The organism is Sphingopyxis sp. (assembly GCF_035565275.1).
GTDB lineage: Bacteria > Pseudomonadota > Alphaproteobacteria > Sphingomonadales > Sphingomonadaceae > Sphingopyxis.
In genome coordinates this window covers 1-57,671 of sequence record NZ_DATMST010000320.1, presented here as the reverse complement: position 1 = coordinate 57,671, position 57,671 = coordinate 1, and the positions used below count along the sequence as shown (strand labels likewise).

Here is a 57,671-nt window from a genome sequence, read left to right as displayed (position 1 = left end):
CGAGGACGATGTCTTCGAAGTGCCAGTCGAGCCCGTCAGGGGAACTGTAGAGCGTCGTCGAATGCCGCTCGGGACTCACCGAGCAGGTCGTCATCAGCCAGCGGTCGCCGTCGCGGCTGATGCGGGCGTCCTCGAGGCCATAGCATTGGAAATCGGCGTGCGGCGCAATCGCCCGCTCGTAATGGACGGCAACGATGGCAAGGCCATCGGGCGTGAGTTCGACGGGGAGCAGCCACGACAGCGAGGTCAGTGCCATGACGCGCCAGCTGCCGCCCCGCACCATGAACTTGCGCGGGTCGGCGGTATCGCACATCTCGAGCGGCCAGGCGTCGAGCCGGTAGGTGCCTTCCGCCCAGCGAATACAATGGACATGGCCTTCGCGGATTGGTTGCCGCAACGCCTCGGCGATGCGCACCATCATCAGCAGGTTGCCGTTGGCGAGACGCGTTAGGCCCGGATTGAATGCGCCAAGCACATAGGTCTCCGCATCGAAATGCCCCGCGAGCGGCGAGCGCGCCAGATCGACGTCGTCGGGTCCGAAGATCAGGCGGTCGACGGAAAATTGCATGACGGGGCCTCTCGCAAAGGGGCGGCCGCGCGGGCCGGTCGAGAGGATAAGCCTTGGCGGCATCCATTGTTCCGGCGGCGACGGGCGGCGCGGGAACTATCGCTGCCGCGGATCGATTGTTGTCGCATTCGCCCGGCCTCCGCCGACGCGACAATCCAGCTCCCGGGAGTTCATGCGCATGAAGCAGCTCGTCGCCTTCGACCTCGATGGAACGCTCGCCGAAAGCAAGCAGCCGCTCGGCGAAGACATGGGGGAGGCGCTGGCCGACCTGCTCGCCGCCGTGCACGTTGCGGTCATATCGGGCGGCGACTGGCCGCAGTTCGACAAGCAGGTCGCGAGCCGGCTGCCCGCGCGCGCCGATCTGGAACGGCTATGGCTCCTGCCGACCACCGGTACCAAGCTCTACACGCACCGTGAGGGTCGCTGGCAGCCGGTTTATGCCGAACTTTTCGGTGAAAGTCAGAAGTCGGAAATCCTTGAGGCTTTCGACGCCGCACTGGTCGCGACGGGCTTCGTGCCGGAGCAGACGTGGGGCGAGCGGATCGAGGATCGCGGCAGCCAGATCACTTTCTCGGCGCTCGGACAGGAGGCGCCGATCGAGGCCAAGGAGATATGGGATCCGGACTTCGCGAAACGGAGGGTCATCCAGGCCGATCTGCGGCGGCGCCTGCCCGGTCTTTCAATCAATATGGGCGGCGCGACGTCGATCGACATCACCCGCGAAGGCGTCGACAAGGCCTATGGGCTCACGAAACTGCGCGACGCAAGCGGGATCGAACTCGATGCGATGCTGTTCGTCGGCGATGCGATCTTTCCCGGCGGCAACGACTATTCTGCGTTTGAGCTTGGACTCGACACGGTGCGCGTGCGCGACCCCCGGGAGACGCTGGCGGTAATCGCGACCGTCATTGCCTGCAGCAATTAGGATGTTGGGGTTGTCCTTCGCAGGGATGGAAGAGTGTGTCGCAACTTGCGGCTCAAGCGGGCGTTGAAGCCGTGGCACGCACAGGAGTGGATCATGTCCGACGACAAGAATCATACCGGTTCGCCCGACCGGATCAGCCTCGGCGAAGATCATGAAATCCGGGACTGGACGACAAGCCTCGGCGTCAGCGAAAGCGAACTTCGCGAAGCGGTTGACGCGGTCGGCAACAGCGCCGGGAAGGTCCGCGAATATCTGAAGGTCGGCTGATGGAAATCGATTTTGATCGGGCGGCGACGTCCCCCGTCGAACGCGTCGCACGCGCTCTTGCGGGGCACGCGCTCAGCAAGAATGCGGAAGGCGACATGACGTCGGCGAGCGAGGCGGTCAACGCGCTCTGGCCCGAATATACGGATGCGGCGCTCGCGGCACTGCGCACGCTGCGCGAGCCGAGCGGACGCATGCTCGCCGTCGGCGATGCCGCTGTGTGGGACCGGATGATCCATGCGGCGATCGAGGATGAGACAATCTCGGAATTCTGAGCCAGCAAAGCAGGCGGTGATGCGGGCGCCTGCCTACGCTGCCGCGAACCGACAATCGGGGAGACCAGCGGATCCGGCAGGCTGCGCCGAGCGCCCGGGGCGGCTACGCCTGCTGCGGCCTGATCTCGAAACCCTGCACATTGGTATCGCTCGCAAGCGCCGCGACAAGCCGCTCGCCGCGCTCTTCGTCATAGCCATCGGCGATCGCCCCATATTCGATTATGCCGTCCGACAGATTTTGCTCGGTCGTGATCGAGCGAAGACCATGATCGGCGAGCAGCGCGTTGAACGCGCGCGGCTCGATAGCTGCGGATCGCGTATAACGTGCCTTGAGGTGAACGACGCGGCGTTGCGGCGCGCGCCGCTCGGTGATCGTGACGGCGGCGAGCACCAGCACGGTGGCGACCGCGCCGAAAATGGCAAGTTCGTAAAAACCGATACCGAACAACATCCCGAGCGTTGCGGTCATCCAGAGCGAGGCCGCCGTCGTCAGCCCGCGAACGTTGAAGCCTTCGCGGAAGATGACGCCGCCGCACAGGAAGCCGATTCCGGTAAGGACGCCGTGCGCCATGCGGACGGGATCTATGCGCACGACCTCGAGCGGCGCGTCGTTGAGCCAGGCCATCTGATGCGCCGCCGAAAGCATGAGCAGACAGCAGGACAGGCTGACGAGAATATGGGTCCGCAGGCCCGCTGGGCTCGCACGATATTCGCGTTCGGCGCCGATAACCGCACCGGCGATGATCGCTCCCGCAATCGGCCAGATAAGGTCTGGGCTCAGCAACTGCATATATCTCTTCCTGCGTCGGAGCACGGCGCGTTCCCCGGTTTCGAACCCGCGAGGCGGCGCATGGTTTCGCCGGGCGCCCGTTCAAAGGAGCGACGAGCGGTACAAACGCCTTAACCTCGATCAATCGGGGCAACGCACAGCCGCCGCTGGCCGTTCGGAAGCCGAAGGCCCGCCCGCTCCCGGCAGGTCACACCCGACCGGACAGGAACAATGGACGAGACATTCACCAAGATCGCGTCGAAATGCGCGCGTATCATGGGCCAGCCCCAGACCTTCATCATCGCGATACTGCTGGTCATTATTTGGGGCGCGAGCGGACCGCTCCTGAAATATTCGGATACCTGGCAGCTGATCGTGAACACCGCGACCACGGTGCTGACCTTCCTCGCCGTATTTCTGATCCAGAACAGCCAGAACCGCGACGGCGCGGCGATGCAGGCCAAGCTCGACGAGATATTGCGGTCGCTCGACAAGGCGCGGGCGGAGTTCGTCGGGATCGAGCATCTGACCGATGCGCAGATCGAGGCGATCCGGCACGCCCTCGAGAAGGATATTCGTGATGCGGGCGGGAGGGACGGCTTGGCGGTACCGACCGTCGAGCGGTTGCTGCAGCGCTATTAGATCGGCGATCGGGCCCGTTCGGCGCCGATCGGAACTCGGTACAACATGGATCAATCGGCGCAACCCGCCCCGGTACTCGACCGTTGCGGGATCATGCTTTATCCGACAGACGATAGCGATCATCCGCTTGCCAAACGCTTCACGGAATTCATTGGCGAGGCTGAATTCCCCTGCGTTGGTGCGAAGTCCGCACTCGCCAAAGGCCATATCCGGTTCGTCGTCGGCCGCGACCTGCGATCGGCGTGGGACGATCTGCGCATCTATCCGAATCTTCTCGATCTCGCCCGATCCTATTCGCGCGAACCGACGCTCTTCCACTCGCTCGCGGTATTGTTCGAACAGGATGGCAACCTCGACGAAACGGCCTTCGAGGCATGTCTCTGGGCCCGGCTCGCGTCGCTGACCGACAAGGATGATTGGCACGGCCAGACCACCGACCCGCGCGTGAGCGCCGATCCCGACGACCCGCATTTCTCGCTGAGCTTCGGCGGCGAGGCTTTTTTCGTCGTCGGCCTGCACCCGCGCGCGAGCCGTCCGGCGCGCCGCTTCGAACGGCCGGCGCTCATCTTCAACCTCCACGACCAGTTCGAACAGCTGCGCGCGAGCGGGGTCTACGACAAGATGCGCAGCACGATCATCGCACGCGACGTCGCGCTTGCCGGCGACCCTAATCCGATGCTCGCGCGGCACAGCACCGTTTCCGAGGCGCGCCAATATTCGGGACGTGCGGTAGGCGAGGATTGGATCTGCCCTTTTCGGGCCGAAGCGGCGGTGCCAGTATATCGGATCACCTTCAGGGCCGGGGCGGCTGAGCGTCTCCCCGCTGCTTCGACTATCCCTGAGCCTGCCGAGCAGGGCGAGCGGTTGCGCGCGGTCCCGGGCGACCGCGACCTGGTCGCCATTCGCCATTCGCCATTCGCCATCGCGAAAGCGGAGCGGCGACCGGGTCGGATCGTTGCGGCCGCCACGTCGCCTTCGGGGACCGGGCGCACTGCAATGGCAATGCTTGGCGCGTCGCAGGGTGTCATTGCTGCGCACCGGAATCATGGCGGCAGCGGTCGCGTCGCCGTTTGCCGGCGATTACCGCGAACTCGCAAGAATGGCGCCCGAAAAGATCGGGGTCTTTTGAAGGCCACGCTCTGTCGCTGCGCGGGGACATGGCAGGGGCCCGAAATGAAGGTGCGAGACAGGACGAGAGAAACAGTCATCGGGCGACTGAGAGAGGCGCTGCGGGGCAGTGAATTGCGCATCGCGACCGCCGAAAGCTGCACCGGCGGGCAACTCGCGGCTCTGTTCGCCGGCGATGTCGAACTCGGTCCCAGTCTCGATCGCGGCTTTATCGTTTATTCGATCGACTCCAAATGCGAGATGCTCGGTGTCGAACGAAGTGACGCCGAACGCTGCGAGGCGGTCAATCCCGAGGTCGCGCGGGCGATGGCCGAGGGTGCGCTCGAACGCAGCCGCGCGGATATAGCGATTTCGATCACCGGCTTTTGCGGCCCGCAGCAGGACGAGGAAGAGGTTGGTCTGGTCTATGTCGCGGTTGCGATGCGCGAAGCGATCGAGATCGAGGAGCATCATTTCGGTGACCGGGGCCGTAATGCGGTACTCGATGCAGCGGTCGGCGTCGCGCTCGCGATGCTCGTGGATGCCGTCACGACATTTGGACGTCCGGCGGCCTGACCGCGACTAGTACCTGTGGTCGGGCGACGGCTACCTGATCGATCGGAATCGGGGACGATTTTCAAGAACGCCTACGGCCGACAACATGCCGCCTTTGCAACGCTTGTTGTGGTCAGTTCAGCGAACAAGTCCTAGCGTGCAAGCGATGGCGCGATTCTATTTCAACTTTCGCAACGGCGCGGAATTTCTCGAGGATCTCGAGGGGCTCGACCTTGCCGATATCGCGACGGCGCGGACAGCGGGGATCGCGTCGCTTCGGGATATTCTGGCGGGCGACGTGCTGGCGGGTCTGCTAAACCGGTCGTCCTCCATTGAAATTGAAGATGCGGATCATCGACCTCTCGGGAAGGTCCTGCTCGCCGACGCGGTGACCGAGCGTTAGCGCTTCTTTCTCGGCCGGCGATCAGCGCATGACAAACTTAGGTTATACAATCCGGGTTAGGGCTAAATCCTGATCCGTGTTAAAGTCCGGGCATTGCCGAAACGATGCCCCGCAGGCTTCGGTAACTGAGAGTTGAATGCTCGCTTGCAAATCGGGAGCTCTCATGCGCTACGCCGACCGGCTCGACCTCCAACGCTTCCTCGATCGCCTGCTCAGCCGATCGGTGCTGACGCGCGAAGAGCAGGACGCGATCCTCGATCTGCCTTGCCACTTTGCAGAAGTGAAAGCGAACCGTGACTTTGTCGGGCTTCGCGAAGATGTCGATCATGCGAGCCTGATCGTCGATGGTCTCGTCGGGCGCTTCGACCAGAATAGCGACGGGGTCCGCCAGATTACCGCCATTCATATTCCCGGTGACATGGCCAATCTTCATTCGGTGGTACAGCCGCAGGCGACCTCGGCGTTACAGGCGTTGTCGGTCGCAACCATCCTGCGTGTATCGCACGCCGCGATCCGATCAGCGACCGCGCGGTTTCCGGCGCTTGCGGAGGCGCTCTGGCGCGACTGCATGGTCGATGCCGCGATTCTTTCGCAGTGGGTCATCAATGTCGGCCGCCGCGACGCGCGCACCCGTGTAGCGCACTTGCTATGTGAGATTGGGACGCGGCTCGACGTTCGCGGGCAGAAGCAGATCTTCTCCTTCCCTTTTGCCGTCACGCAGTTCCAGCTTGCCGACGCAGCCGGGCTGACCAGCGTCCACGTCAACCGCGTCCTGCGGTCGCTGCGTCAAGATGGACTTGCCATTGCCGGCAACCGCGAGGTCAAGATCCTCGACTGGGACGGCCTTGCCCGCGCGGGAGAATTCAACGCGAATTATCTGCAGACGCGGATCAAGCCGGACGACCGGATCCGCATTATTCAGCCGGTCTGAAATAACGATCGAGGCGAGGCGCCCGTCGCAACCATTGCAGGTCCTTTATCGTTTCCTCCGGGGGGCAATGGAGAGATTGCCATGAAACAAATCGACCTCGACGCCACCCATATTCTTGCCGCCGACCATCGGACGGTTGAAGGCCTGTTCGAAGAATTCGAGAAAACGTCGAGTTCGGATCGCAAAGCCAAGCTCGCGAAGCAAATCTGCACCGAACTCAAGATTCACGCCCAGATCGAGGAAGAAGTCTTTTACCCTGCACTCAAGGGCAAGATCGACGACGACCTGCTAAAGGAAGCCTGGGTCGAACATGACGGCGCGAAGGTGCTGATCAACGAGATCGAGGCGTCAGGTCCCGAAGACGAGTTTTTCGACGCGAAGGTGACGGTGCTGTCCGAGGAGATCAAGCATCACGTCAAGGAAGAGGAAAAGCAGCAAGACAATATGTTCCAGCAGGCACGCGCCGCCGATGTCGATCTGGAAGCGCTCGGTCAGGCGATGCTGGCGCGAAAAGACGAACTGAAGGTGCAGGCCGAAAATGGCGGATTGCCGCCAGCCGAGTTGGCGACGATGCGCGGCTAAGCCGTCGATCCTGTGGCCAGGCCGCATCTCCTGACTTGCCGTTAGACAGTCGGCATGTCAGGAGACGGGTTATATATTGCAGACGCTTGCGGCCGGCAGGCGTTCCCGGGGCTTCCAGCCGGCATACGCTTCATAAACGTGGCCTGGTCATTTGTGCGCTTGTGCCGCGGCGCGGACATCCTGCGAGCGTGCGAGCGGGATCACGAGAATATCGTCGCCATCTACGATCACCGCGACATCATCCATTCCGATCAGTGAAACCCGCTTCCCTCCGGATCGGACGAGGCAGCCGTGGCTGTCGTGCAGGAAGGCATTGCCGTCGCAGCCATTTGCTGCCGCATCGCATGGCGTCAAGGCATGGACCGCCTGCCAGCTTCCCAGGTCCGACCAGCCCATCGACACCGGCACGACGGCGACCCGATCGTCCTTCTCCATCACCGCATAGTCGATCGATTCCGACGGTGCCCGCGCGAAAGAAACGGGGTCCGCGTCGGTCCGGTCGCCGCTTCTTACGCCGGCGGCGATCGCCAGCTCGGCGGCTTGAACGATCGCCGGGCAATGGCGGTGCATCGCAGCGCGCATCCGTCCGGCGCGGAAGAGAAAGATGCCGGCATTCCAATCGAAACCGCCGGCGGCGAGCATCTGCTCCGCCTCGACGAGCGGCGGCTTTTCGACAAATCGGTCGACCTGGAAACCGTCTTCTCCGAGCGCGGCGCCGCTCGCAATATAGCCAAAACCCGTGTCAGGGCGGTCAGGTGAAATGCCGAAAGTCACGATCCAGTCTTGGCGTGCCAGCCGGGCAGCTTTCTCGATGGCGGCATGAAATGCACCGACGTCGGCGATGACATGATCGCTCGGCATGACGAGAAGAAGGGTATCTGCATCGACGGATGCCACCGCAAGCGCAATCGCGGCGGCGGTATTGCGCGGCTCCGGTTCGACGACGAGCCGCGCGCCCGACGCGTCCGCCTGTTCTCGCACAAGCTCTACATGCGCCGTACCGCACAGGATGATCGGAGGCGGGAACCTGCCGGCGGTTCGCATGATCGTCATTTCGAAAAGGCTGCGCTCCCCGGTGAGCGCAAGAAATTGCTTCGCGCGCGTACCGCGCGACGCGGGCCAGAGCCTTGTGCCGGCACCGCCGCAAAGGACGACCGGCTGGATATCCCTTGTCATCGCGATAATCTCCGGACGCAGCCAGCTTCAGGCGGCGGCAAGGGCGGAGGACTCGGGGCGAACTTCGGTCGCCGGCACAACCGTGCTGCCTCGCCAGAAACACGCCGCCATCGTCTGATGGGCGAGATGGAAAGCGAGCGTGGATTCCGCGCCGCTGTTCCGGTTGGTACCGAGCGGCCCCAGCCCGTCGAGGCCGCGGCCGCTGGCAAGGTCGCCGATCCGGACGCCGCGATCATTGCGGCCGAGGAACCAGGCATATGCATTCTCGGCATGGTCCTGCCAGACAGGATTGCCGGTCGCGGCGAAGGCGACCGCCGAGGCATCGATCGTCGCCCAAGCTTCGAGCGGCTGCTGGTCGAACGGCAGCAACTCGCCTTCGCAGCCGAATCCTTCGGACCCCATCGGCCGGAAATGACCTTCTTTTGCCGTCTGCTTCGCACAGAGCCAGTCGAGCGCCGCCAGTCCGGCTTCTTCGAGCGGCAGCGACGGCAGGCGCCGCCCCGCCCGGATCAGCGCCTCCGCAAGACGTGCATTGTCGTAGGCGAGCCCGGCTTCGAACCAATCCCAGCCCGGACGGCGCGCAGATTTCCACAGATCGGAGAGACAGGCGCCGACGCTTTCAACGATCGCACGCGCCCGGGCATGTTCAGGGTGCCGGCTGAGCAACTTGTCCGCGCCGATCAGCGCGAAAGCGCGCGCGCGCGGGCTCTTGAATGCGTCGGTCACGGAAGCGGATCGTTCGAACCAGTATAGCGCCCATGCGCGCATGTCGTACGATTTCGCATTCGCCGCGGCGTGACCGAGCGCCCACAGCGTACGACCGTTGCTGTCTTCGGAGCCTTGGTCCTCCAGCCAGCGTCGGTCATAGCCCATGAAGTTACGAAAAGCCCCGTTGTCGTCATTCCACGCATGCTGAAGGAAACTCGCAAACACGAGGGCCCGCCGCTCGGCTTCGCCGCCGCCGCGCTGCGGTTGGTTGTTGGCGAAGATCAACGCGCGGGCATTGTCGTCGATGCAGTAGCCATGCGCGCGATCGGGGACGAGATATTTGCCGTGCTGGAAAATGCCGACATCGTCGCAGAGCGCCCAAAGGCCCTCGATCGACGGTGCTTGACGGCTCGCGACGACAGCAGTCGCCTTGATGGCGATCTCGTCGAGGAGTGCGCCGAACGCGCGCGCGATCACGCTCCAACTGGTCTGGCGCCCGCGTGCATAAGCACGCTTTTGAACAGCGCGGCGCTCTTCGGGAACCGCGAGCAGCAGAAGGACCGCTTCTGCGATCGCATCGCTGTCGGCTTCGGACAGGAGGATGCCGACGTCGTTGTCCAGCAACTCGCGTGCGTGGATAAAGGGCGTCGAGACGACAGCCCGGCCGAGCGCCACGGCATAGGCAAGTGTGCCCGAGGTGACCTGCTGGAGATTGGGATAGGGCGCGAGGTAGATATCGCAGAGTTCGATCTGCTCGAGCAGGTCGGCCGAATCGAGGAAGCGGTTATCCCATGCGATATTGTCGGTAACGCCGAGGCTGGTGGCCAGATCTTCGAGACTTTGCCGATAGGCTTCGCCTTCGGCGGCGACGAGGTTGGGATGCGTTGCGCCGACGATGCGGTACAGAATGTCCGGATATTGAGCCGCAATGGCCGGCAATGCACGAATGGCGGTTTCAAGTCCCTTGCCGGGCCCGAGGAGGCCAAACGTCGACAGGATGGGGCGATCGCCAATGTCGAGCGCGTCGCGTAGCGGCGAGGTATCGACGAACGGACGGTCGGGTGTGCCATGCTCGATATGCGCGATCCGGTCGGGATCGGCGCCATAGACAGATACAAGCGTCTCGCGGCCATGGTTGCTCATGACGATCAGCTTCGCCGCGCGCGCAGCAAGTCGCTCGATCACCCTGCGCTGGTCGGCATTCGGTGTTGCGAGCACGGTGTGGAGCGTGACGACGAGCGGCGCAGCGATGCGATCGACGAGCTCGAAGATCATCTCGCCGGCCGTGCCACCGTAAATGCCGAACTCGTGCTGGAGCCAGACCACCTGTACATCGCTTGCGTTGATGGCGTCGGCTGCGGCGCGATAGCTTGCCCCATTTTGTTCATCGATCGCAAGCCGCACGTCCGGATCAACCGCGTCGCCGGCGCGCGACTGCATCGCATAGATATCGACAGCCACGTCAGGCCGCACGGCGCGAAGATGATCATAGGTATCGGCGGTGAAAGTGGCGATCCCGCATTGACGAGGGCGGAAGCAGCCAATCAGCGCGATCCGTTTGGTGCTTGCGGACCGGGTGCGTCCGAACGCGGGAATGGGAAGAGGGTCTTCGTTTCGAAATTCAGGGAAGAAACGATCTTCGCTATCATATTTCATCGTCGATCCTTTTCGGCCCCCCCCGATGGGTTGAACTCGCGCGCCCGGTAACTCGCACGGAGATCGTGCAAGCCGGGGTTTGCTTTTAAATCTGTATCCTCGCCCATTGATGCTAACGCGAAGAACGGTCGGCAGTTGCAGAGGTCCTGCCGATGGAAGGCGCTTTTTTGATTGATCCAGGTTAGTCGAGCGGTCCGGCGCGGCAACAAGCCGGCGCAGGACAAGTGTCGACTTTCGTCGATCGATTTCGATTCAGGCCCGACGCAGGTGGCGGCTGGGCACTGCTGTGCTGCACCATCGCTTGGTGGTTGCCTCCTCGAACCGAAGACGAAAATCGGACCGGGAATATGAGACACTCCCGCGCTGCGTCAAAATGCGGGGGCGAATATTATGGCGTGAGATAAAAAGACAGTTATATCATATAGATGGAATATTGGTTCGGTTCAAACCCTGCCACCATACTCTCCCGGATAGCGCGCAAATGCGCAATTGGCTTGGCGAGCAGGCGCTCTGCTCCTGAACTCCGCTGCTCCCTCTACGGCCCGACGTCCGAACCCGACGGGCGCAAACGGTGGCCCGCGCTTGCGGGAAAGCCGAGCGCGGCCGACACGCGGTAGTTCCAGCCGTAGGGATCGGCCCGGATCACGGGTTCGCCCGCCTCGTCGAAAAGCACCGTCTGATACAGGAGCCGGACCGGAATGGCCCGGGGCAGGGGGACGAAGCTTTCCTTGCCGGTAGCGCGCGCCGTCTCCCACTCGCCGGAAATGCCTTCGTCGCGTGCGAGCATCGCGGCAAAACCCAAGGCGTCCTCGACCCGGACGCAGCCATGGCTACGCTGGCGCTGCACCTCGCCGAACAGCTGCTTCGCGGGCGTGTCGTGAAGATAGATCTGGTGTTCGTTCTGCATGTCGAACTTGACGAGCCCGAGCGAATTCTCCGGTCCCGGCTGCTGGACAATCCAGCCGTCCTTCCACGCCATATTGTTGCGGCGAAGATAGCCGGCGCCTTTTCCCGCGATCTCCTTGTTCTGGATCGACCGCGGCACGGTCCAGGTCGGATTGGCGACGAGCCGGTAAATCGGTGATCCCAGCTGCGGCGTCTCGGTCCCGGGTTCGCCGACGACCACCTTGCGGCTGTCGGCGAGTTTGCCGCCCCGCCAATAGGCCAGCCGCGCCGAGGCGAGATTGACGTCGATGCGGGTCTCCGGCGGATTGCGGTCGAGCCAGCGCATGCGCTCCATCGCAACCGCGATAGCCCGCGCGCGATCGGCGTCGGACAGGTTGAGGATCTCGATCGCGTCGGTACCGATGACGCCGTCGGGCTTGATGCCATAGTCGGCCTGCATGCGCTGCACCGCCTTCACCATCGCCGGGCCGTAACGTCCGTCCTGTGCGGATGCGCGGTCAAGATAGCCGGACGCGACAAGCTGGTTTGCGATCGCCGGCATGCGCGGATCGGTCGCGCCGGGTTCAAGTGGTTTCCCGGCCTCGGGGATCACTGGAGCGGGCGCATCACCCTGTTTGCGAAGCGCGAGATACGCCTTGGAAAGGGCGCGATAATTGTCATCCTGCGGGGCAAGACCGTCGAGCCAGTCGTCGATCTTGCCTTTGGCGAGCGCCTCGGCGAGGCCGCGCTGCAAATCCGGATTCGGCCGCGGCACGGTGTAGATGCTGTTCAATTTGACCGGATCGGACGCCCCGCGGGCGAGGGCGGCGGCGTAACGAAGCGCGCTGCGGGTGAGGGCCGCCTGATCCTCTGCACTTCCTGGGTCGCCCTCGACGGCAAAGCGCATCCGGTCGAGGCCGTGCGCCGCCCGGCGGTCGATCGCTTTGCGCAGCTGCTTTGCGGTGGCGTTGCTCCAGCGCGCGTTTTCGGCGGTCATGCCGGATCGGGAACTGGAAGGGGAATCGCATCCGGCGAGGGTGAAGGACAAGATAAGCAACGAACAAGCAATCACACCTTTACGCACGCATATCTCCTTGCAAAGCTACAGAGATAACCCGGGAGCGGCGGCTGCGTTCCGGCCGGGCGTAAATGAGTGGCGTCGGATACCGGGTCCCTTATGCGCGTGCCGCGTAGAGTAGCCGCCCCGTACCGAGGTGTTCGAACATCTCGTCGAGGCTATGCTCGCCAACCGCGAAGCAGCCTTGGCTACGCCCCAGTTTGCCATGCGCCTTGATCATGTCGGCGTTGGCGTACCACGCGCCGTGGATGACGATCGCGCGGTCCATCGCATTGTCGTTGGTCGGGTCGAGGCCGGCCAGCCGCTGTGACCGGCCGTGCTTGCCGACATAATAGTCGCCGGTCAGGAAGGCACCCTCGCTCGACGCGTTGGACCCCGAGGTGTTCGAAAAGCGCTCGAGATAGCCGGTGTGGCGCGGATCCGAACCGGAGCCATGCGCGACGAGCAGACGCGAAACCCGGCCGCTCGCGACATCAAGGAAATGAAGCCTCGCGTCCGAAGATGGCGCCGAGAAATCGACGATGGCAATGCGGTCGCGATGCCTTATCGCCTTTGCATGCTCGTCGAGCGCGGCCAAAGCCCTTTGCAGGAGCCGGGGATCGAGCGAAGGGGCGGTGATATTTCCCGGATCGTCAGGCGGGGTTGCGACGGCAAAAATGTCACGGTCCTGCGTTCCGCTCGCCAGAGGCTCCACGGTCGATCGAGCGAGCGCGCCAACAGCGACAGCCGCACCGGAGATCATCAAGGCCCGCCTGCTCATCAATCGAAGAGTCTGGTCGGTCATTGGCCCGATGTAGGCATTTGTCGTCCCGGTTGAAGGCCCGAACCGCCGCAGACGGGCCGGAACAGGCCGCGCCGTGCGCGCCGACAGCCGAACCGTTGGATACGCGGGGCCTCCCGGCCTGCCGCCAAGCTGTCATCCTCGACGGGACTTGTCCGGGACGACGCAGCGAAAGCCGATATGACTTGTGGAACTGTCGATGGTTTCCGGGTGCCGCGCCGCAGGGCGATAGCGCTGGCAATAGTTGGCGGCGCACAAGTGCGAGCCGCCCTTCAGGACCTTTCGGCCGATCCGGATGTCAGGCTGGCCGGGGTCATAGCTTCGCCGCAATTGCCCACCGCGCGGATTGCTGATCACGCAGCAGGAGGCCTTGCCCCGCCTGGCTGCCGCCGCCGGTTCGGACCACCAGTCCTGCGTCCATTCCCACACGTTGCCGATCATGTCGGACAGGCCGAAGCCGTTGGCGGGGAAGCTGCCGACGGGTGAAGTGCCTTCCCATCCGTCGAGGCATTGATTGGCGAACGGGAACAGGCCTTGCCAATAGTTGGCGAGCATCGCGCCGCCCGGGGCGAGTTCTTCACCCCAGGCATAATCGGCACCGTCGAGCCCGCCGCGCGCGGCATATTCCCACTCCGCCTCCGTCGGCAGCGCCTTGCCCGCCCAGTCGGCATAGGCCTGCGCGTCGGCGTGGGCGACATGGACGACGGGATGATCATCGAGCCCCTCGATCGAACTGTCGGGACCGAGCGGATGCCTCCAGTCCGCCCCGAACTCGAACCGCCACCAGTTGCCGGGATTGCCAAGGTCGACCGGACCTCGCGCCTTGTGAAAGACCAGTGAACCCGGACGATCCATGCCGGGCAGCATTCCCGGATAGTCGCGCGGCTCGGCGGCTATCTCCGCCGCTGTGACATGCCCGGTCGCATCGACGAAGCGCGCGAAGTCGCGGTTGGTGACGGGCGTGCTGTCGATCCAGAAGGGATCGACGCGGACGGTACGGACCGGCGCTTCCTCGGGATAGAAATTCTTCGATCCCATGACGAAGGTTCCACCGGGAATGAAGCGCATGCCCGGAGGTCCGTCCGCAGGAAACTCGCTCTGGATCGTGTCGCGCATAGTCTTCCAACTTTCGGCCGGGTTTGATTTGCCTTGGCCACCGTCTATCGTCGCGCGCGATTAGCGCAACGATCGCAGCATGAGGAGGATTTTTGAAACGGCCCGTCACGATCATCGATATCGCGAACCATGCCGGCGTGTCGTTCAAGACCGTTTCCCGCGTTCTCAATGGCGCGACGACCGTTGCCGAGGCGCTTCGCACGAAGGTCGAAAAGGCGATGCGCGAACTCGACTACAAGCCGAATCGCGCCGCAAGGCTGCTGCGCGGCGGCAAGTCGTACGCGCTGGGGCTGATGGTCGGATCGCAGACGCAGACCATCCTGAATTCGCCCGAACCCGACCGCCGCATGCCAAGCTACGCCGCTGATGTGATCCTCGGCCTGCTGCAGGCCTGCCACGCCGCCGAATATCATCTGGTCATCGAGAGTATCTCGGCCGTCGATGCGCCGGAGTCGCAGGCGATGCTCGGGCGCTTCCTCGATCTCGTGAAGCTGGACGGCGTCATCCTCGTGCCGGCGCTATGCGATTTGCCATGGGTGCTCGATCTGCTCGACAGTCGCGACATTCCGTTCGCGCGCATCAATCCGGGGCTCGACCTCGATCGCGGCCTATGCCTCGTCATCGACAACAACAGCGCGGGCCGGGAGGTTGGTGAGGCGATCCTTTCGCACGGGCATCGCCGGATCGGCTTTATCGAAGGGCCGCAGAGTCACGCCGCCTTGGGCGATCGAAAGAGGGGGTTTCTCGATACGGTCAACGCGGTCGCCGGTACCACCGTGGAAGTGCGCCAAGGGAATTTCCTGTTCACCTCGGGTCTCGAGAAGGGGCGCGAACTGCTGGCGCTCGCCGAGCGCCCGACCGCGATCTTCGCCGCAAATGACGAGATGGCGGCGGGCGTGCTGGCGGCGGCGGTCGATTGCGGCATCGATGTTCCGCGCGAACTGTCGCTGTTCGGGTTCGGCGGGCTCGCCATTTCCGAACATAGCTGGCCGCGTATCGCCACTGTCAGCCAGCCGACGATCGAGATCGCGCGGATCGCCGGCGAGCGGCTGATTGCGCGCGGCGGGGCGCTTGCGGAAAACTGGAACCAGGTGGTGACGATGCCCTACGAGCTTGCGATACGCCCGTCGCTCGCGCGTGTTCCGGACTGATCCCGACCGGATTTCATCCTTGAATTGTCGATATTGACGACTTGCCGGCACGATATTAGAGGGGCGGGACAACGTTGTCTCGAATCGCAAGCGAGGTAACTCCTGGGGAGGATGACATGAATTATCGTCGCAAAAGCTTCTGGATGTGCGGTGCTGCCCTGGCGCTATCGGCACCCGTCGCGGTCCATGCGCAGGATGCGGCGCCGGACGAAGGCACATCGATGGCCGCCGACGATGTCCCGGGCGACGAGATCGTGGTGACCGCGCAGAAGCGCGAACAGAATCTCCAGAAGGTCCCGGTTTCGGTCTCGGTCCTTTCGTCCTCGGTTCTGGCTGACAACCGGGTCAGCGGGCTCGAGCAGCTGGCGCAGGTGTCGCCGTCGATCGGCTTTACCAACAGCGCGAATACCCGCGGGCAGGGGCTTTCGATCCGCGGGATCGGCACGCTCAACTTCTCCGATGGCGTCGAACCGTCAGTCTCGACCGTGATCGACGGGGTCGTCATCGGCCGTTCGGCGGCCTCCTTCTTCGAATTCAACGACATCGAACGCATCGAGGTGCTGCGCGGGCCGCAGGGGACGCTGTTCGGCAAGAATTCGTCGGCCGGTGCGCTCAATGTGGTGACCGGCAAGCCCGACCTCAACGAGTCGAGCCTCGAGGCGACCGCGAGCTATGGCACGTTCGACGATGTCCGGCTGAAGGCCACCGGATCGCTCGTGCTCGACCAGGGCCGTGCGGCGCTTCGCATATCGGGTTTCCGTTCCAAGGCCGACGGGATCATCACCAACACCGTCGACGGGCGCAAGCTCAACGACAATGACAGCTGGGGCGTGCGGGCAAAGCTGCTCTTCGAACCAAGCGACGTCACGTCGATCTATGTCATCGGCGATTATGGCGAGAGCAACCGCAATTGCTGTGCCTCGACCGTGCGCTCGGTGCTTCCGACGACGACCTATTACAACGGACAGACGCGTGCAGCGCTGCTCGCCGGCCAGACACTCGGCCCGCTCAATCGCGAGGTGACGATCGACGGCGACTATTTCAACCGGCAGAAGACGGGCGGCGCGTCGGTCGAGATCAATACCGAACTCGGCGGCCAGACGATCACCTCGATCACCGCGTACCGCGAATTCAAGGTGTTCGACAACAACGACCCCGACGGCGTCCCGCTGCCGGTGGTCAGCCTGAACAATGCCCGCCAGAAGCAGCAGCAGTTCACGCAGGAACTGCGGCTGACATCGCCCGCGGGCGAGCCCGTCGAATATGTCTTCGGCCTCTTCTATTTCTGGCAGGATGTCGTCAGCCAGACGCAGGTGAAGGGCAATCTGACCGTGAACCTGCCCGCAGGGCAATACCTGGGCAACCAGGTCGACCGCGACATAACCACGAAGAACGTCGCCGCCTTCGGGCAGGTAACCGGCCATCTCACCGACGAGCTCTCGCTGATCGGCGGTTTCCGCCTCACGTCCGAACAGGCGGTCGCGCATTTCGATCGCACGATCCTGCCCGGAGCCATCGCCGCGATGCCGAGCCTTGGGGGTCCCGCCTATGTCGCGCCGACGCTGAAGGCGACCGACACCGATCTCAGCTACAAGCTGGGTGTCCAGTATCAGGCGACGCCCGATATCATGGCCTATGCGACCTATACGCGCGGCTACAAGGGGCCGGCGCTCAACCTGCTGAACAATCTGACCGCGCCGACAGTGAATGCGGGGCTGGCGGTGTTGCGGCCCGAAATCGCGCGCAACTGGGAAGCCGGTGTCCGCACGACGCTATTCGACCGGATGCTGACGCTCAACGTCACGGGTTTCTACGAGACGTTCACCGACTTCCAGGCGCAGACCTACAGCGCGATCCTGACCTCGTTCCAGCTCACCAACGCCGGCAAGCTGATCACCCAGGGCGCCGAGGTCGAGGCGATCCTGCGGCCACTCGACGGACTCAGCCTGTCGGGCAACCTCGCCTATACCGACACCGAGGTACGCGGACTGATCGTGAGTTGCTACCCGGGCCAGACCGCGGCACAGGGTTGCGCGAGCGGCCGGCAGGATGTGACCGGCGAAGCGCTCACCAACGCGCCGAAATGGGCGTGGTCGCTCAACGCGAACTATGGCGCCGATATCGGAAACAGCCTGCGCGGCAGCGCGAACCTGTCGTTCACCTACCGGTCGAAGACGCTGTTCAGCTATCGCGATCCGAATACCGAGCAGCGGGGTTACGGCTTGCTCAACGGCCGTCTGTCGCTCGCGGCGCAGGATGGCCGCTATGAACTCTCGGTGTTCGGGAAGAATCTGACGAATCAGCATTTCGCCAGCTTCATCGGCACCGGGCTGCTCGACACGTCGGCGACCGGTGCCGGTTATACGCAGCTGCTGACCCCCGATGCATTCCGCACCTTCGGGGTCGAAGGCACGGTTCGCTTCTGAGCCATTGCAGGCGGCGGGCCCCCGGCCCCGCCGGATTTTGGAGCGCCTGATCGATGCAACTTTCCCGTCGCCACTTCGTGGGTACGCTGCTTGCAACCACGACCCTGTGCAGCGTGGCGTCGGCCCGTTCGATCGAAAGAAGGGCGGGACCACGGCCGAACATCATCACGATCGTGCTCGACGACGTCGGCTATTCCGACCTTGGCTGTTTCGGCGCGGAGATCCGGACCCCCGCGATCGACAGTCTTGCGAAGGCCGGGCTGCGCTACGTCCACTTCGACACCAAGGCGGTCTGCGCCTCGACCCGCGCATCGATGCTGACCGGGCGCAATTGCCACACGGTCAACATGCCCGATGTTCCCGACGTCGCGGCGGTGATGCGGGGCGATCCGCAGATGGCGCGGCTGTTCCGGATGCCGGACAATGCGCAGACGATGGCGCAGGTGCTGCAGGGCAAGGGCTATGCCACCTGGGCAGTCGGGAAATGGCACATGATCCCGATGGACGAGCTGGGCGTCGATGCGGGCCGGGACAATTGGCCGCTGCAGCGCGGCTTCGACTATTTCTATGGCTTTCCGCGGGGCTGGACCGACCAGTACCGGCCCGATCTGGTCGAGAACAATGGCTATCTGAAGCGCGATTTTCCGGAGGATTATCATCTGTCGGTCGATCTTGCCGACAAGGCGATCAGCCTGATCGAGGACCATGTCGCCGGGAAAACGGATGCGCCCTTTTTCATGAACCTCGGCTTCGGCACCGCACACTCGCCCATTCAGGTGCCGCGCGAATATTCGGCGCCTTATGATGCAATTTACGAAAAAGGCTGGGATGCGATCCGCGAGGAACGCTTTACCCGCATGAAGCGGATGGGGCTGATCCCCGCCAGCACCCGCCTGCCGGCACGCGAGGCGCGCGATCGTGCGTGGGCCGACCTGTCGGATGACGAGAAGGCCGTCTTTGCCCGCTATATGGCGGTCTATGCCGGTTTCATCGAGCATTGCGACCGGCAGATCGGGCGCATTCTCGATATGCTGCGCGAAAAGGAGCTGTTCGAGAACACGATCGTCGTTCTGCTGTCGGATAATGGCGCGGCAGGGGAGGCGGGGCAGGAGGGCTTTTTCGACGGGCTCTATCGCGCGAACAAACTCACGCCGGCCGAACAGCGTGCGCGTATCGACGAGCTCGGGACCGCCAAAACGCAGGCCGAATATCCGCGCCCGTGGGCCATGGTCGGGGACACGCCCCTGCGGCGTTACAAACTGTGGCCCTATTCGGGTGGCACGCGCACCCCGATGATCTTTCACTGGCCGCGTCGGGTGGATGATCCCGGCGCGATCCGGCGACAGTTCGTCGATGTCATCGACATCGCGCCGACGCTGCTCGAGGCGGCCGACGCGCAATTCGATGCGGTGGTCGGCGGCGTGGCGCAGATTCCTGTCGCGGGACAGTCCTTCCTGCCCACGGTACGCAGCCGCAAGGCGCCCGGCCGGCAGGTGCAATATTTCGAGCTCCGCGGCAACCGGGCGATCACCAGCGGGCGCTGGCGTGCCGTTGCGATCCATGACTGCGACCAGCCCTATGCCAACGATCGCTGGGAGCTTTTCGACCTCGACAGCGATTTTTCGGAAAGCAGCGATCTGGCCGCCCGTTATCCCGCCAAGGTCGCCGAAATGAAGCGGCTGTGGGACGATCAATGGGCGCGGTATGGCACCGGCGAACTCGCGCAGCCGGGCGTGCTGACCTGCCGCCTGTCCGACCTCTTCGATCGCCGTCCGGCGGGATAGCCGGTCGCAGCAAGGCAGCGCCGAAATAATAATGGGGGAGCGGAGACGATGCGGGGACTTTATGCGACGACGGCACTGGCGATGCTGCTGGGATGCGGATCGGTGACCGCGCCGGCGAAAGAGCAGGTCGCGGCGGCCAAGGTCGACGCGGCTGCCGACAACTGGGCCGTGAAGACCGAAGCGCAGATGACCGATGAGGAACGCTTTTCGTTGCTCCACGGCTTCATGCCCATTCCGCTCGGTCCCTTTGCCAACCCTGAACTGCAGGCGAAATGGCCGAAGGATGTCATTCCCGGCGCGGGCTATGTTGCGGGCGTACCGCGGCTCGGCATTCCGTCGCAGCGTGCGACCGACGCCAGCCTTGGCGTCACCAATCCTTTCGGCGTCCGCAAGGGTGACACGGCGACCGCCTTGCCGGCGGGGCTGGCGATCGGCGCGACCTTCAACCCCGAGCTTGCCTTCGCGGGTGCACATACGGTCGCGAGCGAGGCGCGCGCCAAGGGATTCAACGTGCTGCTGGGGGGCGGCATAAACCTTGTTCGCGACCCGCGGAACGGGCGCAATTTCGAATATATATCCGAAGATCCGCTATTGTCGGGGATCATGGGGGCCGAAGCGGTGCGCGGGGCGCAATCGGCGGGGGTCGTCTCGACCGTCAAGCATTTCTCGCTGAACTCGAACGAGACCAACCGCCATACGTGGAATGCCGAGGTCGACGAGGCGGCGCACCGCGAAAGCGATCTGCTCGCCTTCCAGATCGCGATCGAGCGCGGGAAGCCGGGTTCGGTCATGTGCGCCTACAATCTCGTCAACGGGCACAAGGCGTGCGGGAACGACCATCTGCTCAATACCGTCCTCAAGCGCGACTGGCGCTACAGGGGCTGGGTGATGTCCGACTGGGGCGCCGTGTCGGGCGCCGACTTCGCGGTCAAGGGGCTCGACCAGCAGGCCGGCGAACAACTCGACAAGCAGGTGTGGTTCGACGCGCCGCTGAAGGCGATGCTCGCCGACGGCAGTCTGCCGCGCGATCGTCTGTCCGATATGGTGCGACGCATCCTGCGCTCTATGAAGGCGAACGGTCTGATCGACGCTGCACCGGCGCCCGCGGTCGACATGGCGGCGCATGCCGGGATTGCACGGCAGATCGCGCAGCAGGGCATCGTGCTGCTCAAGAACGACGGAAATGCACTGCCTCTCGCCGCCAATGTCAGCTCGGTCGCGGTGATCGGCCGCAATGCCCATGTCGGCGTGCTGTCGGGCGGCGGTTCGTCGCAGGGCTTGCCGCCGGGGGGCTGGTCGGCATCGATTCCGGTCGGCGGCGGCGAGGGCGCGATTGGCGCCTGGCGGGTCGAGCGCTGGTTTGCCGGCGCGCCGCTCGCCGCGCTGCGCGAAGCGTTGCCGAAAGCACGGGTCGGCTTCGACCCCGGCCTCTATCCGCAGGATGCCGCAGCGCTCGCCGCGCGGTCGGATGTCGCGATCGTCTTCGTCAGCAAATATGAAGCCGAGGGCTTCGACTCGCCCGACCTGTCGCTTCCGGGCAATCAGGACGCGATGGTCGAAGCTGTGGTTGCGGCCAATCCCAACACGATCGTCGTGCTTGAGACGGGAAATCCCGTCGCCATGCCGTGGCGCGACAAGGTGAAGGCGATCGTCGCCGCCTGGTATCCGGGACAGGAGGGGGCGGCCGCGATCGCCGACGTACTGACCGGGAAGGTCAATCCTTCGGGGCGCCTGCCGGTGAGCTTTCCCGCGTCGACCGAAACGCTGCCGCGTCCGGCGATCCCGAGCTATGGCACGCCCGAAAACACGCACGTTACCGTGCAGATGAACGAGGGTTCGGACATCGGCTATCGCTGGAATGCGCGGCAGGGGATCAAGGCGCTCTTCCCCTTCGGCCATGGCCTTTCCTACACGCAATTTGCGACCGGCGGACTCCGGACCGACGGGACGACCGCCAGCCTGACTGTCCGCAACACGGGCGACCGGCCCGGCGCGAGTGTGGCGCAGCTCTATCTCGTGTCGCGTGGTGGCAAGGCGATGCGGCGACTGGTCGGGTTTCAGCGGGTCGAACTCGCACCGGGGTCGGAAAAGGCGATCCGGATGACGATCGATCCGCGTTTGCTCGCCGACTGGAACGGGGCAGGCTGGACGATCGCGGCGGGAGAATATCGCTTTGCGCTCGGGGATAGCGCGGAGATGCTGTCCGCGCCGGTGGCCGTTTCCCTCAAAAGGCGAGTCTGGAGCGACTAGTTGCCGGTCGGCCCGGACGGGCTGAATTCGACGGCGTCAGCGGGATGAAGAGCCCTGAAACGATCGGGAGCAATCCCGCGTGCGGTCAGGCTCTCCACAAGGCGGCGCTCGGGTTCGGTACGGTGCTCGTCGGTGAGCTTGAATGTTCCCCAATGCATGCCGACGGCCGCCTTGGCCCCGACGTCGAGCATGATCTGGACCGCCTCCGCGGGATCGCAATGCTGCGCCGCCATGAACCAGCGTGGATCATAGGCCCCGATGGGCAGGATGGCGAGGTCGACCGGTCCGAAACGCTCTCCGATTGCCCGGAAGATGTTGCCGGTGCCATAACCGGTGTCGCCCGCGAAATAGACCAATGTGCCGGCCGCTTCGATCATGAATCCGCCCCATAGCGCCATACGGCGATCGCGCGGCCCGCGTGACGACCAGTGCAGCGCGGGCACGATATGTGCCTTCGCGCCGGGCGCGATTTCCACATGGTCACCCCAATCCCCGGCCCGGACCCGCGCGGCCGGAATGTGTTTACGGACAATCACATCATTGCCGAGCGGCGTGGCGATCAGTGGATCATGGGCGGCATGAAGCTTTTGCAGTGTCGCGATGTCGAGATGGTCGTAGTGGTTGTGCGAAAGCAAAATCGCGTTGATCGGCGGCAGGGCTTCCAGCTCGATTCCCGGCGCCGTCACGCGGCGGGGGCCTGCAAAGGCGAAGGGGCTTGCACGATCCGACCACACCGGATCGGTCAGGATGTTGAGCCCGGCGATCTGGATCAGCAGCGTCGCATGGCCCACCATCGTGACGCGCAATCCTCCGACCCTTGTGTCAGGGGTCACCGGCGTCACGCCGACGGCCACCGGCCAGCGATTGTCGGGCGCCGAACGACGCCAGCGAAGAAGATCGGCGAACGAACGATCGGTTTCCGGTTCGCCCGCAGGATTGAGGAACCGCGTTCCATCAAAATGATCGGAGACGGGTCCCGTATAATATCGATTGCGCACAGACATCCGTTTCCCGGCTTATGGGTGATGATCTGTGTTGATATGGTTCCCGTTGGCGCCCCGGCAAGAGACCGGCGGGCATTCTCCGCGATTATCCGATGGTGCTCGCCAGTTCGCGGTTGAGCCAGAGCGCGACGAGCGTGACGATCGCACCCGACAAGAGATAGCCGCCCGCAGCGATAAGCCCGAACTGGCTCGACAGCCACAGCGCGATCATCGGCGCGAAGCCGGCGCCGAACAGCCATGCGAGGTCGGAGGTGAAGGCCGAACCGGTGTAACGATGGCGCGGCTGGAAGTTTGACGAGAGCGCGCCCGACGACTGGCCGAAAGACAGCCCGAGCAGCGCGAAGCCGAGGATCATGAAAGCCGCTTCGCCGAATTCGCCGGCGTCGAGCAGTTGTGGCGCGAAGCCGCTGAATGCTGCGATGGCGGCAGCCGTCGCGCCGAGCACGGTGCGGCGGCCGACGCGGTCGGCAAGAATGCCCGACGCGACGATCGCGCCGACGCCGACGACCGCTGCGATCGCCTCGATCATCAGGAAGCGCACCGGGGTTTCTTCGGTGAACAGGAAGACCCACGACAGCGGGTAGACGGTGACCATATGGAACATCGCGAAGCTGGCGAGCGGCGCGAAGGTGCCGATAAGGATCGTCTTCCATTCGGAGCGCACCGTTTCGAGCAGAGGTGCGGGCTGGAGCGCGCGGTTCTCGAACAGTTCGGCATATTCGGGGGTGACGACGATGCGCAGCCGCGCGAAGAGCGCGACGACGTTGATCGCAAAGGCGACGAAGAAGGGATAGCGCCAGCCCCACGCAAGGAAATCCTCCGCGGGCAGTGCGGAGATCAGGAACATGAAGAGCAGGCTGGCGACGATCAGGCCGAGCGGCGCGCCGAGCTGCGGGATCATTGCGTACCAGCCGCGCCGGTTCTCGGGTGCGTTCAATGCGAGCAGCGAGGCGAGGCCGTCCCACGAACCGCCGAGCGCGACGCCCTGACCCATGCGGAAAAGCGCGAGCAGCAATGCGGCACCGATGCCGATCGACTCGTAACCGGGCAGAAAGGCGATCGCGGCGGTCGAGCCGCCGAGCAGAAAGAGCGCGATGGTGAGCTTTGCGCCTCGGCCATAGGCGCGGTCGATCGCGGTGAAGATGATCGTGCCGACCGGGCGCGAGACGAAGGCGAGGGCGAAGATCGCAAACGACCAGAGCGTGCCCGTCAGCGGGTCGAGGTGCGGGAAGACGAGCTTCGGAAACACCAGCACCGATGCGATCGCATAAACGAAGAAGTCGAAAAATTCCGATGTCCGCCCGATGACGACCCCGATTGCGATCTCGGCGGGGTCGATGCGGTGGCCCCCATCCCGGGAGAGCCTGTCCTCGTCGGCGCCGTGGAGGGTGCGAGCGTCGCGTTCGGCCTCGGTGGTGGGGACGGTGTCGGCAGCCATGGTAACAATCCTTGAGCTGGCGCCGTTCGCAGGACAGGATGCGGCGGCACGAGTCGGTCATAGGGCAAAATCGCCCGGAATGAAAATGCCCCTGCGCGATGATGGACGGTCGCGGGATTGGACAAAATGTCCTATGTGCACTGCAACAAAGGAGGCCTAGGCGCGCATCATGCCAAGCAATCTCCCCCGTTTTTCCGCCCGGTTACGGCTCTTGCCGTTGCTCGTCGCGCTGCCTTTTCTATCGGGCTGCGGGCTGATCGTTCTCGATCCCGCGGGCGACGTCGCGCGCCAGCAGGGCGATCTGATCGTCCTGTCGACCGTGCTGATGCTGCTGATCATCGTGCCGGTGATGGCGCTGACGATCTTTTTCGCGTGGCGCTACCGTGCGTCGAACAAGGACGCGACGTACAAGCCCGACTGGGATCATTCGACGCAGCTTGAGCTCGTGATCTGGTCGGCGCCGCTGCTGATCATCATCTGTCTTGGCGCGGTGACGTGGGTCGCGACGCATTTGCTCGATCCCTATCGCCCGCTCGCGCGGACGGCACCGGGGAAACCCGTTGCGGCCGAGGTCAGGCCGCTTGACGTCCAGGTCGTTGCGCTCGACTGGAAATGGCTGTTCATCTACCCCGAACAGGGCGTCGCGACGGTGAACGAGCTGGCATTGCCGGTGAATCGGCCAGTCCGGTTCCGCATCTCTTCCTCGTCGGTCATGAACAGCTTTTACGTGCCGGCGCTCGCGGGGCAGATCTATGCGATGCCGGGCATGGAGACGAAGCTGCACGGCGTCTTCGACAAGACCGGCAATTATGAGGGCTTTTCGGCCAATTATTCAGGCTGGGGCTTTTCGAACATGCGTTTCGCGGTGAAGAGCCTGCCCGCGGGCGAGTTCGACAAATGGGTCGCGACGGCGAAGGCCTCGGCCGAAGGCGACCTCAGCCGCGATACCTATCTGAAGCTCGAGAAACCGACGCACAAGGAGCCGGCCCGCCGCTTCGCCGCGAACGATCCGCAGCTGTTCGACGCGGTCGTCAACATGTGCGTCGAGCCCGGCAAGATGTGCATGCACGATATGATGTCGGTCGATGCCGCGGGCGGCGCTGGCATCGCGGGCATCGGCAATGTCCGGCAGGTTACCTATGACAAGTTCGCCGCGCGCGGGACCGTCGATGCGGCGCGCTGGAGCATGCGTTATGTCGCGGCCTGGTGTAGCTCGCCGGTGATGTCGAACGACCGTCCCGACACAAAGCCGGTCGCGCCCGAAAAACTGAAGGGCGAAGGGCTGCCGCACCCGGCGAAGCCTGAACGTACCGCGCTGAACGCGCCCTCCAAACGCCCGATGTCCTGAACGAGCCCGAGATCACCATGACCATCCCGCATCCCGCACCCGAAACCGGTCCGATCCTCGGCAAGCTGTCGCTCGAGGCGCTGCCGCTGCACGAGCCGATCCTTGTCATCACTTTCATCGGTGTCGTCCTCGGCGGCATCGCCGTGCTCGGCCTGATCACCAAATTCCGCCTCTGGGGCTATTTGTGGAAGGAATGGTTCACCACGGTCGACCACAAGCGCATCGGGATCATGTACATGATCCTCGGCCTCATCATGTTCCTGCGCGGCTTTGCCGACGCGATCATGATGCGGCTGCAGCAGGCGATGGCGTTCGGCGGATCCGAAGGTTATCTGACCCCGCACCATTACGACCAAGTGTTCACCGCGCACGGCGTGATCATGATCTTCTTCGTCGCGATGCCGTTCATCACCGGGCTGATGAACTATGTCGTGCCGCTGCAGATTGGCGCGCGCGACGTCAGCTTTCCCTTCCTTAACAATTTCAGCTTCTGGATGACGACCGCGGGCGCGGTGCTGACGATGATCTCGCTGTTTATCGGCGAATATGCGCAGACGGGCTGGCTTGCCTATCCGCCGTTGTCGGGGATCGCCTATAGTCCGAACGTCGGGGTCGATTATTATATCTGGGGGCTGCAGATAGCCGGGATCGGCACGACGTTATCGGGAATCAACCTGATCGTCACGATCCTGAAGCTGCGCGCGCCGGGCATGGGCCTGATGAAGATGCCGGTCTTCACCTGGACCTCGCTTTGCGCGAATATCCTGATCGTTGCGTCCTTCCCGATCCTGACCGCGACGCTCGTGCTGCTCACGCTTGACCGCTATGTCGGCACGAACTTCTTCACCAACGATCTCGGCGGATCGCCGATGATGTATGTGAACCTGATCTGGATCTGGGGGCACCCCGAGGTCTATATCCTCGTGCTGCCGCTGTTCGGTGTCTTCTCTGAAGTCACCTCGACCTTCTCGGGCAAGCGGCTCTTCGGCTATACCTCGATGGTCTATGCGACGATCTGTATCACGATCCTGTCGTACCTCGTCTGGCTGCACCATTTCTTCACCATGGGGTCGGGGGCGAGCGTCAACAGCTTCTTCGGCATCACGACGATGGTGATTTCGATCCCGACGGGGGCCAAGCTCTTCAACTGGCTGTTCACCATGTACCGCGGCCGCATCCGCTTCGAACTGCCGATGATGTGGACGATCGCCTTCATGCTGACCTTCGTCATCGGCGGCATGACCGGTGTGCTGCTCGCGGTGCCGCCCGCCGACTTCGTGCTGCACAACTCGCTCTTCCTGATCGCGCATTTCCATAATGTGATCATCGGCGGTGTGCTGTTCGGGCTGTTCGCGGCGATCAACTACTGGTGGCCCAAGGCCTTCGGCTACAAGCTCGATGTCTTCTGGGGCAAGATCAGCTTCTGGTGCTGGGTTGTCGGTTTCTGGGTTGCGTTCACGCCGCTCTATATCCTCGGCCTGATGGGCGTGACGCGGCGGATGCGCGTGTTCGACGACCCGAGCCTGCAAATCTGGTTCGTGATAGCAGGGATTGGCGCGCTGATCGTCGCCGCGGGTATCGGCGCGATGCTGATCCAGTTCGGTGTCAGCATCTGGCGCCGCAAGGAACTGCGCGACACGACGGGGGGCGATCCGTGGGATGGCCGGACGCTCGAATGGGCGACCAGCTCGCCGCCGCCCGACTATAATTTCGCCTTCACGCCGGTGATCCACGACCTCGATGCCTGGTACGACATGAAGACGCGCGGGCATCAGCGCCCGGTCGATGGCTATCGCGACATTCATATGCCGAGCAACACCGGGACGGGGATGATCCTGTCGGGCTTTTGCCTCGTCATGGGTTTCGCGCTGGTCTGGCACATCTGGTGGCTGGTGGCGCTGAGCTTTGCGGCGACGATCGTCGGCGCGATCTATCACACCTTCAACTACAAGCGCGATTTCGACATTCCGGCGGCGACGGTCACCGCGGTCGAGGAAGCGCGGACCCGCCAGCTGGCGGCCGGAGCCTGATCCGATGAGTGCCAAGACCATGACTGCCAACGAGCCCGTCCAGTTCTACGATCTTGACGAGCATGCGCATCCCGAGGGGCACAGCACCATGCTGGGCTTCTGGATATACCTGATGAGCGACTGCCTCATCTTTGCGATCCTCTTTGCCTGTTATGCCGTGCTCGGCGGCAGCTATGCCGCGGGACCGGCACCAAAGGACCTGTTCGACCTGAAGCTGATCGCACTTAACACCGCGATGCTGCTCTTCTCGTCGATCACCTATGGCTTTGCGGTGTTGCAGATGCAGCAGGGCAAGGTGAAGGGTGTGCAGATATGGCTCGCCATCACAGGGCTGTTCGGACTCGCGTTCCTCGGGATCGAGCTTTACGAATTCCACCATCTGATCGAGATCGGTGCGACGCCGCAGCGCAGCGCCTTCCTGTCGAGCTTCTTCACTTTGGTCGGAACGCATGGGCTGCACGTCACCTTCGGCATCGTCTGGCTGGTGACTTTGATGTTCCAGCTGTCGAAGCACGGGCTGATTGCCGCGAACAAGCGTCGCGTGATGTGCCTCAGCATGTTCTGGCACTTCCTCGATGTCGTGTGGATCGGCGTCTTCACCTTTGTCTATCTGATGGGAGTGCTGCGATGAGCGTGGAACCTCACGCGCACGATGCGCACCACGAGATCGAGATGCCGCATGCCTCGATGCGCGACTATGTCATCGGTTTCGTGCTGTCGGTCATCCTGACCGCCATTCCCTTCTGGCTGGTGATGACGATGCCGCTGAGTGCCGGCGTCACCGGTGCGGTCATCATGGGATTCGCGGTGGTGCAGATCGTCGTCCACATGGTGTTCTTTCTCCACATGACGCCGAAGGCGGAGGGCGGCTGGTCGCTGACCTCGCTCGTCTTCACGATCATCGTGGTCGTGATCATGCTCGCGGGCTCGCTGTGGGTGATGCATCACCTGAACACCAACATGATGCCGATGCCCCACGAGCCGACCAGTCAGGCCGTTGGCCAGACGACGGGCCAGGTGCCGTGACACGCATCCGCCGCGCGGCCTTTGCCGGCGCGGCGCTGATCGCGGCGATCGGTCTCGCGGCGCTCGGCGTCTGGCAGCTCGAACGCCGCGTGTGGAAGCACGAGCTGGTTGCCGCGGTCGATGCGCGCATCCATGCGCCGCCGGTAACGGCGCCGGGTCCCGACGCCTGGCCGGGTATCGCTGCAAAGCGCGATGCCTATCGGCGCGTGACCGCGACGGGAATTTTCCGGCATGATCGCGAGACGCTGGTACAGGCAGTGACTGATCGCGGTCCCGGCTTCTGGATATTGACGCCGCTCGAAACGCCGGAGTTCACCTTGCTCGTCAATCGCGGTTTCGTGCCGCAGGACCGCCAGAGCGCGAAGAAACGGGCGGCAGGTAATGTCGCGGGCGCGGTGACGGTGACCGGGCTGCTGCGCCTGACCGAACCCGAAGGCGCCTTCCTCCGCTCGAACGACCCGGCCGGTGATCGCTGGTTTTCGCGCGATGTCGCGGCAATTGCAAAAGCGAGAGGGCTAGACAAGACGGCGCCCTATTTCGTCGATGCGGACGCGTCGCCCAACCCCGGAGGCTATCCCGTCGGCGGGCTGACCGTCGTGCGTTTTCCCGATAATCATCTGGTCTATGCGCTGACCTGGTTCGCACTTTGCGCGCTCACCCTCTTTTTTGCCTGGCGGCTGTGGCGTATCCGGGAGTGATGACCAGCCCGTCAGCCCTTTCGGCCGCACCCGTCAAGGTACCCGCCGGCCGCCGCAACATGGCGCTGCTGGTCCAGCTGCGCTGGCTCGCCGTCGGGGGACAGCTCGCAACGATCGGCATCGTCAGCGGACAGATGGGTATATCGCTGCCGCGTACACCGCTCCTTGCTGCCATCCTCGTGTTGATCGCGATCAATTTCATCAGCGCCGCATTGCTCCGTCGCGGGCGGGCCGTGACCAACGCCGAACTCACCGCGGTGCTGTTGTTCGACGTCGCGGCGCTCGGCTGGCAGCTCCATCATAGCGGGGGGCTGGCTAATCCCTTTGCGTCGCTTTTCCTGTTGCAGGTCGTCATCGGGGCGATCCTGCTCACGCCGCGCTCATCATGGGCGATTGTCGTTGCGGCGCTCATCGCGCTCGCGGCGCTACGCATCGGTCCGACCCCGCTCGTGCTGCCGCAGCCCTATGCCGCCGATCCGATGGGGCTTTATCTCAAGGGCAGCTTCGTCTGTTTCCTGCTGATCGCCGTGCTGCTCGTCGCCTTCGTCACGCGCATCAGCCGCAACTTGCGCGACAGCGATGCTGCGCTTGCCGCCAGCAGGCAGCGCGCGGCGGAGGAGGATCATATCGTGCGTATGGGGCTGCTCGCGTCGGGCGCCGCGCATGAGCTGGGAACTCCGTTATCGACGCTGTCGGTGCTCATCGGCGACTGGAAAGCAGCGCCGCGGCTGTCAGACGATCAGGAACTGCAGGAGGATCTCGCCGACATGGACACCGCCGTGCAGCGCTGCAAGGCGATCGTCAGCGGCATTTTGATGTCGGCGGGTGAAGCGCGGGGCGAGGCGCCGCAGCTCACGACGATGCGCACCTCTTTCAACGAGATCGTCGCGCACACGCGTGCGATGCGCCGCCCCGGTACGGTCGAGTTCAACGATCGCTTCGGTGCCGATGTCGCGATCGTGTCGGATCCGGCCCTGCGGCAGGTGATCGGCAATGTCCTCGACAACGCCGCCGAGGTGTCGCCCGACTGGACCAGCTTCACGACATCGCGCGACGGCGACATGCTGGTGATCGAGATTGCCGATCGCGGGCCGGGCTTCAGCGAGGAAATGCTCGAGAATTTCGGTCAGCCCTATCGTTCGACAAAGGGACGACCGGGCGGCGGGCTCGGCCTGTTCCTGCTCGTTAACGTGCTGCGCAAGCTCGGCGGCGGCGCCAGCGTGTCGAACCGCGATGCCGGCGGCGCGCTGGTCCGGATTTTCCTGCCCATTTCGGCTCTCGCCCGGCCTGACGGGGACGCGGCATGACCGACCAGCGGCAGTTGCTGATCATCGAGGATGACGAGGCGTTCGCGCGGACGCTGAAGCGCTCGTTCGAGCGGCGCGGCTATACGGTGCACGTGGCTCACGGTCCCGAGGCAATGGACAAGCTGCTGGAGGGGTGGCGGCCCGGCTATGCGGTCGTCGACCTGAAGCTCGGCAACGCATCGGGGCTTGCCTGCGTCCAGACCCTGCGCGCGCTCGACCCCGCGATGCGGATCGTCGTGCTGACAGGCTTTGCGAGCATCGCGACCGCGGTCGAGGCGATCAAGCTTGGCGCCTCCTATTATCTCGCCAAGCCGTCGAACACCGACGACATCGAGGCGGCATTCGACCGCGCCGAGGGGAATCCCGAAACGCCGCTCGACGGCCGCCAGTCGTCGATCAAGACCGTCGAGTGGGAGCACATCCACCAGACGCTCGTGGAAACCGGGTTCAATATTTCCGAAACTGCCCGACGCCTGGGCATGCACCGGCGGACGCTCGCACGTAAACTGGAAAAGCGGCGGGTTCGCTGACGCCATAGTCCCGTCCTGAACCGGATATTTGCCGCGACCGGTCCAGCGCCGGCCTGATCCCTCGTCTCCGATCGACAGCGCCCGGCTCGCCGGAAAGGGGGCTTCCGCGCATGGACGGGCGCACCCACGGCCTCCGTCGAAGATTATTTCGCAATAAGTGCCAGCTGATGATCATCTTTCGATTATCCGCTTTTGCTGATTTTGGCGATTAGGTGAATTTGCACGTGAGTTGGAGCCATTTCCGTCTGGAAATGGAAAATTATATTTATATTTTTCATATAGATATTTAGAAATCCCGCGCTCTTTGTACGATCGGGTGCTGCCAGAATCGCGCAAAGGCTTTTGGCTGGCAAGTTTTGCTCTTCCGAAGATACTACGGATTTTTTGCAAAATTGCGAAATTAGTTTCGACATTGCGGTGGAAAAACCACGCACCTTCGGAGGGCCAACTGTTAGCATTCAAAAAAAATCAAAATGGGCCGAAAAGTTGAAAAAAGGGGAAAATTAAATGCAAGATTACGACATATATGTTCGTCCACGCGCAAGGGCAGTGCGTGCGGCGCTTCTGGTATCTTCCATGTGTCTGGCTGGAATCGCACCCGCGATGGCGCAGGAAGGGCAGGACGAACAGGCGCAGACCGGGCAGGAAACGCAAGATGTCACGCATGTCGCGGCGGGCGGCGAAATCGTCGTGACGGCGTTGAAGCGCGGCACGCGCTTGCAGGATACGCCGCTGGCGATTTCGGCGGTGACCGGCGATTCTCTGGAGCGGCAGGGGACGACGAGCTTCACCGAACTGACGCAGAACACGCCGAGCCTGCGGATCGTCGACAATGGTCCGGGCAACAGGCGCGTCATCCTGCGCGGTGTCGTCGGAGCGGGCGAGCCGACCGTTGGCGTCTATTATGACGAATCGCCGGTCGCGGGATCGGTGGGCACGACCAGCGATGCTGCGGGTAGCACGCCCGATTTCCGTGTGTTCGACGTCGAACGGGCGGAAGTTCTGCGCGGGCCGCAGGGCACCCTCTATGGTTCGGGATCGATGGGCGGTACGGTTCGCATCATCTATGAAAAGCCGAAGACGGATTTGCTCGAAGGCGCGGGTGCCGTTAATTTCTCGGCCGTCAAGGGCGGAAGCCCGGGCGCAAGCGTCGATGCCATGGTCAACCTGCCGATCGTATCGGACAAGCTCGCGCTGCGTGTCGTCGGCAGCTATCAGCAGTTCGCGGGCTATATCGACAACAGCTATTATGGCACGAAGGATATCAACGACGGCTACAGCTACAGCGGCCGTGCGTTGCTGCGCTTCACCCCGACCGACGATCTGACGATCGATCTTGGCGCCTATTACACCAAGGTGTCGACGGACGCATCGCGCTGGTTCTTCGAAACCGGCGAGCGCCACACGACCAACGCGCGCTCGGAATCGGGCAATTATGACGAAAACCGGATCTATAGTGGCACGCTTCGCTATGATTTCGGGCCGGTGGCGCTGACCGCGGTTTCGACCTATTTTCACCGCGACCGCATCGCCGTCGGCGACGTCAGCGACAATTTCAACGGCCGCGACAATGCGGCCGGTTGCTCGCGCTATCTGCTCGGCAATACGACGGCGGTCTGTACGCCCGGTCAGCTCGATTCCTATCTCGACCTCACCAACGCGATCCTCTTTTCGAGCCTTTACCAGCCGCAGAGCGTCAAGAACTGGTCGAACGAGGTCCGGCTTTCGTCGACCGGCAGCGGTCCGTTCAACTGGACCTTCGGCGGCTTTCTGGAAGACCGGAAATCTTGGGTGCGCTCGACGTTGCTCACCGCCAATCCGCTTACCGGCCAGCTCAATCCGTTCGAGCCGGAGAACATCTATTATGACCGCACGATCAACGACCATCTGAAGCAGAAGGCGCTGTTCGCAGAACTTTCGTACAAGTTCTTCGACAAGTTGACTGCGACGGTCGGCAGCCGCTGGTACGAATATGACAAGACGGTCGGCGGCGTTGTCGAGCAGGGCCAGATCCATTACGCATCGGTCCCGTCCGCCTATACCGAGGCGCAGACGACGGAAAACGGCTTCGTCCACAAGTTCAACCTGTCGTATGAATTCAGCCGCAACCTCATGATCTATGCGCAGGCGGCCGAAGGCTTCCGTCCGGGCGGGGTCAACCAGGCCATCGGCCTCCCGGTCGCCTTGACCGGATACAGCGCCGACAGCCTCTGGAATTATGAACTTGGCATCAAAAGCCAGCCGATCCAGGGCATCTACGTCAATCTGACCGGCTATCAGATCGACTGGTCGAACATGCAGGTTTCGGCGCGCACCGCCGGGACAGGATCGGTGTTCGGCCTGATCTCGAACGTCGGCGCCGCGCGCATCAAGGGCGTCGAGCTCGAACTCAACGCAACACCGGTCCAAGGCCTCTCGCTGATCGCCAACGTGGGCTACACCGACGCGAAACTGTCCGAGGATCAGGTCAGCGACATCGTCGTCGCCGCCGGCCGCAAGGGCGACAGGCTGCCGTTCGTGCCCAAGTGGAACGTCAGCGCATCGGCCGAATATGCGTGGGGGCTGAGCGACAGCCTTGAAGCATCGGTGCGGATCGACGGCAGCTATGTCGGCTCGTCCTATTCGACGCTTGCCGCGACCGACGTCTTCCGCCGCAAGGTGGATGATTATGGTCTCGTCAATGCGCGGATCGGCGTGCAGGCGCCCGACGGCAACTGGAGCGCGCAACTGTATGTGAACAACCTGTTCGATGCGCTTGCCATCACCACAAAGTCGACGAGTGCGAACACGGGTGGCCTGACCATTACGCATGGCGCGCCGCCGCGCACGATCGGCATCAATCTCGTAAAACGGTTCCGTTGACGAAGGGCGGGCACGGAGGAGCCCCTCCGTGCCCGCCGGTTCGTGACACATTCCTGTCTTGGCGAGTTTTCAGGGGAGAGCTTATGATGGAGAGACTGCGCTTGTCCGCATTGCGGACGCTTATGGTCGGGACGGCCGGCCTGTTATGTTCCATTCCGGCGGCATCGGGTCAGGCGCAAAATGCCGCGCCGACCGCCGAACCGGTGAAACCGCGAGCGGGCGCCGTCGCGGCGCCGGCCCGGCAACCGGGCGAGGGTGCGGGACCGTTCCGCAAGATGGTGATCCGCGGCGTGACGCTGATAGACGGCAGCGGCGCGCCGCCGCGCGGGCCGGTCGACGTGGTCGTCGAAAACAACATCATCACCTCGATCGAGGCGGCCGGCACGCCGGGTCTGCCGTTGGTATCCGGGCGGGCGCCGCGCGATGCCGACTATGAACTCGACGCGACGGGCATGTTCATGCTGCCCGGCTTCATCGACATGCACGTTCACGGATCGAGCGACGACAAGGCACCCGACCTCAGCTATTCGTACAAGCTGTGGCTGGCGCACGGCGTCACCTCGGTGCGCGGCGTCGATCTCGCGCCCTTCGAAATCGCGCTCAGCGAACGGGCGCGTTCGGCGCGAAACGAAATCGCCGCTCCGCGCATCTATTCCTATCATCGCCCCGGATCGGGGCGCGGCTGGACCGGCGGCGTGACGAACACGCCCGAAAAGGCACGCGAATGGGTGCGCTGGGCAGCCAAGGCCGGGATCGACGGCATCAAGGTGACCGCCGATCCGAACCAGCCGCCCGAAGTCCTCGAGGCGATCTATGACGAGGCGAAGAAGCAGCATATCGGGACCGTCGCGCACCTGTCGCAAGTCGGCGTCGCGCGGATGGACGCCAAGCATGCGGGCGAAACGGGCCTCGGCACCGTCACCCATTTCTATGGCCATATGGAATCGTTGCTGAAGGAAGGCCCGGTCCAGAACTGGGATCCGAGCTATAACTACATGGACGAGCAGGATCGCTTCGGCAACGTCGCCAACCTGTATCGCGAAAGCTTCGAACCCGGCACCGACGAGTGGAAGGACTATCTCGAAAGCCAGAAGAAGAACGGCGTCACCTTCGATCCGACGATGACGATCTATGCGGCGTCGCGCGATCTGATGCACGCGCGCAATGCCGACTGGCATGCCAAATATACGATGCCGCAACTCTGGAATTTCTTTCAGTCGTCGCGCGAAAACCACGGCTCCTATTTCTTCGACTGGACGACCGAGAAAGAGGTGCGGTGGCGGAATTTCTACAAGAAATTCATGCATCTGGTGAACGATTACAAGAATATCGGCGGCCGCGTGACCACCGGATCGGACTCGGGCTTCATCTTCAAGACCTATGGCTTCGGCTATGTCGAGGAACTCGAACTGCTCCAAGAAGCCGGGTTCAATCCCACCCAGGTCGTGCAGGCCGCGACGCTGAACGGGGCGCTTACCCTTTACGAGCCCCAAGGCAATGTCGCGCCGCCGATCGGCACGGTCCGCGTCGGCAAGCTCGCCGACATGGTGCTGGTGAAGGAGAATCCGCTCCAGAACTTCAAGACGCTCTACGGAACCGGAGCACTGCGCCTCAACGAACAGACGCAGCGGCTCGAGCGCGTGGGCGGGGTCAGCTACACGATCAAGGATGGCATCGTCTATGACGCGAAAAAGCTGCTCGCGGACGTCGCCGAAATGGTGAAGTCCGAAAAGCGGCGGATGGGGCTTCCCGAAGAGGGCGTCCCGCTGCCTTGACGCGATGGCCGGGGCGGTGCCGAAGCTGCCCCGGCCATCGATCCATCTGAGTGCAAAAATCGATCAATCGAAACGGGGAAACGGGTCCAATGAAGTTTAAGATAACCAAAATCGCCCTTGTGGCGGCGTTACTCGCCGTGCCGGCGACCGCGCATCAGGCCGACAACAAAAAGCCGGCGGCGGGAGCGGAAGTCTTCCCGGTCAGCGCCGGGGCACCCGCGCGCAAGCAGGGCGAGGGCGCGGGACCCTTCCGCAAGATGGTGATCCGCAATGCGACGATCATCGACGGTACCGGGGCGCCGCCGCGCGGCCGCTTCGACATCGTTGTCGAGGGAAACAAGATTTCCTCGATCAAGCAGGCGGGCTGGCCGGGGCTTCCGTCCGCAGCCAATCGCGCGCCGACCGACGCCGATTATGAAATCGATGCGACGGGCATGTATGTCCTTCCGGGCTTCACCGATATGCACGTTCACCTGCCTGGTGCCGACAAGGCGCCCGACGCGAGCTATGCCTACAAGCTGTGGCTCGCGCATGGCGTGACGACGGTACGCGGGGTTCCGCTGGGCGCGCCCGCGGTCGCCAGCCGCGAGAAGGATCGCTCGGCGCGCAACGAGATCGCGGCGCCGCGCATCTTCAACTATCAGACGCTGGGCGCCGGCTGGTCGGGCGGCGTGGTCGATACGCCGCTCAAGGCGCGCGAATGGGTGCGCTGGGCCGCGAAGAACAACATCGACGGGATCAAATTCTTCAATCGCGAGAACGAGACACCCGACGTTTTCTCCGCCGCGCTCGACGAAGCGAAGAAACTCGGGCTCGGCACGACCGCGCACCTCAGCCAGATCGGCGTTGCCAATTTCAACGGACGCCAGGCGGGCGATGCCGGACTGAACACGATCACGCATTATTACGGGCATATGGAATCGCTGCTCAAGGGCCGGGCGATCCAGGATTTCCCGCCGCAATATGACTATAATAACGAGCAGCATCGCTTCGGCGAAGTCGCGGAGATATGGGATCAGGTCTATGGCCCGGGTACCAAGCAGTGGCAGGAATATCTGGAGGCGCAGAAGGAGAATCACGTCACCTTCGACCCGACCTTCAACATCTACGCCGCCTCGCGCGACCTGATGCGTGCGCGCAATGCCGACTGGCATGCGCGCTACACCACGCCGCAGCTCTGGAATTATTTCCAGTCGACCCGCGACAATCACGGCTCCTATTTCTTCGACTGGACGACCGAGAATGAATTTGCGTGGAAGAAATTCTACGGTCTCTTCATGCAGTTGATGAACGATTACAAGAATATGGGCGGCCGCGTCACGGTTGGCACAGATTCCGGCTTTATCTGGAAAGTCTACGGCTTCGCTTATGTCGAAGAACTGGAATTGCTGCGCGAAGCGGGCTTCTCGCCGCTCGAGACCATCCGCGCCGCGACGATGATGGGTGCCAAGACGCTGTATGAGCCGCGCGGCGAGACACCGCCGATCGGCGCAGTGAAGGCGGGCATGCTTGCCGACCTCGTGATCGTTCCGGAAAATCCGCTGCAAAATCTGAAGACGCTTTATGGCACGGGTTTCCAGCGGCTCAATTCCGAAACGAACAAGCAGGAAGTCGTCGGCGGGGTGAAATTCACCATCAAGGACGGCATCGTCTATGACGCCAAGCAACTGCTCGCGGATGTTGCCGCGATGGTCGAAAGCGAAAAGACCAGAATCGGCCAGTAGCCGGCTCGAACAGTAACGAGAGCCGTTCCGTACAAGATACCGGCGCCTGCCTTTCCGTTGCGGCAGGCATGGCGCCGGTCACCGGATGTTGATCCCGATCATCGCCATGGTCGGGCAGGGGACCCCCATGTCATTTTTTACCCGACGAAAATCGATCGAAACGGTCGCCGCCGTGAATGAAGCGCAGCGGCTGCACCGGACGCTGGGATGGGGGCATCTCGTGGCCCTCGGTGTCGGCGCCATCGTCGGCACGGGCATATACACGTTGATTGGCGTGGGCGCCGAACGGGCGGGCCCCGCCGTCCTTGTCGCCTTCATCGTTGCCGGGCTGGTCTGCGTGTGCGCGGCGCTCGCATATGCCGAACTTGCGACGCTGATGCCGGTTTCGGGAAGTGCCTATACCTATAGTTATGCCGTGATCGGCGAAGGCGTCGCGTGGGTGATCGGCTGGAGCCTCGTCCTCGAATATTCGGTCGTGTGCGCGGCCGTGGCCGTCGGGTGGTCGGGCTATGCCGTCGGCTTCCTGCAGGCGGCCGGTATCGACGTTCCGCTCGCGCTCGCGGCGGGGCCGCATGCGGGCGGCATCATCAATCTTCCCGCGATCCTCATCGTCGCGGGGGTCGCCGGAATGCTCCTGGTCGGAACGCGCGAAAGCGCCTCGGTCAACGCCATTCTCGTCGTGCTGAAGCTCGGCGCGCTCGCGGCTTTCATCCTGCTCGCGTTGCCGGCGTTCGACGCCGGAAATTTCAAGCCTTTCATGCCCTATGGCTTTGCCGCGCACGAGGTCGACGGACAGGTGCGCGGCGTGATGGCGGCGGCGGCGATCATCTTCTTCGCCTTCTATGGCTTCGACGCCGTGTCGACCGCGGCGGAAGAGGCGCGAAATCCCGGCCGTGACCTTACCATCGGGATCATCGGGTCGATGGTCGTTTGTACGATCGTCTATATATTGGTCGCCGCGGCCGCGATCGGCGCGATGCCGTTTCTCGACTTCGCGAACTCGGGCGAACCGCTCGCGCACGTCCTGCGGACATTGGGGCATCCCGGCACCGCAACGCTGATCGGCGCGGTCGCTGTCGTCGCGCTGCCGACGGTAATCCTTGCCTTCATGTTCGGACAAAGCCGCATCTTCTTCGTGATGGCACGCGACCGGATGCTGCCCGAACGTCTGGGCCGGCTGAACCGGCGGGGCACGCCGGTTGCGGTCACGATCGGTACCGCGATCGTGGTGTCGGCAATCGCAGGCTTTTTCCCGCTCTCGGAAATCGCGGAACTCGCGAATGCGGGAACGCTGGCGGCGTTCGTCGCGGTCGGCCTTTGCCTGATCATCCTTCGCGTGCGCCGGCCGGATCTGCCGCGGGTGTTCCGCGCGCCGATGCCATGGGTCGTCGGCCTGATCGCGATCGGCGGCTGCATCTATCTCTTCTTCAGCCTGCCCGCGATCACGCAGAGCCGGTTCCTGATCTGGAACCTGATCGGCATCGTCGTCTATCTGGCCTATGGCGCCCGTAAAAGCCGTCTGGCCGGGCTGGTGAAATAGAATGTTACAGCGGCAGGCTCGTCACATTCTTGACCTCTTCGAGAACGGCATAGGTTCGCGTTTCGCGGATGCCGGGCATGTGGACCAGCGTGTCGGCGAGGAACGTCCGGTACGCGGCCATGTCGCGAACCCGGACCTTGATCAGATAGTCGAATCCGCCCGCCACCATATGGCATTCGAGGATTTCGGGCATGACCGATACCGACGCCGCAAACTCCTTGAACACGTCGCCCGTCGTCCGGTCCATCAGGACCTCGATGAAGATCAGCAGCGACCGGTCGAGCTTGTTCGGGTCGAGCTGCGCATGGAAGCCGAGAATATATTCCTGCTCGCGCAATCGTTTCAGCCGATCGAAGCACGCCGACGGCGACAGGCCGCAGCGATTGGCCAGTTCCTGATTGGTGATCCGGCCTTCTGCCTGAATCACCTTGAGGATGCGGCGATCCGCTTCGGTTAGCATCGATGATTCTCCTGATATTTTTGAAAATTATGCGAGGATAATTCTACATTTTACCAGAAGGTCAAAGATAATCCGGATTGATTCTGAAATTTAAGAGAAAATTGCAGCCAATGACGTGGTTTTGAGCGCCAACCCGATGTCTGGATGGAAGCGCGTGCCGGGGAAATGGATTGGAGGAGTATTTGCAATGAATCACGGAAAGCAGCGCATGTGCGTCGTCAATCCGCGGCTGGTCGAGGATATCGCCCCGCTGGTCGGCGGGCAGTGCGAAATCATGACGAAGATCGGCATCAGCTGGAACAGCTGGGTCAAGATCACGAGCGGCCTGCCGGTCCGGCACTCGCTTGCCCATCGGCTGAAGGCGCGCGTTCTCGCGGCCGCCGACAGGATCGAAGGTTTTCAGGAGAAGTTTCCGGCGGCGAGCGGCGGGCTCGACCACGCGGCCCTCGATGATGCATTCCTGTTGCCGGGCGCCCATATGGCCGAAGCCGCGAGCGGGCTCCGGCCATAGCTGGCGGGCGAGGAAGGCAGGCGGGCACGCGGTTGGGGTCCGCTGCCCGGAGCGACGTCAGTCGCGCAATCCGGACCGCCTGAGGAATTCGATCACCCCCTCCGGGTCGTTGGTGAAGATGGCATCGACCCCGAGGCCGGTATATTTGCGCCATTGCCCTTCGTCGTCGGCGACGCCGGAGAAGACGGTAATTCCGGCGTCCTGCAGGCGGCGCGTTTCGACGCTGTCGACCTCGTCGTGGCTGAGCACGATACAGGTTGCATGATGCTCGCGAAGCGCAGCGAGATAATCGCGCGTCTGGCGCGGCACGCCGAGCAGGCAGGTGCGGATGCGCGGATTGATCCGGTGCAGCGCATCGATCGTGCGGAAATCGAAGGATTGCAGGATCAGCCGGTCTTCGAGGCCGTTTTCGCGCACCGCCGCTTCCAGCAGCGTAGCGAATTTGACCGGATCAACGTCCGCGTCTTTGGGTACCTTGGTTTCTGCAAAGAAACGGGCCTTGCTGCCGCGGAACGCACGCAGGACCTCGCCAAGTTCCGGAATATGGGCGCCCGGTGCGGCGACAAAGCGCCCCCCGGCATATTGCGGCCGCACGCCAGATCCGCAGTCGAGCTTTTGGATCGCAGCGAAGTCAAGCTTGCGCACGGGAGCGGGCACGGCTGCGGAACCGGCGTCAGCTTTGCAGAAATCGGGGTTGATGGCGGCATCGTGATAGACGACGATCCGGTCGTCGGCGGTCATCTCCATGTCGAATTCCAGGAATTCGACGCCCAGTGCTTCGGCGTGCCGGAACGCCGGAAGCGTATTCTCCGGACGCAGGAGCGCACCGCCGCGGTGGGCGATGACCGCAATGGGCGGCCGCTCCTCCGCTTGCTCGCCCGCCGGATGTTGCTTTGCCGCCGCATCTGCGAATGAAAATATCAGGGCGATGGTGGCGAGGCCCGTCGCTGCGTACCGGCGGCGGGCTTTATGAAAATGCGTGACCTGCATCATCGCGGTTCTCCTCAGAATTTGAAGTTGACGCTGCTGAAGAAGTAACGGCCGTAGACGTCATAGACGCCGCCGCCGCCCTGATAGTAGGTGCGCGGCCGATAGGGCGGCCGGACGTCGAACAGATTGTTGATGCCGACGCGCAGCGTGGCCTGCTCGTTCAGGTTCCAGCCGATGTTCAGGTCATTGTAGATTTTCGCGGGGAGCTTGTTCCTGTCATAGGCTTCGTCGGACATATTGGTGTAGTTGACCGCGCTTCCCCAGAAGCGGGTGTTCAGCCCGACCTCCCAGTCGCCGACAGTATAGCTTGCGAACATGTTCGCGCGGACGCGCGGGTTCTGATAGCCGCCATCGTAGATGATCCGGCTCGTTTCGACACCGGGCAGGGTCGTGGTCTCGAAATTGACGAGATAGGTGGCGCGCAACGCCAGCGCCAGGCGGCCCGGCCCCACATTCGTCCGGTAGTTCGCCCCGATGTCGATGCCTTCGGCTGCGGACTCGGACACGTTCATATAGCTCGTGTCGACGCCCTCGGCATAACCGCGAGAATCGCGGGTAACGCGGTCGCAGAACTGGTTATCGATCGACGGCAGATCCATGCAGAGGTTCAGCACGTCCTGCTGACCGATGGCGGCGATCATATTGTCGAGCTTGATGTTCCAATAGTCGACGGTCAGATCGAAGCCGGGAAGGAAGCGTGGCTGCCAGACCAGTCCGAGCGTCAGGCTGTTCGACGTTTCGGGCGTCACATCCGTGCTGCCGCCGGTAATCACGTATCCCGTGCCGATCTCGCTGGGCAGATAAGGTGTGGGGATTCCCAGTTGCTGCATCAACGCCGCGCAATTCGCCTTGCGCGTCGGGTTCGCTTGATAGCTTGTCTGCAGACAGGCGTCGCGAACTCCGATTTCCTGTACCGCACGCGACGAATAACGTTCGCCGAAATTCGGTACACGGACGCTTCGCGACCGCACCGCGCGCAACGTCAGCTCGGCGAAGGGCATCCATGAACCGCCGACTTTCCACGTGTGGGTCGACTCGAAATCGCTGTAGTCCGAATAGCGATACGCCCCTTCGACCGTCAGCTTGTGGATGAAGGGCAAGTCGCGGAGCAGCGGCACGACCAGTTCGCCATACGCTTCCGACACATCGTTCGATGCACGGAGCTCTGGCTCATAGGGCGCCCACGCACCCAGGTGCGACAACTCCTTGTCGGGCGGCGCGGCGCCATTGTCGTCGACATTGTGGATCGATTCGCGGCGATGCTCGACGCCGATGACGGCCTGGATATCACCGGCGGGCAGCGAAAACGGGCTGCCGGCGATGTTCGCGCCGAAAATCTTCTGGGTCTGCTCGCGATGTTTGCGGCGGGTGGCCATCATCCACCCGCGTTGCTCCGCCGTCAGCGGCGCCTCGCTGAAGATGTTGAACGGCACGCAGCCGTTGGCACGCGCTGTCGCATCGCGGCAGACCGGCGCGCCCGAAACGGGGTCGGAAATGACGTCGCGCGCCGCGATCAGGCGTGAGGCGATGGGGACGTTGTCGGCATGGATGTCATTGGTGCTGCGGCCATATTGCCCGAACGCTTCCCATTCCAACCCGCCGGGCAGCTCGCCGCTGAGGCCGGCGCTGACCGTCAGGCTCTGGCGATCGCTATAGTCGGTCATCTGACCGAAATTTTCGTAGCTGCGGCGCACGGCAGTCGAGGCAAGATTATTGTCCAGCATGATCTGGCGAAAGGAGTCCGGCAGATAGGGGTTGTCGAGGCGGGCGGTGGCGCCGCCGGCACCGTTCAGCCAGGTCAGGCGATCGTCGTCGCGATAGGGGCGGCGATAGGCGTCATAACGCGACCGGCCGTAATCGACCCGGAAGTCGGCATTCAGTCCGTCGGTCAGGGCGTAATCGAACCGGCCGATGAAGGCGTAGTTTTCGATCGGCGCGATCAGGAAGTCGCTCCAGTACTGGCTCTGGGGAAAGCCGCCATCGCCGCCGTCACGCGACGTGCCGCAGCCCGATATGCAGCCATTTGCATATTCACCGACATAGGCCGAACCGTCGGGGGACAGCAGATAGGTCTTGCCGCCGACATAGATGTTCGCATTCGGCTGCAGGTACATGTTCGTCATATTGTACCGGATGACGCGGTCCGGAATGCCATCGTCGGGGCCGGTGTTTTCCGGATTGGTCTGGTAGCTGATATTGGTGTTCCTGGCGTAGCGCTGGTGGAAATAGATCGGGTTGTTCTTCATCCACGTACCGCCGATGGTGATCGAGCCGCGATCGTCGGAAAAGCTTGTGCCCGCGACGAAGGATATCTGCGACTTGCTGCCGCCGCCGTGCTGGGTGAAGCCCGTCGTCGCCGATATCTCGAGCCCCTTGATATCGGTCCGGGTAATGATGTTCGCCGCGCCCGTCACTGCATCGGCGCCATAGATCGCGGCGGCGCCGCCGGTCACGATCTCGATGCGTTCGACCATTCCAGACGGAATCATGTTGATATCGACCGCCGACGACGAGGCCGCGCCCGAGACGCGGCGCCGGCCGTCGATCAGCGTCAGCGACCGGCTGACCCCCATGTTGCGCAGTTCGATCGTGGCCATGCCACCGTCATACTGGCCTTCGGGCGCGCTGTTGTACGGGCCGTTGCCCGGGCCCACCGCTACGTCGCGGAGGACGGTTTCATAGACCGTGGTGTTGCCGGCCTTCCGGCCCGCTTCCATGCTGACGATGCCGATGGGCATTGCCGATTCCAGTTCGGGGCGGGCAATGCGCGATCCGGTGACGGTGATTGTCTCGCCCGCATCTGCGACATCGGCCGAACTCGCCGCGAGGATGGCGACTTTCCCGTCGAAGGATCGGACCGTCAGCCCGGTATCGGCGAGGAGCCGGGTCAGCCCGTCGCGTATCTCGAAGCTGCCGCGAACCGGCTTGGTCGCCCGGCCGTCACCATCGCGGCCGGCCAGCGTGACCTGGATACCGGCCTGCCGCGCGAACTCGCGAATTCCGGTCGATGCAGATTGCGCCGGGACGTCAAAGCTACGGACCTGTGCCTGGGCGGCGGCAGGATGGCAAACGGCCACCATGATCGCTGCCATCGAAGCGGCCGAGCGTAAATGGGATGAATGCATGTCAGGAAAGCCCCTTGTCGATGTTCACAATGCTATCGACGTAAGGGGGTAGGTATTTGGATCATTCTGAATTATATTAATATAATTGTTCAGTTTTACTTCATTTTTATTACGATGTTTCGCCCCGATCTTTCGATGCGGCCACCCGAGATGGCGGCCACGGCTTCGGCAAAATGTTCGGGATCGTTGGCGCGATAAAGGCCTATAATACCGATGTCGCCTATTGCCGGATCGGCCAACACGATCTGCGTCGTGTTGACGCGGTTGAAGCGCACGACAGCAGAGCGGACCGGTACATTGTCGAGCGATATCTGTGCCAGTTCGGGTGGCGGCAAGCGGCGCGGGGCGGCCTGCTGGGGCTCGGGGTTCGCGACGATCGGCCCTGGATCGAGGCTGATCGTTCCGCCGGCGTGAAGAAGTACCGCCTGATCGCGCTCGTCGCGCGGCCATACCAGTACGCTTCCTTCCGTCACCTTGACCGTCCCGCCTGTGAGGCCGATCCGGCGCACCGAATAGACGGTTCCGGTCGCCTGCGCATAGACGTCGCCCGAACGCACGACGAAGGGGCGCGTCTTGTCCCGGGCTACCTTGAAGGTGGCTTCGCCGCTCAGCAGGGTGATCTTGCGGATATTGTCCGAGAGCGCGACCTGGATTTGCGCATCGCGATCAAGCATGACCACCGAACCGTCGCGCAGGGTAACCGTCTGCTCGCGCGCGACCGGCGCGGCGTCGCCGAACAGCCCCGCGACTGGCACGCCCACCGCGACAAGGGCTCCAAGCGACATTGCAAGAGCCGCGCCGCCTGCGGCTGCCCTTCCGCTCCAGCGGAAAAATGCAGCGCGCAAGGTTCGCGGCGTAACCTCGTCGCGGTCGCTTCCGTTGTCGTTGACCGACAAGGGGAAAGGCCGCGTCGCGCTCGGGGCTGCGGGAGCCGCATGCGCCTCGATCACGCTGTCCTCGATCGCACGCAGCCAGGCGCAGGCGCGCACATAGGCCCCCCGATGACGTCCGTCGGCTGCCAGCCAGGCGTCGCGCTCGGTACGGCTGACCGGCGTCAGCTCGCCATGCGCCGTCTCGACCGCCCAAAGGATCGCCTGCTCGTCGATAACGTTAGCGGGGTCGGTGCTGGCCAATCACTTCCCCCTTCTTTCCGGCAGCCGGCGGCGCATCGCTGCGCGCAAGATCATCCTGCTCTGCCATCGCTCCCATGATCTTTTGCAGCCCCCGGACGAGGTGGTTCTTCACGTCATTCTCGCTCACGCCGAGGCGCTCGGCGGTCTCTTTTCTCGATAGCCCCTCGACACGCCGCAATTCGATCACCTTCCGGCAGGTATCGGGCAGCTTTCCAAGCAGCCCGTTCACCCGCTCCCATTCCTGCCTCGTCTCCAGCGTCCGGTCTGGCAAAGGCTCGTAATCAACGACGTTCGACCATTCGATCTGGGTCATCGAAGTGAAATTAATTATTCCGGCGCGGCGCATGATGTCGGTGACGACCGCGTTCGCCGTCCGGTGGAAATAGCCGCCCGGGTTGTCGATGTGATCGACCGAGCTCAGGTTGGCGATGCGGCAATAAGCCTCCTGCATCACGTCATCGACATCGACCACATGACCCCAGCGTCGCGCGAGCCACTTGCGGATGGCGGCCTCGTGCGGAACGATTTCCCGCGCGATCCATGCCGTCATCATGTCGCTCTTTTCGCCCATTCGACGCGACCGTCTTGCCCCTGCGAACGCCGCGCACCGAATCGGAAGCGGACATTGGGGTCGTCAAAGGGGTCGCAAATGACAGGTTGATGACGGCGCGCTCAAAGCGCGAGAGCGTTCAGGCCGGTCCGGGCGCCGGATCGGCCGTCACGCGGTAAAGATAGCTTGATTCATTGGCATGGCGAAGCTTGTCCCAGATCGACGCGGGCAACCGCGAGTGGAGGCCGGACCATCGCAAGGCGCGGGCCAGATAGCTTGGTTCGGGCGCGAACTCCTCGATAAGGACCCAATCCGGCCGGGGCTGGTACGTCGGCACCATAGCCGCCGCCATCTTCGCATTCGGCTTCGCCGAGCGAACCGGATTATAATAATATAGCGCTGCACCCGACGGCGGTGCCGACGTCACCCGTTTCGTTGCCCGGGCCCATTGCAGCGGCAGGTCTGCCCGGTACAGCGTCATGGGATCGGTGGTGATCGCCACGTCGGGACGGCTCACCAGCAGGTCGACCAGCTTTTCTTCGCCAAAGGTAGGATTACGGTTCTCGACGTAAATCCCGACGAGATTTGTCCCCACAAGCAGGGCGAGGCCGCCGAGGCCCGCCAGGCGCCACAGGCCGCGCGCCTCCTTCATCAGCCATCCCAGCGCGACGCCGGTCAGCAGGCAGGCCATCGTCGCCGTGATCATGAAATAGCGGGGATTGAGCGGAAGCAGCTTTTGCACCGCGCCCACGCAGATCAGCCAGCACAGGCCGAACAGCGCGATCTGGCGGGCGAAATGGCGCAGCCGCGGCGGAAGCTGCGGGCTGAAACAGAGCCATGTTCCGAGCGGGATGGCGAGGAACATCAGGAGCATGAATTCCTGGTTGACCAGCATGACGAGCAGGGGATCGACCAGCGGGCTGACGATGACGTTGCCGGCGAGGTCGATCGCACGATTGATCGTGGGGTCGTGATGCAGCGCAATGTTGAAGCGATAGAAGGGATCGCCCGTCATTATGCCCAGATAGAGGAGCTCGACCAGCCACACGGCAAGGAAGCCCATCGCCATCCACAAATAGTGCCATCGGTTGAAGCGATGGCCCGCAAGAAACAGCAGCCCGAAATAGACCGCGACGAAGATCGCGGTCTCGCGTGTCAGAAACGCGAGGCCGACGAGCGCGCCTGCGCCGAGCAGCCGGCCCCGGTCCGGACCGTCTTCGAGGCAGCGGAAACAGAGGAACCAGGCGCCGAAAAGCAGCGCCATCTCGATCACGTCGACGTTGGCGATCGAGGACTGGACGACGATCAGCGGATTGGTCGCGCATGCAAGCAGCGCGCAAAATGCGGGGAGCGGCCCTGCGATGTCGCGCGTTACGCGCCACGCCATGACGAGAAACAGGATGAGGTAGAGCAGCGACGGCAGCACCATCGCGAATTCATTCTCGCCGAACGTCACGAAGGAAAGCGCCATCGGGATGGTGATCGGATAGCGGATGGTGCCATGCCCGCCGACATAGGGAAAATGCTCGATCCACCCATAGGCGCCCTTGGCATAGGTGACGTCGTCGGAAGCGATGAAGCCGACCCACGAGAGTGCGAGCAGGATGAGGAACACCCCGAGACCCGCGATCAGCCCGCGGCGTCCGGTTCCCGCGAAAGTTTCAAACCGATCGATCATAAGCGACGATATACCCACAGGCGCGACAGCAGAAAGGCGGAGCCGACGATCACGACGTCGACCGCCAGCTTGGCGAGATAGGGGTTTGCGCCCAGCTGATCGATCGCGAGCCAGAGCAGCAGCGACGACAGGATCAGGTTGAACCCGAGGACGGCGAGGTACGACAGGAACTGCCGCGCCGCCGGATCGCGCTGCGCCCAGCGGAAGGTTACCGTTCGATGCAGCATGAAACCCAGCGCGGCGCCGGTCGCCTTCCCGGCGAGATTGGCGGCAAGGAAGCGCCCGGGCGCCCCGAGCAGGACGGCCGAATAGACCGCGAAATCGGCGGCGAGCACGATCAGCCCCACTGCGCCGTAGCGCGCCGCCTGCGCGATGAGTCCGTTACCGGTCGCGATCATCGCGGTTCCGGGGGCAGGGCGTCGGCGCGTGGCGTGTCGACCAGCGACAGCGGGGGCTGGATCGGGACGCGCGGCTCGTTCGCCATGTCGAACGACAGGAAGTTCAGCAGGAACTGCACACCCAATATGATCGGCAGCACCGCAACCATGACGGTGCCGGTACTGGCGACTTGTCCGCTGCTGATCGAATGAACCCATTCGACCGAGCCGTAGATGGTGCCGAAGAGCAGGAACAAGGTGCCGAACAGCAGTTGCAGCGAGGCCGGGCTGAAGTCTCGGAGGAAATAGGTGTAGAAGATACGCTTGCTCGTCTCGCGCAAATGTGTGCGCAGAAACGGCCACAATTCCTTGCGGATATGAAGGTTGCTCACCTCGTCGCCATAGACAGCCTCCATCGGCACGTCGGCGACCACGGCGCGGGCGTTGCCGAGGTTGATCAGCATATCGGTCTCGAAAAAATAACGCTCCGAGACATTGGCGAACTCGATATGCTCAAGCGCCGCGGCGTGGATCGCCGTGTAACCGTTCGTCGGATCGAAGATGCCCCAGTAGCCGCTCGACAGCTTGGTCATGAACGACAGCCCGGCATTGCCATAGAGCCGGACGCGCGGCATCCGCCGGACATTCCACAGGCTGTGAAAGCGGTTGCCCTTTGCATAATCGGCTTGGCGCGCCAGCACCGGGCGGGCGATACGCGGGATCAGCGCCGGGTCCATCTGTCCGTCGCCGTCGATCTTGACCACGATATCGGCACCCGCTTCGAGCGCGGCGCGATAGCCGGTGATCATCGCGCCGCCGACGCCGCGGTTCTGTTCGTGGCGGATCACGCGGACGCGCGGATCAGCGCAATGGGTCTCGACGAACGCGCCCGAGGCGTCGGGGCAGGCATCGTCCACGACGAAGATCATCGCGACTTCGGGACCGATCCGTGCGATCACGTCCAGCACATGCGCCGTCACGCGATAGCTCGGGATGACAACCGCGAGCGTCTGGTCGGGGCGCGAAGGCGCGGGAAGCTGGCTATGTTTCGGTTGCCCCATGACTCGCTCTTAGCCCGAAAACGTAAAATATGTTCTTCGTTCAAGCTATTACCGGGCGGGCTCGGTTGACAGCAGTAAAATCGCCCGGCTCTCATTGACAGCAAGGCCGTGCTCCGCTTTATCCAAATCGATTTATTAAAGCGTGTATGATTATGCTGCCGCCGGTCCGGCGCTGCCAGTTTTGAGCCGCAAGCGATCGGGAGAATAGTCCAGCGATGACCCTCAAGCGCCCAGGTCTTGATCGACGGCAAATGGCAAAGAGTGGACCCGAGGCGCGCGACGCTCGCCTGACGCTCAGTCTTTCGGGCACGAATCTCGAGCGTGCGGGCGACTATAACCAGCGGATCGTGCTCCAGGCCATTCGCCTGACCGACGAGACAACGCGGAGCGAACTGGCACGCGTAACCGGACTGACGCCGCCGACCATCGTCAACATCACCAAACGGCTGATCGATATGGGTCTCGTAAAGCCGGCGGGGCGGCTGCAGGGCAAGCGTGGCCAGCCGGCGATGCGGATCGTGATCAATCCCGACGGAGCGTTCGGGATCGGGCTCAACATTGACCGCGATCATATCACGCTGGTGACGCTCGATCTCGCCGGCAATATCCGGAGTCGCCATACGCGGGAGATAGCCTTCGCGCTTCCCGAAACGGTCGTCGATCATGTCCGCGAAGTCCTGCCCAAGCTGCTTCAGGACGGCGAGATCGATCGCAACAATATCCTCGGGGTCGGCGTCGCGCTCCCCGATGATCTCGGGCGAATCTCGCTGCCGCATCGGCCGAAGGAATATGATGCCTGGGACAATATCGACCTTGGCGCGTTGCTCGGCGATGTGCTTCCCTGGCCGCTTCACGCCGATAATGATGCGGCCTCCGCGGCGCTCGGTGAAGTCCATCTCGGCAATGGCATCGCGCACCCGAGCTTCTTCTACCTGCTGATCAGCGCGGGGCTCGGCGGTGGTCTGGTTATCGATCGAAGCTATGTTCGCGGGGCCAATTCCCGATCGGGAGAGATTTGGGCGATGCCCGATCGCGACCGGGTGGGTGCGAATGTGCAGGATACGGTTTCGCTATCGGCGCTTTACGCCCGGCTGGAGGCCGAAGGATATGATGTCGACAGCCCCGAAGCGCTGATTGACGGTCCGGCTCCTCAGGAGGTCGTGATTCTCCGGTGGCTCGACGATGCGGCAGACGCGCTTGTTCAGCCGCTGATTGCGGTCAATTGCCTCATCAATCCCGCCGCCATCCTGATAGGCGGGCGGCTGCCCGGCAAATTGGTCGATGGTCTCGTCGAGCGGCTCAATGCCCGGATGGCGGGGCGCGAGCTTCCCGCGATTGCGCCGGTACGACGCGCGGGAGCGGCCGAAGACGCGTCGGCGATCGGGGCCGCCATCATTCCGTTTCTCGATCATGTCCTGCCGTCGGAATCGATCCTGATGCAGGCGGGGCGCTGACGCGGGGGCGGGCGCTGCTCAGCGCTGTTCCATCCGCCGGTCCATCTCGTCGAGATCGATGCCCCTCGTTTCGGGGAAGACGGTCGCCACCACGATAAATTGCAGGACCATCGCGGCGGCGAAGATCGCGAAGGGCGCGCCGGGGGACCATGCCACGAAGATCGGGAAAACTCCGGCGATCAGCGCGTTCATCAGCCAGTGCGTGCTCGCGCCGAGCGCGCTTCCCCGCGCGCGGACGGGGGTCGGGAAAATTTCGGAGATATAGACCCAGATGACCGCGCCCTGGCTGGTCGCGAAGAAGGCAATGAAGCCGATCAACGCCGGCAACATCAGCTCCTTGTCGATCCAGCCGAACAGCACTCCGGCCGCCGCGGCGAGGCACAGGGTCATGCCGGCGGCGCCGATCAGCAGCAGCGTCTTGCGTCCGAGCCGGTCGATCAACGCCATGCCAACGAGGGTGAAGACCAGATTGGCGATTCCGATCAACACGGCCTGGCGGTCGGGAGAAAGCGAGCCGGCGCGAGCGAAGATGTCGTTCAGATAATAGAGTACGGCGTTGATGCCCGCGAGTTGATTGAACATCGCGACGAGGATTGCGAGCAGCATCGGTCGGCGATGGCGGCGCCACGACAGCCTTTCGCCGTGCGGGTCGCGTTCGAGCGCCTGTTCGGTGCGGCGCAGTTCGGTTTCGGGCAAGCCGATCCGGGCGAGCGCCGCACCCGCCTCGTCGCGGCGCCCCTTTGCCACGAGCCAGCGCGGGCTGTCGGGAATCGCGAACAGCAGCACAAAAAACACGAGGGCAGGGACGGCGGTGACCCCAAGCTTCCACCGCCAGGCGCCGCCTCCGTCCACCAGCCCGACGATCGTCGCATTGCTGAGATAGGCGACGAGAATGCCGGTAACGATCATCAGCTGAAACAGTCCGACAAGGAATCCGCGGTGCCGCGGTGGTGCGATTTCGGCGATATAGACCGGGGCAAGGACCGAAGAGCCGCCGATCGCGAGTCCGCATATGAAACGAAAGCCGAGGAACAGGGGCCAGTTCGACGCCAGCGCGCAGCCGAGTCCCGCGACGAAATAGAGGATGGCTAACACGCGCAGGCTGTCGCGGCTGCCGAATATATCGCCGGGCTTGCCCGCAAACAACGCCCCGACAAGGGTGCCCCAGAGCGCGGCCGAGACCGTGACGCCGAGCGTTTCCGGGGTTAACTCGAACAGGCTGGTCAGGTCGCCGGTGACCCCCGCGATGACCGCGGTATCGAACCCGAACAGCAGGCCGGCGAGAGCAGCCGTTCCGATAGCGCCGGCGAGGACTCCGCGACCTGCGCGCGGCGCGCCGGGGCCGGAAAATGCTTCGCCGCCGGGCGTGGCTGTCATCATTTTCTCTCCCACGGGATCGAACGCGGGCGCCCGTCCTCATTGACCGCGGGCATGCCATAAAGCGACATCCGATCAAATAAATTAATTTTCATTATTATCTTGACGCCAGAGGCGCGCGCGGGGCACGCTGTGAAAAATCTGTCGCTGCCACGCCGCGTGGCGGTGCCGGCGAATGTCGATCCGGAATGGCGGACGGGCAGAGAAAAGGAGGGGATCGGTGCCAGCGACATTGCTTGCGGCTCATCGCGTGGAAAAGCCCTGGGGGCGGCGTCGCTTGCGGGCGCCCTTTGACGATTCACCGGCGAGCGGCGAGCCGACCGGCGAGATATGGTTTCACACACCCGGCGATTCCGCGCCTGATCTGCTGATCAAATATATCTTCACCAGCGAGAAACTGTCGGTGCAGGTGCATCCCGATGACGCGCGGGCGCACGCGCGCGGACTGGCGCGCGGCAAGGACGAATGCTGGCTGATCCTCGACGCCGAACCCGGCGCGGCCATCGCGCTGGGAACGAAGGCACCGGTCGGCGAAGCGGTACTGCGCGATGCAGCACTCGACGGCCGTATCGAGCAATTGCTCGATTGGAAGCCGGTGAGGACGGGCGACTTCTTCTATGTTCCCTCTGGCACGGTGCACGCGATCGGCGCGGGGCTGACGCTGATCGAGGTGCAGCAGAATAGCGAAACGACTTATCGCCTCTATGATTACGGCCGCCCACGCGAACTTCATCTCGATGACGGCATCGCGGCGGCCGATGCGCGGCCTTACGAGCGCTATCCGTCGCCGGGTCGTGTCGATGCGGGCCGCGCGCTTCTCGTCGAGGGCCCAAAGTTCGTGCTCGAGCGGCTGGGCGGCGGCGCGCGGACGCTCGAGCTTCCGGATGCCGTCACCGCGTGGCTGGTGCCGGTGGCGGGCAAGGGGCTCGTTGATGGTGTCGCCTTCGAGGCTGGCGAATGTCTCGCGCTGACCGGCTCCGTACAACTTGCCGCCGAGCCTGACGCCGACCTGTTGCTTGCCTATCCGGGAGAGAAAAGATGTCGGTAACCGGCAATCGATCTGGGCGTCGGCTGGGCCTTCGCCCACGTGGGCCGTCGGCGCGAGCGCAAAGCTTCGCAAGCTTGATGCACTGACCACGCAATCAACGAAAATATTCAGGGAAGAGGGTCGCAATGGATATCGATAGAAACTGGAACCGCGCGCGGAAGCTTGGCGCCATATTGGCGTCGGGGGTGGCGATATTGCCGTTCATGTTGGCCTTGTCGCCTGTGGCAGCACAACAGAAATCGGGGCAGTCGCCGATCGATCTCGCCGACCCGCTCGTCGGCACCGCAGCGCTCGACGATCCGGCGGTGATCGGCAATGCCCCGCCGCCGGGCGAGCCGGTCTATTCGGGGCAAACCTCGCCGGGCGCGCTCCTGCCGCATGGCTCGGTCGCCGCCGCACCGGTGAACAATAATATCGAACTTCAATATCCGAACGGCGTCCCCGTTCCCTATTATTACACCAATCCGACGATGATCGGCTTCACCGGCGGCGGCGGTCCCACCTACGGCGGCAATGCCGAGCCGTTCATCATGCCGGTGGTCGGCGACTGGTCGCCGCCGCCCGCTTACAGCCATTCATATTATGACAAGTCGCGCGAGAAGGCGCAGCCGGGCTATTATTCGGTCTATCTCGACAGCTTCAGGACGCAGGCCGAACTGACCGCGACGCGCTGGGCGAGCGTGATGCGTTTCACCTTTCCCGCGAGCGAACGGTCGAACATCATCGTCAACTTTCCGCGCCACGGCGGATCGGTCGAGGTGGTCGGCGACCGCATCGTACGCGGCAAGTCGAACGACAGTCACAGCGTCGACGGCGCCTTTTTCGTCGCCGAATTTTCGAAACCGTTCACCGCGCTCGGCACCTTCCGCAAATCACCCGGCGACGATGAGGGCTGGGGCATAGGCAACAGCGAGGTGAAGCCCGGCGCGCGCGAAATATCGGGCAGCTATTCGGGCAGCTATGTCAGCTTCCGGACGAAGGCGGGCGAACAGGTGCTGGTGAAGATGGCGCATGGCACCAGCTATGAGCAGGCGCAGCAGCGGCTTGCCGACGAGGTACCGGGCTGGGATTTCGACGGCGTCCATGCCGCCGCGCAGGGCCAATGGGCGCAGCTCCTTGGCCGCGTCCGGGTGTCGGGCGGCACCGACAAGCAGCGGAAACTCTTTTACTCGACGCTGTACCAGTCGTTCGCCAGCCCGCGGCTGATCGCCGCGAAGGGGGAGAAATTCGCCGATACAAACGGCAAGGTGCAGGTCGCGACGCACGACCGTTACGGCCCGGTGCCCTTCTGGGATACGGGACGCAACCAGATCGTGCTGCTCGAACTGATGGAGCCCGAGGACGTCAGGAATATCATGGCGTCCGAACTCGCGATGGCGCGCGAGAAGGGCTATATGAACACCTCGTTCCACGGCGACAATGCGGTGTTCCTCTACCTGGGCGCGTGGGAACGCGGCATCGAATTCGATTATGAAGCCGCCTATGAATTTATGCGGAAGAATGCGACCGACCCCGGCGGGCCGCGCGGTTATCTCGCCGAATATATGAAGCAGGGCTGGATTTCGGACATCGTGCCCGATCACAATCCCAGCCCACCATACGCCGGCGGCAAGGCGGGCGCGGCGAAGACGCTCGAATATGCGTGGGACGATTATGCGCTCGCGCTCTACGCGAAAAAGCTCGGCAAGGACGCCGACTACCGGATGTTCCTGAAGCGCGCGGGCAACTACGCCAACGTCTTCGACAAATCGATCGGTTTCATCCGCGGGCGCACCGCTGACGGCAAATGGATAGCACCCTTCGATCCCGCCGAACCCTATTACAACTTCATGATGAAGGAGGCGTCGGGTTGGTCGACCTTGTGGCTCGCGCCGCACGACGTGCAAGGGCTGATCGACCTGATCGGCGGGCGCGACGCGTTCAATGCCAAGCTCGACGAGTTTTTCACCAAACCCTATGATCCGGCGGGCATCTGCCGCGACTGCACCGGCGTGATCGGCCAATATGTCCACGGCAACCAGCCCGACCAGCAGGCGCCATATTATTACAACTGGAGCGGCCAGCCATGGAAGACGCAGGCGCTGGTCCGCCAGATCCTCGACCGGACCTATGGCAGCGACGCGGCGGGTTACGGCTATCCGGGGATGGACGACCAGGGCGCGACATCGTCGTGGTACGCGCTCTCGGCGCTCGGCTTCTATCCGGTCGATCCGTCGAGCCAGGATTATATCATCGGCAGCCCGGTGTTCGACGACGCCAGCCTCGACATGGGCAACGGCAAGACGCTGCGCATCGTCGCGAAGAATAATTCGGCGACCAATGTCTATATCCAGTCGGCGACGCTGAACGGCAAGCGGTGGAACAAGCCGTGGTTCCGCCACGACGATGTGAAAGATGGCGCGACCTTCGTCTTCACCATGGGCGCCAGGCCGAACAAGGCGTGGGGCTCCGCGCCCGACGCCGCACCGCCGTCGATGTCGCGAAAGCGCTGACCGAAACCAGCCCACGTCCCCGTCTCCTCCGCGGGGGCGCGAGCCCAGGACCCATCCTCATCCCCCCTTGGGTCCTGGGCTCTCCCGACCAGACAGGATCGTTTACATGCGCAGCCTATTGATAATCGCATCCTTGCTCGCGCTGGCGCCGGTCACCGCTCCGGCGCAGACCGCTGCACCCGCCGGCGACGCCGTCTATACCAGTGACCTCACGACGCGCTGGGGCAGGGAAGTGACGCCCGAAAACGCATGGCGCCTCTATCCGCGACCGCAAATGGTGCGCGAGCGCTGGGTCAATCTCAACGGCCTGTGGGACTACGCGATCAAGCCCAAGGCGGCCGAACGCCCGGCAGCGATGGACGGCCAGATCCTCGTGCCCTTCCCGGTCGAATCGAAACTGTCGCGCGTTGCGCGCAAGGTCACGCCCGGCGACCGCATCTGGTATCGCCGCAGCTTCACCGTTCCCGCCGACTGGCGCGACCAGAATGTCATGCTCAACTTCGGCGCGGTCGATTATGAGGCGACGGTGCGCGTCAACGGGTCGGTCGTCGGCTCGCACAAGGGCGGCTTCGACGCCTTCGGCTTCGACATCGGCCCCTGGCTGAAGCCCGGCGCGAACGAACTGATCGTCGAAGTTACCGACCCGACGAGCGCGGGAACGCAGCCGCGTGGCAAGCAGATCCTCGACCCGGCAGGCATCTGGTACACCGCGGTCAGCGGCATCTGGCAGACGGTGTGGATCGAGCCGGTGCCGAAGCTCCACATCGCCGAAGTGCGCGCGGCGCCCGACATCGACCGCGGCACCGTCGATGTCGCGGTGGCGCTCTCGGGCTGGGCGAACGACAATGACGCGGTGCGGCTGACCGCGAGTGCGGGCGGCAAGGTCATCGCGTCGACGATCATCCGTGCCAACCGGCAGGCGACGCTCGCCATCCCGAACGCGCACCTGTGGTCGCCCGACGATCCGCATCTCTACGATCTCAAGGCCGAACTGGTGACCATCGCCGTTCCCTGGGCGGGCGAAGCTGAACGCGACCGCAGGGCGTATGACTCGCGGTTCACTGATCATGAGCGGCGCGTCTATGCAAAGGCGAAGGTTCAGGGCGCGCCGCGCGACAGCGTCGCCGCCTATTTCGCGATGCGCAAGGTGTCGATCGGACCCGGCCGCGTTGCGGGGCAGCCCGCGATCCTGCTCAACAACAAGCCGCTGTTCCAGCACGGTACGCTCGATCAGGGCTGGTGGCCCGACGGGCTTTATACACCGCCGTCGGAGGAGGCGATGAAGAGCGATATCGTCTTCCTGAAAAAGGCCGGGTTCAACATGCTGCGCAAGCATATCAAGGTCGAACCCGCGCGCTATTATCATGACGCCGACCGGCTCGGCATGCTGATCTGGCAGGACATGCCCTCGGGCGGCGGCGAGGACCAGTATCTCGCGGGCACCAGCCAGTCGCAGGCGATCTTCCCGTCGGAGACGATGGCCGAGCAGCAAAGGCAATTGTCCGAAATGATCGGCGAGCTTCGCGCCTTTCCATCGATCGTCACCTGGGTCGTGAACAATGAGGGGTGGGGCCAGTATGACTCCGCGACGCTCGCACGCTTTGTGAAGGGGCTCGATCCGACGCGGCTGGTGAACGCCAATTCGGGCTGGCTCGACGTCGCCCCGGGCGCATCCGAAATGCTCGACATCCACACCTATGAGGATGTGCCAAGGACACCGCCACTGCAGACCGATCGTGCGATCGTGCTCGGCGAATACGGCGGGGTCGGCTTCCCCGTGCCCGGCCATATCTGGAAACCGGGGAAGGGCAATTGGAGCTATCAGGTCGCGCGGGACGGGAAGGAATATCTCGTTCGCTTCCGCCGCAAGATGGAGGGCGTGATCCGGCAGGCGGAGGAGGCGGGGCTCAGCGCAGCGGTCTATACCCAGACGAGCGATGTGGAAGACGAGATCAACGGTCTTTTGACCTATGACCGCGCGGTGCCGAAGGCATCGCCCGAGGCGTTGGCGGAGATCGCCGCGCCCCTGTGGAAGGCCCTGACGCCGGACTGATCGGTGGAAGGGAGAGAGCGCAAGAGGCCGCTATCCCCGGAGCCGGGG

General features: G+C 63.4%; 46 protein-coding genes (1 of these 46 running past the window's edge). 28 read left to right on the top strand and 18 right to left on the bottom strand.

Features of this window, described 5'->3' with window-relative positions; all coding sequences use genetic code 11:
* Positions 1 to 568: the 5' portion of a glycosidase gene (locus tag VN047_RS21160; protein WP_325546202.1), read on the bottom strand. It extends 551 nt beyond the left edge of the window; only the first 568 of its 1,119 coding nucleotides appear in the window; its start codon is at positions 566 to 568; its stop codon lies beyond the left edge, outside the window.
* Between the two features lie 178 nt (positions 569 to 746).
* Here VN047_RS21160 and VN047_RS21155 point away from each other — a divergent pair, with 178 nt between their 5' ends.
* The 3 genes from VN047_RS21155 (at position 747) to VN047_RS21145 (ending at position 2,032) form a co-directional block, all read left to right on the top strand.
* The gene (locus tag VN047_RS21155; RefSeq protein ID WP_325546200.1) at positions 747 to 1,493 is read left to right on the top strand and encodes an HAD-IIB family hydrolase; all 747 of its coding nucleotides are present in this window, start codon (positions 747 to 749) and stop codon (positions 1,491 to 1,493) included.
* Between the two features lie 93 nt (positions 1,494 to 1,586).
* The gene (locus VN047_RS21150; protein ID WP_325546198.1) at positions 1,587 to 1,760 is read left to right on the top strand and encodes a DUF3606 domain-containing protein; all 174 of its coding nucleotides are present in this window, start codon (positions 1,587 to 1,589) and stop codon (positions 1,758 to 1,760) included.
* A complete protein-coding gene (locus tag VN047_RS21145) occupies positions 1,760 to 2,032 on the top strand; it encodes a hypothetical protein (RefSeq protein ID WP_325546196.1) in 273 nt (90 codons plus the stop codon). The genes VN047_RS21150 and VN047_RS21145 overlap by 1 nt, the downstream gene beginning before the upstream one ends.
* Positions 2,033 to 2,135: 103 nt before the next feature.
* Here the strand turns inward: VN047_RS21145 and VN047_RS21140 are convergent, their stop codons facing one another.
* Entirely contained in the window at positions 2,136 to 2,822 is a 687-nt protein-coding gene (locus VN047_RS21140) for an MgtC/SapB family protein (protein ID WP_325546194.1), read from the bottom strand.
* 210 nt (positions 2,823 to 3,032) lie between these two features.
* Here VN047_RS21140 and VN047_RS21135 point away from each other — a divergent pair, with 210 nt between their 5' ends.
* The 5 genes from VN047_RS21135 (at position 3,033) to VN047_RS21110 (ending at position 7,021) form a co-directional block, all read left to right on the top strand.
* Positions 3,033 to 3,443 carry a low affinity iron permease family protein gene (locus tag VN047_RS21135; protein WP_325546192.1) on the top strand — a complete coding sequence of 137 codons (411 nt, stop codon included), beginning with the start codon at positions 3,033 to 3,035 and terminating at the stop codon, positions 3,441 to 3,443.
* A gap of 93 nt (positions 3,444 to 3,536) precedes the next feature.
* Positions 3,537 to 5,126 (top strand): guanitoxin biosynthesis heme-dependent pre-guanitoxin N-hydroxylase GntA, encoded by a 1,590-nt coding sequence (gntA, locus tag VN047_RS22755; protein WP_414712741.1) that lies wholly within the window; start codon positions 3,537 to 3,539, stop codon positions 5,124 to 5,126.
* A gap of 145 nt (positions 5,127 to 5,271) precedes the next feature.
* Entirely contained in the window at positions 5,272 to 5,508 is a 237-nt protein-coding gene (locus VN047_RS21120; protein WP_325546190.1) for a DUF6894 family protein, read from the top strand.
* Positions 5,509 to 5,671: 163 nt separating this feature from the next.
* Positions 5,672 to 6,439, top strand: coding sequence for a Crp/Fnr family transcriptional regulator (locus tag VN047_RS21115; protein WP_325546188.1), 768 nt, complete (start codon positions 5,672 to 5,674; stop codon positions 6,437 to 6,439).
* Positions 6,440 to 6,520: 81 nt separating this feature from the next.
* Complete coding sequence (locus VN047_RS21110; protein WP_325546186.1) at positions 6,521 to 7,021, top strand: hemerythrin domain-containing protein; 501 nt, start codon at positions 6,521 to 6,523, stop codon at positions 7,019 to 7,021.
* 147 nt (positions 7,022 to 7,168) lie between these two features.
* On the opposite strand, the gene VN047_RS21105 is transcribed toward VN047_RS21110, so the two are convergent.
* The 5 genes from VN047_RS21105 to VN047_RS21085 form a co-directional block, all read right to left on the bottom strand.
* Positions 7,169 to 8,197, bottom strand: coding sequence for a mannose-1-phosphate guanylyltransferase (locus tag VN047_RS21105; RefSeq protein WP_325546184.1), 1,029 nt, complete (start codon positions 8,195 to 8,197; stop codon positions 7,169 to 7,171).
* 27 nt (positions 8,198 to 8,224) lie between these two features.
* The gene (locus VN047_RS21100) at positions 8,225 to 10,561 is read right to left on the bottom strand and encodes a glycosyltransferase family 4 protein (protein WP_325546182.1); all 2,337 of its coding nucleotides are present in this window, start codon (positions 10,559 to 10,561) and stop codon (positions 8,225 to 8,227) included.
* 535 nt (positions 10,562 to 11,096) lie between these two features.
* Positions 11,097 to 12,443, bottom strand: a complete 1,347-nt coding sequence (locus VN047_RS21095; RefSeq protein ID WP_325546181.1) for a L,D-transpeptidase family protein — start codon at positions 12,441 to 12,443, stop codon at positions 11,097 to 11,099.
* A gap of 178 nt (positions 12,444 to 12,621) precedes the next feature.
* A complete protein-coding gene (locus VN047_RS21090) occupies positions 12,622 to 13,266 on the bottom strand; it encodes a murein L,D-transpeptidase catalytic domain family protein (RefSeq protein WP_325546179.1) in 645 nt (214 codons plus the stop codon).
* A 174-nt stretch (positions 13,267 to 13,440) separates the two neighbouring features.
* Positions 13,441 to 14,373 carry a formylglycine-generating enzyme family protein gene (locus VN047_RS21085; protein WP_325546217.1) on the bottom strand — a complete coding sequence of 311 codons (933 nt, stop codon included), beginning with the start codon at positions 14,371 to 14,373 and terminating at the stop codon, positions 13,441 to 13,443.
* A gap of 140 nt (positions 14,374 to 14,513) precedes the next feature.
* Here VN047_RS21085 and VN047_RS21080 point away from each other — a divergent pair, with 140 nt between their 5' ends.
* The 4 genes from VN047_RS21080 (at position 14,514) to VN047_RS21065 (ending at position 22,032) form a co-directional block, all read left to right on the top strand.
* Complete coding sequence (locus VN047_RS21080) at positions 14,514 to 15,572, top strand: LacI family DNA-binding transcriptional regulator (protein ID WP_325546177.1); 1,059 nt, start codon at positions 14,514 to 14,516, stop codon at positions 15,570 to 15,572.
* Positions 15,573 to 15,688: 116 nt separating this feature from the next.
* Positions 15,689 to 17,998, top strand: coding sequence for a TonB-dependent receptor (locus VN047_RS21075; protein WP_325546175.1), 2,310 nt, complete (start codon positions 15,689 to 15,691; stop codon positions 17,996 to 17,998).
* Between the two features lie 53 nt (positions 17,999 to 18,051).
* On the top strand, positions 18,052 to 19,782 hold the full coding sequence (locus VN047_RS21070) for an arylsulfatase (RefSeq protein WP_325546173.1): 1,731 nt from the start codon (positions 18,052 to 18,054) through the stop codon (positions 19,780 to 19,782).
* 48 nt (positions 19,783 to 19,830) lie between these two features.
* On the top strand, positions 19,831 to 22,032 hold the full coding sequence (locus VN047_RS21065; RefSeq protein WP_325546171.1) for a beta-glucosidase: 2,202 nt from the start codon (positions 19,831 to 19,833) through the stop codon (positions 22,030 to 22,032).
* Here VN047_RS21065 and VN047_RS21060 read toward each other — a convergent pair.
* Both VN047_RS21060 and VN047_RS21055 read right to left on the bottom strand, forming a co-directional pair.
* Complete coding sequence (locus VN047_RS21060) at positions 22,029 to 23,036, bottom strand: MBL fold metallo-hydrolase (RefSeq protein WP_325546169.1); 1,008 nt, start codon at positions 23,034 to 23,036, stop codon at positions 22,029 to 22,031. The two genes, VN047_RS21065 and VN047_RS21060, sit on opposite strands and share 4 nt — an antisense overlap.
* A gap of 85 nt (positions 23,037 to 23,121) precedes the next feature.
* On the bottom strand, positions 23,122 to 24,474 hold the full coding sequence (locus VN047_RS21055) for an MFS transporter (protein WP_325546167.1): 1,353 nt from the start codon (positions 24,472 to 24,474) through the stop codon (positions 23,122 to 23,124).
* 169 nt (positions 24,475 to 24,643) lie between these two features.
* Between VN047_RS21055 and cyoA the strand changes: the two genes are divergently transcribed.
* The 11 genes from cyoA to VN047_RS21000 all read left to right on the top strand — a co-directional run bounded on the left by cyoA (position 24,644) and on the right by VN047_RS21000 (position 39,314).
* Positions 24,644 to 25,822, top strand: a complete 1,179-nt coding sequence (cyoA, locus tag VN047_RS21050) for a ubiquinol oxidase subunit II (protein ID WP_325546165.1) — start codon at positions 24,644 to 24,646, stop codon at positions 25,820 to 25,822.
* A gap of 17 nt (positions 25,823 to 25,839) precedes the next feature.
* Complete coding sequence (cyoB, locus tag VN047_RS21045) at positions 25,840 to 27,852, top strand: cytochrome o ubiquinol oxidase subunit I (RefSeq protein WP_325546163.1); 2,013 nt, start codon at positions 25,840 to 25,842, stop codon at positions 27,850 to 27,852.
* A 4-nt stretch (positions 27,853 to 27,856) separates the two neighbouring features.
* Positions 27,857 to 28,483, top strand: coding sequence for a cytochrome o ubiquinol oxidase subunit III (gene cyoC / locus VN047_RS21040; RefSeq protein ID WP_325546161.1), 627 nt, complete (start codon positions 27,857 to 27,859; stop codon positions 28,481 to 28,483).
* Positions 28,480 to 28,878 (top strand): cytochrome o ubiquinol oxidase subunit IV, encoded by a 399-nt coding sequence (gene cyoD, locus VN047_RS21035; RefSeq protein ID WP_325546160.1) that lies wholly within the window; start codon positions 28,480 to 28,482, stop codon positions 28,876 to 28,878. Before cyoC ends, cyoD begins: the two co-directional genes overlap by 4 nt.
* A complete protein-coding gene (locus VN047_RS21030) occupies positions 28,875 to 29,576 on the top strand; it encodes an SURF1 family protein (protein WP_325546159.1) in 702 nt (233 codons plus the stop codon). The genes cyoD and VN047_RS21030 overlap by 4 nt, the downstream gene beginning before the upstream one ends.
* Positions 29,576 to 30,883, top strand: coding sequence for an ATP-binding protein (locus tag VN047_RS21025; RefSeq protein WP_325546158.1), 1,308 nt, complete (start codon positions 29,576 to 29,578; stop codon positions 30,881 to 30,883). The genes VN047_RS21030 and VN047_RS21025 overlap by 1 nt, the downstream gene beginning before the upstream one ends.
* Positions 30,880 to 31,413, top strand: coding sequence for a response regulator transcription factor (locus VN047_RS21020; RefSeq protein ID WP_325546157.1), 534 nt, complete (start codon positions 30,880 to 30,882; stop codon positions 31,411 to 31,413). Before VN047_RS21025 ends, VN047_RS21020 begins: the two co-directional genes overlap by 4 nt.
* A gap of 576 nt (positions 31,414 to 31,989) precedes the next feature.
* Entirely contained in the window at positions 31,990 to 34,275 is a 2,286-nt protein-coding gene (locus VN047_RS21015) for a TonB-dependent receptor (protein ID WP_325546155.1), read from the top strand.
* An 83-nt stretch (positions 34,276 to 34,358) separates the two neighbouring features.
* On the top strand, positions 34,359 to 36,050 hold the full coding sequence (locus VN047_RS21010) for an amidohydrolase family protein (protein WP_414712740.1): 1,692 nt from the start codon (positions 34,359 to 34,361) through the stop codon (positions 36,048 to 36,050).
* Positions 36,051 to 36,139: 89 nt separating this feature from the next.
* The gene (locus VN047_RS21005; RefSeq protein ID WP_325546153.1) at positions 36,140 to 37,774 is read left to right on the top strand and encodes an amidohydrolase family protein; all 1,635 of its coding nucleotides are present in this window, start codon (positions 36,140 to 36,142) and stop codon (positions 37,772 to 37,774) included.
* Positions 37,775 to 37,901: 127 nt separating this feature from the next.
* The gene (locus VN047_RS21000; protein WP_325546151.1) at positions 37,902 to 39,314 is read left to right on the top strand and encodes an amino acid permease; all 1,413 of its coding nucleotides are present in this window, start codon (positions 37,902 to 37,904) and stop codon (positions 39,312 to 39,314) included.
* Between the two features lie 4 nt (positions 39,315 to 39,318).
* Here VN047_RS21000 and VN047_RS20995 read toward each other — a convergent pair whose 3' ends face one another.
* Positions 39,319 to 39,774, bottom strand: a complete 456-nt coding sequence (locus VN047_RS20995; protein ID WP_325546149.1) for an Lrp/AsnC ligand binding domain-containing protein — start codon at positions 39,772 to 39,774, stop codon at positions 39,319 to 39,321.
* Between the two features lie 187 nt (positions 39,775 to 39,961).
* Between VN047_RS20995 and VN047_RS20990 the strand changes: the two genes are divergently transcribed.
* Positions 39,962 to 40,285 (top strand): hypothetical protein, encoded by a 324-nt coding sequence (locus tag VN047_RS20990; RefSeq protein WP_325546148.1) that lies wholly within the window; start codon positions 39,962 to 39,964, stop codon positions 40,283 to 40,285.
* Positions 40,286 to 40,342: 57 nt separating this feature from the next.
* Here the strand turns inward: VN047_RS20990 and VN047_RS20985 are convergent, their stop codons facing one another.
* From VN047_RS20985 to VN047_RS20955, 7 genes are all read right to left on the bottom strand, one after another.
* The gene (locus tag VN047_RS20985) at positions 40,343 to 41,278 is read right to left on the bottom strand and encodes a glycerophosphodiester phosphodiesterase family protein (RefSeq protein WP_325546147.1); all 936 of its coding nucleotides are present in this window, start codon (positions 41,276 to 41,278) and stop codon (positions 40,343 to 40,345) included.
* 11 nt (positions 41,279 to 41,289) lie between these two features.
* Complete coding sequence (locus tag VN047_RS20980) at positions 41,290 to 44,355, bottom strand: TonB-dependent receptor domain-containing protein (protein WP_325546145.1); 3,066 nt, start codon at positions 44,353 to 44,355, stop codon at positions 41,290 to 41,292.
* Between the two features lie 140 nt (positions 44,356 to 44,495).
* Positions 44,496 to 45,533 carry a FecR family protein gene (locus VN047_RS20975; RefSeq protein WP_325546143.1) on the bottom strand — a complete coding sequence of 346 codons (1,038 nt, stop codon included), beginning with the start codon at positions 45,531 to 45,533 and terminating at the stop codon, positions 44,496 to 44,498.
* Positions 45,511 to 46,083: a sigma-70 family RNA polymerase sigma factor gene (locus VN047_RS20970; RefSeq protein ID WP_325546213.1), complete on the bottom strand. Its 573-nt coding sequence runs from the start codon at positions 46,081 to 46,083 to the stop codon at positions 45,511 to 45,513. The genes VN047_RS20975 and VN047_RS20970 overlap by 23 nt, the downstream gene beginning before the upstream one ends.
* A gap of 139 nt (positions 46,084 to 46,222) precedes the next feature.
* Positions 46,223 to 47,761 carry an ArnT family glycosyltransferase gene (locus VN047_RS20965; RefSeq protein ID WP_325546141.1) on the bottom strand — a complete coding sequence of 513 codons (1,539 nt, stop codon included), beginning with the start codon at positions 47,759 to 47,761 and terminating at the stop codon, positions 46,223 to 46,225.
* Positions 47,758 to 48,159, bottom strand: coding sequence for a GtrA family protein (locus VN047_RS20960; RefSeq protein WP_325546139.1), 402 nt, complete (start codon positions 48,157 to 48,159; stop codon positions 47,758 to 47,760). Before VN047_RS20960 ends, VN047_RS20965 begins: the two co-directional genes overlap by 4 nt.
* The gene (locus tag VN047_RS20955) at positions 48,156 to 49,199 is read right to left on the bottom strand and encodes a glycosyltransferase family 2 protein (protein WP_325546137.1); all 1,044 of its coding nucleotides are present in this window, start codon (positions 49,197 to 49,199) and stop codon (positions 48,156 to 48,158) included. The genes VN047_RS20960 and VN047_RS20955 overlap by 4 nt, the downstream gene beginning before the upstream one ends.
* Before the next feature lie 251 nt (positions 49,200 to 49,450).
* Here VN047_RS20955 and VN047_RS20950 point away from each other — a divergent pair, with 251 nt between their 5' ends.
* Entirely contained in the window at positions 49,451 to 50,653 is a 1,203-nt protein-coding gene (locus tag VN047_RS20950; protein ID WP_325546135.1) for an ROK family transcriptional regulator, read from the top strand.
* Positions 50,654 to 50,671: 18 nt separating this feature from the next.
* Here VN047_RS20950 and VN047_RS20945 read toward each other — a convergent pair whose 3' ends face one another.
* Positions 50,672 to 52,033: a sugar porter family MFS transporter gene (locus tag VN047_RS20945; protein ID WP_325546133.1), complete on the bottom strand. Its 1,362-nt coding sequence runs from the start codon at positions 52,031 to 52,033 to the stop codon at positions 50,672 to 50,674.
* Between the two features lie 217 nt (positions 52,034 to 52,250).
* Here VN047_RS20945 and VN047_RS20940 point away from each other — a divergent pair, with 217 nt between their 5' ends.
* The 3 genes from VN047_RS20940 to VN047_RS20930 all read left to right on the top strand — a co-directional run bounded on the left by VN047_RS20940 (position 52,251) and on the right by VN047_RS20930 (position 57,623).
* Positions 52,251 to 53,078, top strand: coding sequence for a class I mannose-6-phosphate isomerase (locus tag VN047_RS20940; RefSeq protein WP_325546131.1), 828 nt, complete (start codon positions 52,251 to 52,253; stop codon positions 53,076 to 53,078).
* A 125-nt stretch (positions 53,079 to 53,203) separates the two neighbouring features.
* Positions 53,204 to 55,570, top strand: a complete 2,367-nt coding sequence (locus tag VN047_RS20935) for a GH92 family glycosyl hydrolase (protein ID WP_325546129.1) — start codon at positions 53,204 to 53,206, stop codon at positions 55,568 to 55,570.
* A gap of 106 nt (positions 55,571 to 55,676) precedes the next feature.
* Positions 55,677 to 57,623: a glycoside hydrolase family 2 protein gene (locus VN047_RS20930; protein ID WP_325546127.1), complete on the top strand. Its 1,947-nt coding sequence runs from the start codon at positions 55,677 to 55,679 to the stop codon at positions 57,621 to 57,623.
* The last annotated feature ends 48 nt before the right edge of the window (positions 57,624 to 57,671 follow it).

Coding starts and splice junctions, on each gene's coding strand:
- VN047_RS21150 (WP_325546198.1), top strand. CDS start 1,587: ATGTCCGACGACAAGAATCATACCGGTTCGCCCGACCGGATCAGCCTC.
- VN047_RS20965 (WP_325546141.1), bottom strand. CDS start 47,761: ATGATCGATCGGTTTGAAACTTTCGCGGGAACCGGACGCCGCGGGCTG.
- VN047_RS21065 (WP_325546171.1), top strand. CDS start 19,831: ATGCGGGGACTTTATGCGACGACGGCACTGGCGATGCTGCTGGGATGC.
- VN047_RS21000 (WP_325546151.1), top strand. CDS start 37,902: ATGTCATTTTTTACCCGACGAAAATCGATCGAAACGGTCGCCGCCGTG.
- cyoD (WP_325546160.1), top strand. CDS start 28,480: ATGAGCGTGGAACCTCACGCGCACGATGCGCACCACGAGATCGAGATG.
- VN047_RS21005 (WP_325546153.1), top strand. CDS start 36,140: ATGAAGTTTAAGATAACCAAAATCGCCCTTGTGGCGGCGTTACTCGCC.
- gntA (WP_414712741.1), top strand. CDS start 3,537: ATGCTTTATCCGACAGACGATAGCGATCATCCGCTTGCCAAACGCTTC.
- VN047_RS21010 (WP_414712740.1), top strand. CDS start 34,359: ATGATGGAGAGACTGCGCTTGTCCGCATTGCGGACGCTTATGGTCGGG.
- VN047_RS21085 (WP_325546217.1), bottom strand. CDS start 14,373: ATGCGCTTCATTCCCGGTGGAACCTTCGTCATGGGATCGAAGAATTTC.
- cyoB (WP_325546163.1), top strand. CDS start 25,840: ATGACCATCCCGCATCCCGCACCCGAAACCGGTCCGATCCTCGGCAAG.
- VN047_RS20935 (WP_325546129.1), top strand. CDS start 53,204: ATGGATATCGATAGAAACTGGAACCGCGCGCGGAAGCTTGGCGCCATA.
- VN047_RS21025 (WP_325546158.1), top strand. CDS start 29,576: ATGACCAGCCCGTCAGCCCTTTCGGCCGCACCCGTCAAGGTACCCGCC.
- VN047_RS20950 (WP_325546135.1), top strand. CDS start 49,451: ATGGCAAAGAGTGGACCCGAGGCGCGCGACGCTCGCCTGACGCTCAGT.
- VN047_RS21105 (WP_325546184.1), bottom strand. CDS start 8,197: ATGACAAGGGATATCCAGCCGGTCGTCCTTTGCGGCGGTGCCGGCACA.
- VN047_RS21095 (WP_325546181.1), bottom strand. CDS start 12,443: ATGACCGCCGAAAACGCGCGCTGGAGCAACGCCACCGCAAAGCAGCTG.
- VN047_RS20960 (WP_325546139.1), bottom strand. CDS start 48,159: ATGATCGCGACCGGTAACGGACTCATCGCGCAGGCGGCGCGCTACGGC.
- VN047_RS20930 (WP_325546127.1), top strand. CDS start 55,677: ATGCGCAGCCTATTGATAATCGCATCCTTGCTCGCGCTGGCGCCGGTC.
- cyoC (WP_325546161.1), top strand. CDS start 27,857: ATGAGTGCCAAGACCATGACTGCCAACGAGCCCGTCCAGTTCTACGAT.
- VN047_RS20945 (WP_325546133.1), bottom strand. CDS start 52,033: ATGATGACAGCCACGCCCGGCGGCGAAGCATTTTCCGGCCCCGGCGCG.
- VN047_RS21020 (WP_325546157.1), top strand. CDS start 30,880: ATGACCGACCAGCGGCAGTTGCTGATCATCGAGGATGACGAGGCGTTC.
- VN047_RS21075 (WP_325546175.1), top strand. CDS start 15,689: ATGAATTATCGTCGCAAAAGCTTCTGGATGTGCGGTGCTGCCCTGGCG.
- VN047_RS20970 (WP_325546213.1), bottom strand. CDS start 46,083: ATGACGGCATGGATCGCGCGGGAAATCGTTCCGCACGAGGCCGCCATC.
- cyoA (WP_325546165.1), top strand. CDS start 24,644: ATGCCAAGCAATCTCCCCCGTTTTTCCGCCCGGTTACGGCTCTTGCCG.
- VN047_RS21145 (WP_325546196.1), top strand. CDS start 1,760: ATGGAAATCGATTTTGATCGGGCGGCGACGTCCCCCGTCGAACGCGTC.
- VN047_RS21155 (WP_325546200.1), top strand. CDS start 747: ATGAAGCAGCTCGTCGCCTTCGACCTCGATGGAACGCTCGCCGAAAGC.
- VN047_RS20980 (WP_325546145.1), bottom strand. CDS start 44,355: ATGGTGGCCGTTTGCCATCCTGCCGCCGCCCAGGCACAGGTCCGTAGC.
- VN047_RS21115 (WP_325546188.1), top strand. CDS start 5,672: ATGCGCTACGCCGACCGGCTCGACCTCCAACGCTTCCTCGATCGCCTG.
- VN047_RS21090 (WP_325546179.1), bottom strand. CDS start 13,266: ATGATCTCCGGTGCGGCTGTCGCTGTTGGCGCGCTCGCTCGATCGACC.
- VN047_RS21060 (WP_325546169.1), bottom strand. CDS start 23,036: ATGTCTGTGCGCAATCGATATTATACGGGACCCGTCTCCGATCATTTT.
- VN047_RS20995 (WP_325546149.1), bottom strand. CDS start 39,774: ATGCTAACCGAAGCGGATCGCCGCATCCTCAAGGTGATTCAGGCAGAA.
- VN047_RS20990 (WP_325546148.1), top strand. CDS start 39,962: ATGAATCACGGAAAGCAGCGCATGTGCGTCGTCAATCCGCGGCTGGTC.
- VN047_RS20985 (WP_325546147.1), bottom strand. CDS start 41,278: ATGATGCAGGTCACGCATTTTCATAAAGCCCGCCGCCGGTACGCAGCG.
- VN047_RS21070 (WP_325546173.1), top strand. CDS start 18,052: ATGCAACTTTCCCGTCGCCACTTCGTGGGTACGCTGCTTGCAACCACG.
- VN047_RS20955 (WP_325546137.1), bottom strand. CDS start 49,199: ATGGGGCAACCGAAACATAGCCAGCTTCCCGCGCCTTCGCGCCCCGAC.
- VN047_RS21140 (WP_325546194.1), bottom strand. CDS start 2,822: ATGCAGTTGCTGAGCCCAGACCTTATCTGGCCGATTGCGGGAGCGATC.
- VN047_RS21135 (WP_325546192.1), top strand. CDS start 3,033: ATGGACGAGACATTCACCAAGATCGCGTCGAAATGCGCGCGTATCATG.
- VN047_RS21055 (WP_325546167.1), bottom strand. CDS start 24,474: ATGGCTGCCGACACCGTCCCCACCACCGAGGCCGAACGCGACGCTCGC.
- VN047_RS21015 (WP_325546155.1), top strand. CDS start 31,990: ATGTGTCTGGCTGGAATCGCACCCGCGATGGCGCAGGAAGGGCAGGAC.
- VN047_RS21120 (WP_325546190.1), top strand. CDS start 5,272: ATGGCGCGATTCTATTTCAACTTTCGCAACGGCGCGGAATTTCTCGAG.
- VN047_RS21100 (WP_325546182.1), bottom strand. CDS start 10,561: ATGAAATATGATAGCGAAGATCGTTTCTTCCCTGAATTTCGAAACGAA.
- VN047_RS21110 (WP_325546186.1), top strand. CDS start 6,521: ATGAAACAAATCGACCTCGACGCCACCCATATTCTTGCCGCCGACCAT.